This window comes from Proteus sp. G2669, from assembly GCF_009915245.1.
Taxonomy (GTDB): domain Bacteria; phylum Pseudomonadota; class Gammaproteobacteria; order Enterobacterales; family Enterobacteriaceae; genus Proteus.
Genome location: NZ_JAABLX010000010.1, coordinates 1 through 57,342, shown reverse-complemented (window position 1 = coordinate 57,342; position 57,342 = coordinate 1). Strand labels below are relative to the sequence as shown.

Genomic DNA, 57,342 nt, shown 5'->3' with positions numbered 1-57,342 from the left:
TCAAGTTATCACGAGGCTTGGATCCTCGACGATCAGATTATTAAAGATGGCTCTTACAATATTGATCAAGGTGTTGGCGTTAGAGCAATTTACGGTGAAAAAACCGGTTTTGCTTATGCCGACCAACTAACGCTTAACGCACTTAACCAAAGTGCGCATGCTGCACGAAGTATTGTTCAGGCCAAAGGTAATGGTCATATCCATACTTTAGGTGCTATTCAACATTCTCCGCTATACAGCTTAAATGATCCGCTGCAAAGCCTCTCTCGTGAAGAGAAAATTGCACTCTTGCATGAGGTAGATAAAGCTGCTAGAGCTGAAGACAAACGTGTTAAGCAGGTTAATGCATCATTAACCGGTGTTTATGAGCATGTACTTGTTGCAGCAACCGATGGCACGTTAGCAGCCGATGTACGTCCTTTAGTTCGCCTTTCTGTCAGCGTGCTGGTGGAAGAAGATGGCAAACGTGAACGTGGTGCAAGTGGCGGCGGTGGTCGTTTTGGTTATGACTACTTTTTAATGAAAGTTGATGGCGAAAGCCATGCTGTGACTTACGCGCGTGAAGCGGTGCGGATGGCATTAGTGAATTTATCTGCAATTGCCGCACCGGCTGGAACAATGCCTGTGGTACTAGGTGCAGGATGGCCGGGCGTGTTATTACATGAAGCTGTTGGGCATGGTTTAGAAGGTGATTTCAACCGTCGTGAAACCTCTGTATTTTCAGGTCGTCTTGGTGAAAAAGTGACTTCTGAGCTTTGTACCATAGTTGATGATGGCACAATTGAAGGACGTCGTGGCTCTGTTGCTATTGATGATGAAGGTGTTCCGGGTCAATACAATGTGTTAATCGAAAACGGTATCTTAAAAGGTTATATGCAAGATAAGATGAACGCTCGTTTAATGGGTGTTGCACCAACAGGAAATGGTCGCCGTGAGTCTTATGCACACCTTCCAATGCCTCGTATGACCAATACTTACATGCTAGCGGGTAAATCGTCACCAGAAGAGATTATTGCGAGTGTTGATCGTGGTATTTATGCACCTAATTTTGGTGGCGGTCAGGTTGATATTACATCGGGTAAATTTGTTTTCTCAACTTCTGAAGCTTATTTAATTGAAAACGGAAAGATAACGAAACCGATTAAAGGTGCCACGCTGATTGGTTCAGGTATTGAAGCTATGCAACAAGTCTCAATGGTGGGCAATGATCTTGCGCTAGACAAGGGGGTCGGTGTTTGTGGTAAAGAAGGGCAAAGCCTACCTGTTGGCGTTGGTCAACCAACCTTGAAGCTGGATAAAATCACGGTAGGTGGTACAGCTTAATTATTGCTATCGTTATTTAAGTGTATTTATTAAACTCCATCAATTGATGGAGTTTTTTATCATGAAGGTGCTAATTTATGGGTAAACGTTTATTACCAGTTATTATTGTTATTGCTGTTTTATTTGGTGTTCTTTATAAGGGCTTGCTTCCCGAAAGTGAAACATCAGTATCTTCATCGTCAGTTTCTATTCCAACATCATCTAGCAATAGCACCAATAAGCCGGCACAAATTCCACTGTCTATCGATGAAAAAACGCAAGCTAGCGCAGTGGCTAACTATTTGCAACGTCATCAACAACTACCTGATTTTTATCTCACTAAAAAACAAGCAAGAGAAAAAGGCTGGAATGCAAAAGCAGGTAATTTGTGTGAAGTATTACCAGGAAGGGCTATTGGTGGCGATCGTTTTATGAATCGTGAAAAACAGTTGCCTGAAGAAGCGGGACGCCAGTGGTATGAAGCCGATGTAAATTATCAATGTGGTCATCGAGGTAGTGATAGATTGCTCTATTCGAATGATGGGCTTATTTATGTCACCACAGATCATTATCGTACAATGACAAAGGTTGCCCCTTAATGAAACAGGTTGTTTTTGATTTTAAGATGCTGGCAGATAGAGATGCTTTTTATCGGGATTTTGCATTGCAATTTCAGTTAGATGAGCATTTTGGTAATAACTTAGATGCATTATGGGATGTATTAATGGGAGAAATTGAATTACCCGTAAAAATCATTTTCAAGCATTTGCCTCATCATTCCAGCGATTTTCAGCCTTTAGTTGAGTTGATGCAAGAAGCACAAAATACACTTGGTAAAGACGTATTGAGCTTTCATTGTGAGCATAAAATACACAAAAATAATTTAGAGTAAAAATATGCCCTGAAAATCGCAGTGAGGCTGAATTGACACTGCGTTTTCAGGATGATCAGGTTTTATGCTGATTCTGATAAATCTTTTAGATATTGAAACAGTAAGCGGAATGATTTTGGAGGCTTGTTTGCTTCTTTTTCTTTTTTCGCATTACGGATAAGTGTGCGCAATTGCTGGCGATCTGCCATTGGATAAAGAGCGACGACTTCTTCAATCACTTCATTGCCACCTTCGACAAGGCGAATTCGCAGATCTTCTAATTTATGGAGTACTAAGATCTGTTGGTTGTGGCGGTTTTTTAGTTTATCAAGCGCTTGGCGGATCGGATCTTCATCCACATTGCGCAGTAATTTTCCGATATATTGAATTTGGCGACGGCGCGCTTCACGCTGTACTTTTTGTGCTAATTGAATAGAGGCTAATAATTTCTCATCTAATGGCACACGCTCTAATTCTTGCGCACTTAATTCTACTAATTCAGTACCTAGTTTTTTGAGCGCTTCAGCATCACGTTTAATTTCGCTTTTGCTGACCCAGATAATTTCTTCCTCTTCTTCCTCTTCTGACGAAGTATCGTCAAATTCAGGATTGAGGTAATGCCACTCTTCAGGCTGCTTTGCCATAATAAAAATTCCTGTTGCAGAGTAAGCCGGGAGTGTGATTTGGTGAATGACCAAAAGCCCGACGGGTGATAACATTCATATATCTTCTATTGTAACTGGGAAAATCGCTTGTTGACCACCTGTCAATTGATTTACTTTGCTAAAAATAAGTAAAAAGTGATGTTCTCCTTAGGAAAAATGGTTCTCAATGAATAATTCAGATCAGGTAAAACAGCTTGAAGACGCCGTCTCGCTTGCATTGGAGCTGGCGGAAAAACTGTGTGACAGTGCAGAAGTCGCTATTAATAAATCAACAGGTATTAGTGTTAGTACACGTTATGGTGAAGTTGAAAATGTTGAATTTAACAGTGATGGGGCGTTAGGCATTACGGTTTATCAACAACAACGCAAAGGCAGTGCTTCTTCTACCGATTTAAGTCCTGATGCGATTAAACGTGCAGTACAAGCTGCGGTGGATATTGCGCGTTATACTTCTGTTGATCCTTATGCAGGCCCTGCTGATAAAGAGTTATTAGCATTTGATGCACCTTTCCTTGATCTATACCATCCAACTGATGTGACTGCAGATAAGGCAATAGAGCTGGCTTCAAGAGCAGAAAAAGCGGCGTTAGACAGTGATAGCCGAATTATTAATACCGAAGGGGGCAGTTTTAATAGCCACAGTGGAACTCGTGTATTTGGGAATAGCCTTGGCTTATTAAAAAGCTATTCATCTTCACGCTATTCAATGTCGAGTTGTGTGATTGCTCGTGATGGCGAAGATATGGAGCGCGATTATGCTTATACCATTAGCCGTCGTTTTGATGATTTAGCATCACCTGAATGGGTAGGGCAAGAGTGTGCTCGTCGTACTTTATCTCGCCTTGCACCTCGTAAACTCCCAACCATGAAAGCTCCTGTTATTTTTGCGGCAGATGTTGCGACAGGTATTTTTGGTCATTTGGTTGCGGCAATCAGTGGGAGTATGATTTATCGTGAGTCTTCTTGTTTACTCGATAGTTTAGGTAAGCAAATTTTCCCTCAGTGGCTAAATATTCAAGAGCGTCCTCACTTAATTAGAGGTCTGGCATCAACACCGTTTGATAGCGAAGGTGTGCGTACAACCGATGCCGAAATCATTAAAGATGGCGTATTACAAGAGTGGTTATTAACCTCTTACTCAGCAAGAAAACTGGGTTTAAAAAGTAATGGCCATGCTGGTGGTATCCATAACTGGTATATTCCAGGACAAGGTTTATCGTTTGATGCACTATTAAAAGAGATGGGAACAGGCCTTGTTGTTACTGAATTGATGGGACAAGGCGTCAGTACCGTGACGGGTGATTATTCGCGTGGTGCAAGCGGTTTTTGGGTTGAGAATGGTGAAATTCAGTACCCTGTTAGTGAAGTGACTATTGCTGGTAATCTAAAAGATATGTGGGCTAATATTGCCACTATGGGTGATGATATTGAGATGCGCAGTAATGTTCAGTGTGGATCGTTGTTATTACCAGAAATGAGTATTGCAGGTGAGTAAATTTTAGACACTCCTCACAACCTTTAATCTCAGCCCGCAATGGGCTGAGATATCGCGTTTATCAGTGTGCTTTTCAATTTGAGAAGATAAAAATAAGACGCGAACCTTCAGCTCTACTTAACGGTGTAATTCACCTGCAGCTTCAGGTTGGTATAGAATTTCTAATACTTTAACCTTAGTTTCAAGGCCATTAGGCAGCTTCCAACTGATTTCGTCATCAATTGCTAAACCCAGTAGCGCAGCACCCATTGGTGCCATGACTGAAAGTTCAGTGGTGCTATCTTTTAATGAAGCGGGATACACTAAAGTACGTGTACGTTCTTCATTGTTTTTTAAGTCCATAAAGCGGACTTTGCTGTTCATTGTGACAATGTTAGCAGGGATATCAGCTGGTGTAACAATGTCAGCACGATCTAATTCTTCATTCAAGGCTTCAGCAATAGGGCTATCTGCAAAGGCCGGTTGCTCTAGCAATGAATCTAAACGTTCAGCATCAAGTTCGTTGATGATAATTGTTGGCTTTGTCATACCACACTCCAATTTATTCCAATGCAAAACAACACCCCCACGGGTGAGGTGGGGGTGTTGTTAAACTCATATAAGAGATAATAGGCGGTTCTGTATAAAAAAGAAAGAGACAGTGATCACAGTCTCTTTCGGGTTATTTAGTTAAGAAATGCTAATCTATTGTTTTCTATTACGATTATTCTTCATCAAACCCTGATTCAAATAATGCGATAATAGCATCAATAGCTTCATTTTCATCACTACCTGTCACTTCTATATCAATTTGACTGCCTTGCTCTGAATCTAACATTAGCATAGCAATTACACTATCTGCTTGTGCTTCAACCCCTTCGTTGTTGCGTAAAATGACGGTTGATTGAAATGTTTTCACTAAATCAAACAATTTCATCGCCGGCCTTGCATGCATGCCGAGTCGATTTTTAATCGCAACTTGTCGATATTGGGTCATTTGCGTTTTTCTAGTGTTCTGTGTCGTGATTGTACGTTTTTCCCTCTAGAGCGGAAATAGTCGGCAAGTTGTTCTGCAACATAAACCGAACGGTGTTTACCCCCCGTACAACCAATTGCAACCGTCAAGTAGCTACGGTTATTGGTTTCTAACATCGGCAACCAGAGTTCAAGATAGCTTCTGGTTTGATAAATAAAATTATGAACTTCGGTGTGTCTATCTAAAAATGCCGCAACAGGGCGATCGAGGCCTGTCATCGGGCGCAGCTTAGGGTCCCAATGTGGGTTTGGTAAGAAACGCACATCAAAAACATAATCTGCATCAATAGGAATACCGTGCTTAAAGCCAAAGGATTCAAAGACCATTGTCAGCTCACGTTCACGTTTACCTAATAAACGAGTCCGCAGCATTTCTGCAAGCTCATGGACTGACATCTCAGAGGTGTCAATGATGAGATCAGCACGTGATCGCAATGGCTCAAGCAGATCACTTTCGGTATCAATTGCCATTTCTAATGAAAGGTTTTTGGTCGAAAGTGGGTGCAAGCGTCGTGTATCACTATAACGACGAATTAAAGTATTTCTATCTGCGTCTAAAAATAAGAGTTGTGGAGAATATTCAGCGGGTAAACTTTCCAGCGCTTTTTCGAAGATCTCCGGCGACTCTGGCATATTTCGGACATCAATACTGACTGCGGCAGCAGAAGCATCACGTTCAGCCAGTGTTTTTGCGAGCTCAGGTAAAAGATCAACAGGCAAGTTATCAACACAATAAAATCCCATGTCTTCAAGCGCACGCAAAGCGACTGACTTACCTGAACCAGAGCGTCCGCTGACTATCATCAGCACCATGAGGTAGCTCCCCTATAATTTCCCAGTGATGAATATCATCCCACTGTATGCTATTCGCGTCCCAACAAACCCGTAGGGGTTATTCTGTGATAATCTGATAAAGCTCTTCATCACTTTGTGCGGAGCGTAGTCGGCGACATAAGTTTTTGTCTGCCAACTGTTTTGCAATCAAAGACAGTGTGTGTAAATGTTCCTTGCACTGTGTTGCAGGAACGAGTAATGCGAACAACAAATCGACAGGTTGATTATCAATAGCGTCGAAGGCAATAGGTTCGCTTAGGTGAAGAAACACACCAACTACTTTTTCTGTTTCATCACTTTCAATACGTCCATGAGGGATAGCTAAACCACCCCCAATCCCTGTTGTACCGACTTTTTCACGCGTCAGTAAGGCTTCAAATATCAGTGTTTCGGGTAAATTAAGTGCTTTTGCTGCATTTTCACTGATAATTTCTAACGCGCGCTTTTTACTCGTGCAATGTACATCATTATGTGTACATGCCAGAGAAAGTACGTCGCTAATATTCATCTTTGTATCGTTATTCATTGTCTTATTCACTTAGACCAGCAAACCAGATGCCACAAAGTGACATCTGGTTTTTTGTTACTGATATTGATTAGGCGTTGGCTTGAACCGAGTCATAAACAACGCAGTAACTTCGCCGATTGTATCCCCATTTCGCAATGGGAAATGAATTAATGTTGTCTCAGTTTATCTTTGTGTTTGGTTAATTGACGAGCCAGTTTATCCATTAATCCATCAATTGCTGCGTACATATCTTCTGCTTCAGCAGAGGCATGTAATTCACCGCCATTAACTTGAATGGTCGCTTCAGCGATTTTATTCACTTTCTCGACTTTCAGGATAACCTGAACGTTATTAATTTTGTCAAAGAACTGAGGTAATTTCGCGCTTTTTGCTTTGACGGTATCACGCAGAGCATCAGTTAATTCAATGTTATGACCAGTGATTTGAAGTTCCATAGTGTCTTCCTTCTCAATTATGCTCAAACCAACTCTTTGCGTTGATTTGAAGGCGGGATGGATAATGACTCTCTATATTTCGCAACAGTGCGTCGAGCAACTTGGATACCAAGTTCTGCGAGCATATCAGCCAGTTTACTATCACTAAGTGGTTTCGCTGGATTTTCTGCTGCGATTAGTTTCTTCACTAAAGCCCTGATTGCTGTTGAAGAGGCTTCGCCTCCGCTATCAGTATTCACATGGCTAGAGAAAAAATACTTCAATTCGAAAATTCCTCTTGGGCAATGCAAAAATTTTTGCGTTGTCACTCGAGAAATGGTGGATTCGTGCATTTCAACCTGTTCAGCGATATCCGCTAACACGAGGGGTTTCATATGCTCTTCACCCAATTCGAAAAATGCCTGCTGTGTGTCAACAATGCAATGAGCGACTTTTAATAATGTCTCATTACGGCTTTCTAAACTTTTTATCAGCCATTTGGCTTCTTGTAAATTGTCACGAATAAATTTTCCATCGCTCTCATTTTGAGTTGACTGACCCAATGCAGCATAGGTTTCATTTATACGTAGGCGAGGAATGCTATCTGTATTTAACTCAACTTGCCAGCGTTCACCTGATTTTTTTACCAGTATATCTGGGATAACATACTCTGACTCACTTGTATCAATACTTAATCCAGGTTTAGGATCAAGTGATTGAATTATCTCAATAACCGATTTTAATGTCTCTTCACGTAACTTCGTTTGGCGCATCAATTGGCGAAAGTCGCGATTACCCAATAATTCTAAATGTTGGCTAATGACCAACTGTGTTTCTTTAAGATAAGGGGTATCTGTTGAAAAAGCAGAAAGCTGGATCAAAAGACACTCCTTTAAATCACGCGCTGCAACTCCAATAGGATCAAAGCGTTGAATACGTTTTAATACGGCTTCAACTTCATCAAGCTCTATCTCATCATCGCCCATTCCAAGCAGGATGTCATCTGTTGTAACAGTTAAATATCCTGTTTCATCAACTGCATCGATAATACTTATGGCAATGGCTCTGTCTGTTTCTGTAAACGGAGTGAGATCAGCCTGCCATGTCAGATAATCTTGTAATGAAGCTGTTGTTTCACCTTGATACAGTGGGAGTTCGTCATCCATATAGTCATTACTGGTACCAGAAGGTGTGCCCGCGGTGTAGATTTCTTCCCATTGAGTGTCTAATGGGAGATCGTCAGGCATCTCTTTTTGTTCTAAAGCATCCAGTGTGTCAAACTCTTCAACTTCGTTTTCAGTTGTTGTTTCTGTTGTAGAGTCAGATTGATTTTCTGTATGAGAGGCATCATCTGAAATGGGATCTTGTTGATCGTCGTCTTGTTCGAGAAGAGGGTTGGATTCAAGCGCTTGCTGAATTTCTTGTTGTAATTCAAGCGTCGAAAGTTGCAACAAACGAATAGCCTGTTGTAGCTGTGGCGTCATTGCCAATTGCTGACTGAGACGAAGTTGCAGACTTTGTTTCATAATAATGCGATGAGTCCTTGGCTGTTGTCATCCATGACAGAGTAAAAGTGAATCTAAGATTAAAGGCGGAAGCCTTCACCTAAGTAAACACGTTTAACTTGCTCATTTTCAAGAATTTCTTCTGGTGAACCATGAGCGATAAGGTGACCTTGGCTGACAATATAGGCTCGTTCACACACATCTAATGTTTCACGAACATTATGGTCAGTAATCAGTACACCTAATCCATAATCACGTAGATGCTGGATAATTTTTTTAATATCCAATACTGAAATTGGATCAACACCAGCAAAAGGTTCATCTAATAAAATGAATTTAGGGTTTGCAGCTAACGCGCGTGCAATTTCAACTCGACGGCGTTCACCCCCTGATAATGATTGCCCTAAGCTGTTACGCAAATGGCTTACATTGAACTCTTCTAATAGCTCTTCTGCACGATCTTTTCGCTGCTCTGGTGTTAAATCATGGCGAATTTCTAAAATTCCCATAATGTTGTCATAAACGCTTAGCCGTCTAAAAATAGAGGCTTCTTGAGGTAGATAGCCTATTCCTTTACGCGCACGTTCATGTAACGGTAACAGAGTGATGTCTTCATCATCAATAGTAATACTACCTGCATCACGAGCGACAATGCCGACAACCATATAGAATGTTGTTGTTTTACCGGCACCATTAGGGCCAAGTAAGCCTACAATTTCACCTGAATTAACATTCAGGCTAACATCACCGACAACGGTGCGCCCTTTGTATGCTTTTGCTAAATTTTCAGCTTTTAACAGCGCCATAAAGTGTTACTTACCTTTGTTGTTAGCACCAGTACCTTTCTCTTGCAACTGGGAAGGCAGTAAAACAGTGGTAACTTGTTTACCTTTACCGCTAAATGCTTCCATTTGCTGAGTTGGGACGAGATAAGTGATCTTATCACCAGTGATATTACTGTCTAATTGTTCAAGATAGGCTTTACCCGTTAAGGTCATCAATTCTTTATCCATTTCATAGGTCATCTTGTCGCCACGACCTTTGATAGGTTTGCCATCATCTTGTAACTGATAAAAAGTTACGGGATTACCAAATGCTTCAATGACGATTTTTTTAGAGTCACCACCAGGGCGTGTAACAACGACTTTATCAGCACGAATATCGATAGATCCTTGTTTAATTACAACATTTTGTGTAAATGTCGTGACATTTTTCTCTAGATCAAGCGACTGTTTTTCTGAATTGACAACGATAGGTTGTTGCGTGTCATCTTTAAGCGCCATCGCAGGTACACTTATTGCTAATAATGTACCGATAATCAGTGTATTACGGATTTTTTGATTCATTTGGGATCTCATAATAGGTGTTTACCTTTTCAATCAGCTCTGCGTGTTTCTCGCGCAGATTGCCTCGCATTTTTAAGCCGACTGATTTCAGTCCGACGCCGATAATAGTCACTTCATCATCAGAGGAAACATCCTGTGTATCCAAATTCGCGATAGCGTTATCAGTGCTTATTCTCTGTAGTTGAGAGTCATCCGCTAAGCTATCAATTTGAACATCGCCATAAAGATAGAGCATTTTACTGTTGGTTAGCTTGGCTTTATTGGCGCGCACGGTCCATGTTGCATCCCCTGTCGGCGAATAAGTGGTTAAGACAGGGTTAGTAAACCATGTAAACTTTTGCTGAGCATAGTTTTTGACATCATCAGCAACGAGTTTATATCCAAGTATACCTGTTGGCTCGTAAACAAAAGATATCGATGATTTAGATTGATAAGTTGGTTGACCATCATCAACAACTTCACTATCACCGAATTCAGTGTTGTTAGTATAGTTCCAGCCAATTAGCCCAAGGGCGATAATTGCAAGAATTAAGGTAAACCAGGATTTTAATTTATTCATTCTGTGTCGTTATACGTTAAATCGAAAGACCTTTAGCTTCTTCAAGCCGACCTTGAGCTAAAAGGATTAAATCACATAATTCTCGTACTGCACCACGCCCACCCATAATGCGAGTAACGTAGTCCGCCCGAGGTGTGAGTAATGGATGTGCATCGGCAACCGCGACGGAGAGTCCAACTTTTTCCATTACAGGTAAATCTATCAGGTCGTCACCAATATAGGCAGTTTGTTCATGTTTAAGGTTTAGTGTATCTAACAGTTGTTGATACGCCAAAAGCTTATTATGCTGACCTTGGTAAAGATATGTAATGCCAAGCGTTTTAGCACGATCTTCTAACAGCTTAGATTGACGACCTGTAATGATAGCAACCTCAATGCCTGATGTAAGCAAACAACGAATGCCATACCCATCACGGACATTAAAAGCTTTTAGCTCTTCGCCATTATTGCCCATATAAATGAGTCCGTCCGACATAACACCATCAACGTCACAAATCAGCAATTGGATTTTTTCTGCTTTTTTGATGACTTGCTCGCTTACTGCACCATAACAAGTTTCTATCATTGTATTCATTTTTATCCTTCGAACGTTATGACTAGCTTATACAACACCGGCTTGTAATAGATCATGCATATGTAAAACACCTAACAGGATATCACTATCTTGTTCTGTTACTAACAACGAGGTGATATGTTTTGCTTGCATTAAATTTAGTGCTTCAACGGCTAAACAATCAGGGCGAATACGAATACCTCCTCTTGTCATCACATCAGAGATTTTGGCATTGTTAAGATCAATTCCTAAATCAAATATGCGTCGTAAGTCACCGTCAGTAAAGATACCGTTAATCAACATACTATCATCGCAGATTACCGTCATACCTAATTTTTTACGGGTAATCTCAACAAGTGCTTCGCGTAACGTTGCGTCTTTAGTAACGCGAGGGATATCAGCGTCTTTATTCATTAAGTCACTCACATGAAGGAGTAATTTACGACCTAATGCACCACCAGGATGAGAAAGGGCAAAATCTTCAGCAGTAAAGCCTCGAGCACGTAAAAGTGCGATGGCCAGCGCATCACCCATCACTAATGTTGCTGTTGTACTTGTTGTGGGAGCAAGTCCTAAAGGGCAGGCTTCTTTAGGAACTTTGATACAAAGATGAATATCAGACGCTTTCCCCATTGTACTTTGAGGAGTGCGTGTCATACAAATCAGTGTTATCTGTTTGCGTTTCAGAACCGGAATGAGGGCGAGGATCTCACTGGCTTCACCCGAGTTTGAAATCGCTAGAACAATATCTTTTTCTGTGACCATGCCTAAATCGCCATGACTTGCTTCACCGGGATGAACAAAAAAAGAAGGTGTTCCTGTACTGGCAAATGTTGCAGCAATTTTATGCCCAATATGGCCAGATTTACCCATACCCATCACAATCACTCGACCCTGGCAGTGAAAAATCTTTTCACAGGCAAGCGTAAAATCATCGTTGATATATTGTTCTAGTTCAGCTAACCCATCACGTTCAATATGAAGGACTTTTTTGCCCGCTTGCTGAAAATCAAACTCGGTCATTTTTTTGTACCATTTATTTTAGGTTAAGAGAGAATGTGCAACGCACAACACCGTAATATAAACAATAAAGCAAACTAATAAGAAGATCCCTTTTCCTCGATTAAGGCGCCGTTTCCGCCCTAAGGAAAAGATAGAGAACAATAAACTAGCCACACCAAGTACAGCAAAACTAAAATAAAACGTATTGATATTAAATGTACTTGGTGAAAGTAATGCTGGCATTCCTAACACAAATGTCAGGTTAAAAATATTAGCACCTATAATATTTCCTAACGCTAATTCATTTTCACGTCTTAGCGCTGCAACAATGGTTGTCGCTAATTCAGGTAAGCTTGTTCCAATAGATAGCAAGGTTAAGCCAACAAAAAGGCCACTAAGATGATACTGTTGCATTAGAATAAAGACATTATCTAATATCATTTGAGTCGCAACTGGAATAATCAGTAAGGCAATAACGACCCAAAAAAGAGCAACTGAATTACGAGGATTTGTCTGTAATTCAAAACGGGTTAAGGTTTCTAAAGGTAATACATGGCGCTCTTGTGTAAGTGTTTTATGCATCGTTTTTATCATGAGAAAGATAGATGCAAAACCAATAAAAAAGAGCAAAGTACCTTCTCTCAGCCCTAGGTTTCCACTAGATAAAATAATACCCACAAGCATGATGACGATAATCATCAATGGAAGCTCTTTTTTCAGTACTGCAGATTGTATGTTCATGGGGTAGATCATCGCCCCAATGCCCGCAATAAGAAGAAGATTGGTAAGTGTAGAACCAATAGCAGTACCAATAGCAATGTCAGGTAAATTATGAACCGAGGCATCGGTAGAAACAAAAAGTTCAGGTAATGATGTGCCAGTGCCTACAATTAAAATACCGATAACGGCGGGGGGAATTTTTAACGATTGCGCAAAAACGCTCGCACCATAGACTAATCGGTCTGATGCATAAACAAGTAGCATCAATCCAAAAATTAAAAGAGACAAAGTAATCAACATGCCATCAGTTTTCCGACAATGAGCAAGTAAAGAAAGAAAAAACCAATAAGACAGGGCTGATAAAAAAACATTTTGTCAAAAGGTTTTGCTAATTCACCATATTTTGACTAGCCAAGCACGAAAAGTAAAATTAACCGTGCAATAAATTGCTAAATAGTGGTGATTTCTTTGTAACATAACGAATGACCTGCCAAAATAGCGTAAAAATTTGTTTATGCAGACAGGCTTGAGGATGTTTTATTCATGAACGCACAATCTGACAATCTAATTGAAGTGCGCAATATGAACTTCACTCGTGGTAGTAGGAAGATCTTTTCTGAGATTAACCTTGTTGTACCTAGAGGAAAAGTGACTGCAATTATGGGCCCTTCTGGGATTGGTAAAACAACTTTATTACGCCTTATGGGAGGACAAATTCTTCCTGATAGCGGCGAAATTTGGTTTGATGGCGATAATATTCCGGCGCTATCACGTTCTGCGTTGTATCACGCAAGAAAGAAAATGAGTATGCTTTTTCAGTCTGGTGCCCTTTTTACCGACATGAATGTATTTGAAAATGTAGCCTTTCCACTAAGAGAGCATACAAATTTACCTGAAGCGCTTATACGTACAACGGTGATGATGAAGCTTGAAGCCGTGGGTTTACGTGGTGCTGCAAGTTTAATGCCTTCTGAGTTATCAGGTGGTATGGCTCGAAGAGCCGCATTAGCCAGAGCCATTGCGCTTGATCCCGAATTAATTATGTTTGATGAACCTTTTGTTGGGCAAGATCCTATCACTATGGGCGTACTTGTTAAGCTGATTGATGAGTTAAATCATGCACTCGGAGTGACGTGTGTTGTGGTTTCTCATGATGTACCTGAAGTGTTGAGCATTGCCGATTACGCTTATATTGTTGCGGAGCAAAAAGTTATTGCTCAAGGTAGTGCAAAAGAATTACAGGACAACCCAGATAGGCAAGTCAGACAGTTTTTAGATGGAATTGCTGATGGCCCGGTACCTTTCCGTTTTCCTGCGGGAGATTATCAGGACGACCTATTAGGACGAGGAAATTAGTACGTGGTAAATTTATTAGCTCGTATTGGCGCTAGAGCGTTAGCGATTTTTGCAACATTCGGTAGAGCTGGCATTATGCTCTTTCGTGCATTAGTCGGTAAACCAGAATTCCGTAAACAGTGGCCTCTTTTAATGAAGCAGCTGTATAACGTTGGCGTTCAATCTTTATTAATCATCATGGTGTCTGGTCTATTTATTGGCATGGTGCTGGGATTACAAGGTTATCTTGTACTGACAACATTTAGTGCTGAAGCCAGTCTTGGCATGATGGTGGCTCTCTCTTTGTTACGAGAATTGGGCCCTGTGGTAACCGCATTATTATTTGCAGGCCGAGCAGGTTCTGCATTAACAGCGGAAATTGGTTTAATGAAAGCCACAGAACAAATTTCTAGTTTAGAAATGATGGCAGTCGATCCTTTACGGCGAGTCGTTGCACCCCGCTTTTGGGCCGGTTTAATTAGCATGCCATTGCTTTCACTTATTTTTGTTGCCATCGGTATTTGGGGTGGTGCCATTGTTGGTGTGGATTGGAAAGGGATCGATGAAGGCTTTTTCTGGGCATCTATGCAAGGTGCCGTTGAATGGCGATTAGATTTAGTGAATTGCTTTATTAAGAGTGTCGTTTTTGCCATTACCGTCACTTGGATAGCGCTCTTTAACGGGTATGACGCAATCCCAACATCAGAAGGGATTAGCAGAGCAACAACACGTACTGTTGTTCATTCATCGTTAGCCGTATTGGGTTTAGATTTTGTGCTAACAGCACTGATGTTTGGGAACTAAGTCATGCAAAGTAAAAAAATTGAAGTTTGGGTTGGTCTATTTGTTCTGATTGCGCTAGCCGCTGTGATTTTCTTATGCCTAAAAGTGGCTGATATTAAAGAAATGGGTAATCAACCAACTTATCGCGTTTATGCCAGCTTCGGTAATATTGGTGGGTTAAAAGAACGTTCCCCAGTTAAGATTGGTGGTGTGGTGATTGGTCGTGTTTCTTCTATCACTTTAAAAGAAGAAGATGAAGGGAACTATCGTCCTGAAGTCGCGCTCGATATTCTGAGTATTTATGACCACATTCCAGAAAGTAGCTCACTGTCTATTCGTACATCTGGTTTATTAGGTGAGCAGTTCCTTGCATTGAATTTAGGTTTTTATGATGAAGCATTAGATTCTACTCTGCTTAAAGACGGAGGACGGATCACTAATACTAATTCAGCAATGGTACTAGAGGATCTCATCGGTCAGTTCCTTTATAAAACAGGAGATGGTGATGGCTCAGCAAAATCTGAATCTGAACCGACTGAAGAACATCCAGCATTACCTTAATCATTAATTCTTATAGGATGTATTTATACATTTAATTAAGTAAAGCATCCTATTATTAAAACTTTTTTAGGAGAGCGAAAGTATGTTTAAACGCTTATTGATGGTCGCACTGTTAGTCATTACACCTTTTGCGATGGCTGTAGATAAAACCAATCCATACACACTGATGGAAGATGCCGCACAAAAAACGTTTACTAAATTAAAAAATGAACAGCCTGAAATTCGTAAAAATCCTGAAGTTTTGCGCCAAATTGTTCAACAAGAATTATTGCCATATGTACAAATTAAATATGCAGGTGCATTAGTATTGGGGCCTCATTATCGTACTGCAACACCTGCTCAACGCGATGCATATTTTACTGCATTTGAAGCGTACCTTGCTCAAGTATATGGTCAAGCATTAGCGATGTATGAAGGACAAGAATATCGTATTGAGCCAGCAAAACCGTTCGCAGATAAAACAAACCTCACTATTCGCGTTACCATTATTGATAAAAATGGTCGCCCACCTGTTCGCCTTGATTTCCAATGGCGTAAAAACAGCAAAACAGGCGAATGGCAAGCTTATGACATGATTGCGGAAGGTGTCAGCATGATCACCACAAAACAGAATGAGTGGTCAGATATTTTAAATTCTAAAGGTGTTGATGGTTTAACAAAACAGTTAGAAATTAGTGCAAAAACACCAATCACACTGGATGAGAAAAAATAACATGTCGTCCTCGTTAAATTGGGAAAAAAAGGGCGATATCCTCTTTTTTCAAGGAACGTTAGATCGCGAAACGTTATTACCTGCTTGGCAGCAACGTAAAGCATTATTAACCGATATCAATATTATTGATATTTCGGCATTGAGTCATATCGATTCAACAGGATTGGCGCTTTTTGTTCACCTAAAAGCAGAGATGGAAGCACAACATCGCCAATTTATTATTCAAGGCGTAAGTGAGCGTTTTCAGACTCTTATTACTCTCTATGATCTTGATGAAATTATGAATATTGCCTAATACGGGTTTTAACTAAAAGCAATTAAAACGCCCCCTTCGTGATACTTTTATCATTAAGGGGGTTTTTGATGGTTTAAGAGTAGGGCGGATTCCATTAGGATAGACGACTGATTATTATTTTAACGTTGAGATTGAGCAATTATGGATACAAATGAAATCAAACAAGTATTAATGGACAGCCTGTCTTTAGATGAAGTCATCGTTAACGGTGACGGCAGTCATTTTCAAGTTGTCGTTGTTGGCGCTATGTTTGAGGGAATGAGCAGAGTAAAACAACAACAAACCATTTATGCCCCTTTGATGGAATATATCGCAGATAACCGTATTCACGCTTTGTCTATTAAAGCCTACACACCTGAAGAGTGGAAGAGGGATCGTAAACTTAACGGGCTTTGATTCAGTAGGTATACAGCGTACAGCAAAATAAAAAAGAGAGTTCTACAGATGGATAAATTTAGAGTACAAGGACCAACCTGTTTATCAGGTGAGGTCACTATTTCAGGCGCAAAAAACGCTGCATTACCAATCCTGTTCGCTGCGATCCTTGCCGAAGAGCCAGTAGAATTAACCAATGTTCCTAAGTTAAAAGATATTGATACAACGATTAAATTACTTAATCGCTTAGGAACTAATGTTGAACGTAACGGCTCTGTTTTTGTTGATGCTCGTAATATCAATGAATTCTGTGCACCTTACGAGTTAGTTAAAACCATGCGTGCTTCTATTTGGGCATTAGGGCCGTTAGTTGCTCGCTTTGGTCAAGGTCAGGTTTCTTTACCCGGTGGTTGTGCCATTGGCGCTCGTCCTGTTGATCTTCATATTACAGGTTTAGAGCAATTAGGCGCTGAAATCACGCTTGATGAAGGTTATGTAAAAGCTCGTGTTGATGGGCGATTAAAAGGCGCACATATTGTCATGGATAAAGTGAGCGTGGGTGCCACTATCACTATTATGACTGCAGCAGTGTTAGCCGAAGGTAAAACTATCATTGAGAATGCGGCAAGAGAGCCTGAAATTGAAGATACTGCTAATTTTCTTAATACATTAGGTGCCAAAATCAGCGGTGCAGGTACAGATAGTATTACTATTGAAGGTGTAGAACGCCTTGGTGGTGGTACTTATCAAATTCTCCCTGATCGTATTGAAACGGGTACTTTCTTAGTTGCTGCTGCTGTTTCTCGTGGCCGCGTTGTTTGTCGTAATGCAAAGCCTGATACGTTAGATGCAGTGTTGGCGAAATTACGTGAAGCGGGTGCAGATATAGAAGTTGGTGAAGATTGGATCAGCCTTGATATGCATGGTAAACGTCCTAAAGCGGTAACCTTGCGTACAGCACCGCATCCTGGGTTCCCGACTGATATGCAAGCACAGTTTAGCCTTTTAAACTTAGTTGCTGAAGGCGCAGGAATGATCACAGAAACTATTTTTGAAAATCGTTTTATGCATATTCCTGAGTTAATCCGCATGGGCGCTCATGCTGAAATCGAAAGTAATACGGTGTTATGTCATGGTGTTGAAAAACTTTCAGGCGCACAAGTGATGGCGACAGATTTACGTGCTTCTGCAAGTTTAGTCCTTGCGGGGTGTATCGCTGAAGGTACAACTATTGTGGATCGTATTTATCATATCGATCGTGGGTATGAAAATATTGAAGCTAAATTACAAGGATTAGGGGCGAAAATAGAACGTTTACGCGCTAATGACTAATTTATTTTAGCTAGCCTTTTTTAGCCATTTAAAACCATAGTACATTGTTGTGCTATGGTTTTTTATTGAGTTCAAATTAATTATAAGTTTTTAACTAAATTAACAGCATCGTTATTACTAATATTCTCACGAACATAATTTTTTATCATAACTCTATTTGATACAATAAGAGACGGCCATTTATTTTCCCATGCACGATAAGCATGCCAAGAATATCCTATGGAATAATCTTTAGTCATGTGATCCATTGAATGAGATACCGCTTTAAGATATATATCTTCTAATGGGGTGCTTTTTATTTCAATGATAGTTGCAAGATAGATTAGCCAATTTGCCAAATGAACATATTGTTCCCAAGCACTATTTTCACTCGTTAGTTTTATTTTTTCCTGTATTATTTTCTCTATCATGTTCATGGTTTTTTTATCTGTCACTTTAGCACCAAAGGCAGCTAATGATATTATTATTTCATAAAAACTATTTTCTACTCTTAAGAATTTTTCAGAAAAGCTATGATTTCCATGTAATACTTTTTTTATATTTTTTATTGAGCTTTCAACGGTTTTCTCTACTTCTATTATTTTTGAATTTAGATTTTTAAAAAAAATCATGAATATTTAAATCATCAATAACTCTAATACCATAGCAATGAAAATAGTATTCTTTTAAGTAGGATTCTATTTTCTTTCTAGATACTAAAAACATAGAAGAACCAATAACGTTTTCTCGTGAGAAATTTTTGTACTCATTAATAATTGCTTTTAGGTTAGTATCTCCAAGAGAATAGCCTAATATAACAATTGTATTTTCATAAATCATAGAGCTTATTTTTTTAGAGAAATAAGAGTTGTAGTTTATAAATTTAAAATAATCATCAGAAGTAACAACCATATTACTCGGTGAATCAATAGAACCATGTACGTGATAAATTTTTATTTTTGAAGACGATTTGGGAATTGGTAATCCAGGAGCAAGGGATTGGCAATGATCAATTGAAAGCATATGTTCAATCAATTTATCATAGTTTGTTGTTATTATTCTCAGAGAATTATTTTCCAAGAACTCTTCTATAGGTTCGTTATTTTTAGATAATTTGATATCTTTTATAATTTCTGCAATTTTCTCATGTAAATTTTTATCTCTTTTTTGGTATTCAATATAAATAACTTGAGCCGCCTCCTCTAAACTTAATGGATTTTTCCCATTGTTAGGGAATAAAGATTGTTTTATCTTTTCTAAACCACTCAATTCATCACAGACTTTCTCAAGTAATTCTTGCCAACTAGGTACTTTATTTTTTGTTAATGCCTTTGAAAATCCAGTACCTGTAAACAAACATAGTCGATTAGTCACTGTTGAATAGGCTATTTCATATATTTCATTCATTTTTCTTGCCCCATTTTTTGTAATATAGGTAAGTTAAATCATCTAACTTGAAATTAATAAAATCACTACTATTCATTTTTACCGGTGGTAATTCACTGAATATAAATAAGTAGAGGGGTTGTACTGGTTTAGAAAAAGCGATCTTATCTAATTCTTGACGAGATGTTCTCTTATATTCTGAACTATCGACAAGTCGCTCAGTAATAAAAAATGTTGGCTTACATTTTAAATCACCTGCTCGCATTTCATTATTAAAACGAACAAGGTAATAATTATCTATCCGTTTAATCCATGCCTTACCAAAGTACACTCGTGGCTCATCGATATACTCACTGAGATCTTTTTTATCATTAACATGAATGAAGAAGTCTCTTAAATGAATTCTTCCTTCAGCAGTATTTAGAAAGAAATTTTCTTTATTAATAAAAGCATTAACTAGCCCAGATAAACGCTTTCTTGCATGGCGTGTTTTATTTATATTCTCTTCATCAACATCCTTTCTTTTTAAGCGTTTTTTTATACTATTATCTTCTTCTAAGACAGGTACATCATGAATTTTATTTTTATAAGGAGATGAGAGATCAAGTTCAATAGTATCATCTAAAATAAAAGGGAGTGCTTCAGGATCTTCATGTGCTTTCTTTATTTTACGAAATTCACTTTCTTCACTAATTCCTATTTTGCAGGCATCACTGTGTTCAGAAACAAATTTAAAATAGGGGACCCTTTTACGTAATCGACTAGGTTTATCAAGATTGGCGCATGTTACTTGGGCGTGACAATCAGGTTCAGTACATTCAAAAAGATGTTTTGATGTTATTCTGTTTTCTGAGAATAATTTATCGGCATCTTCTGCTGTGATATCTCTATTTAACTCAAGACTTTTAGCTAATTCTATTTTCATTGAATGCCTCTTTATACTTTATTAAATAATACATATCACAGGATTTCTAAATTTTCTTCTGGTGAGTTTAGATTTGTGCTCTATACGATAATAAATAACTATTTAGGACTATTAACCTATAAGGTAGATAAGAGAAATATAATAATCATGTATTATTTCTTTCATTATAATGTGACATGTTTATTATTTTTTAATGATAATAATCAGATAATTCATAAGGCATTTCTTTCGTGGCAAGATACAGTAAGAAAAATAAACCTATTTTAGAAAAAACGCGATGAGCTGAAAGAAAGGAACAAATATGCAGGTAACAAGGAAACAAGAACGCCTTATTCGCCAAGCACTTGATAAATGGCAGCAATCTGGTGAGATTTCAGAACAAGAACATCAGCAATTAGGAAGTACGTTGCAATGCATTCCCTTTGATTGGAAACGGTTGAGTCGTTACGCGTTTTGGATAGCGATTGCGTGCTTGATTATTGCTGTTGGTAGTATCTTTAGTGATAGCGCATTAGTTTATTATTTAATTGAAATTTTTAGTGTTTCTGAAATTATGCGTGTGATATCTCCAGCACTTATTGCCTGCATACTTTATTTTTGGGGATTTAAACGTCAGCGAAAAGAAACACAATGGCATTACAGTACTGAATTTATTCTCTTTTTAGGTGTGATGTTTACCGCTATTTTTCTTTGGCAACTAGGAGAATTGCTGGATACGGGAAGTGGTCATATTGCCCCTCTCTTTTTAATTGGTTGTGTGATTTATGGTGTGATTGGTTTTATCAGTCGTTCCTCGTTGGTGTGGTTATTTTTCTTACTGATGTTAGGGAATTGGTTTGGCGCTGAAACGGGTTATATGTCAGGTTGGGGCGCTTATTGGTTAGGGATGAACTATCCTATTCGTTTCGTTCTCTTTGGTGCAGTATTATTAGCGGGCTGTTATTTCTTACAAAATGTGTTGGCACACCGTCGTTTATTTACCATGACAAAAATAATGGGACTTACTTATCTCTTTATTGCGTTATGGATAATGTCTATTTTTGGTAATTATGATCCTGATACTTGGTATCGTACTTCAAGTGTGAATTTGTTACCTTGGGCACTGTTATTTGGTGTTGTTTCCGTTATTTGTATCTATATCAGTCTTAAAACCGATGATGGCATGTTAAGAGGCTTTGGCCTGACATTCCTAGGTATTAATCTTTACACTCGTTTTTTTGAATATTTCTGGGATAGCTTACACAGTGCGATTTTCTTCTTTATTTTAGCGATTTCATTGGTTTTAATTGGACGGAAAGCTGAAAAAATTTGGCATGCTGTTGAACATAATTCACTCGCGAGTAAACCGAATAAAAATGAATAAAATTTCGCTTTATTCGTTGTTGTAATAGGAGATTACTTTGATAGAGAAACGCAGTTGTCACCTTCCACTCGAAGTGAGTTGTGTTGCTTGTCATTATCTTGTCTTTAAAGACAAAGATGAGGCCTTTTTTGAGATCTGTCCGGTTTGTGGCTGGCAAAATGATGGTACTAAAGAAGGCGAATATAGCGGTTGTAATCACAGCACGTTAGAAGATTATCGTAATACAGAAAGTTTTCAAGAAAGTTGCTTACAAAGTGCGACATTTTATATGAAATCTCCCTATTAGCGGGTTATAGGGAGATTATGTGTGAGTTACGATTCTGGTTGGTATTCCGAAATAGTCACATCAACATTTAATTCATTACCCTCACGTAATAACGTAACGGGCAATACTGTGCCGGGGCGAGTCTCTGCAATATAGTCCATCATTTCCATGGCAGAAGTTGCAGGAGCATGGTTGATACTAAGAATGATATCACCTGTTTTTATGCCTGCTTTATCTGCTGGACTGTTTGGTGAGATCCGGAAAATACGTAGCCCTTGGATTTGTTTAATATCAGTATTTGACGAGCGAATTCTTGGTAATTCTTTAGCTGTGATACCGATAAAACCACGAATAACACGACCATCACGGATAAGTTTATTCATGATTTTTACAGCCAATTCGGTTGGAATAGCAAAGCCTAAGCCTTCAGCACTTGGGCGATACCCATTGTAGGTTCCTGAGTCAAACGTCATGGTATTAATACCCACAAGTTCGCCCTCTGTATTAATAAGTGCTCCACCTGAGTTGCCTTCATTAATTGAGGCATCTGTTTGTAGAAAATTTTGGTAACGTGTTGGACTTAACCCCACCCGGCCTGTTGCACTAATTATCCCTTGAGTAATGGTTTGCCCAATATTAAATGGGTTACCAATAGCAAGTACAACATCTCCTACATGTGAGATCCGTTTACTATTAATAGGGATCGTCGGAAGTTTCTCTGCATCGATTTTTAAAACGGCTAAATCAGTTAAAGGATCGGAACCAACAAGTAAGCCTTCATAAAGATCACCATTTTGTAATGCAACAATAATCTGATCAGCATTATTAATAACATGTTGATTTGTTAGAATATAACCTCGCCCATCCATAATAACGCCAGCACCTAAAGAGGTCAGTTCGCGACCTTCTTGAGAAAAGCTTCCCATGGTACTGCTATAAACATTGACGACTGCAGGGGCAGCACGACGTACCGCCGTATTGTAGCTAAACGGCGCATTGAGAAAATCACCATTAATAAGGTGTTCAATAAAAATAGGACGAATCGAAGGGACTGCAATCAAAAGAATTGCTGCTGTTAAAAGGCCAATCAGTGTCGATCGCAGTAACTTAGTTAACATAAAAATCCTGTATTTATGTCTGACCGTGAGATTATTTGCGTAGCAGTGATGAGAATAGCATAGTTTAACTTATGAAAGCATCGCTCAGTGCATAATATCCTATTTTAAGCTAATGACTCTTATCAAAAATTAACATAAAAAAAAGCCCTATAATCAATATTACAGGGCTAAGGAAATCAATAAATTAGATAGGTGAAAGCTTACTTCTTAGCGCGGTGTATTACGTAACAGCAGGTAAATTTCATCATTACCACGCTGTATGTTTAATGCAAGAACAGGGGGTTTAGCATCAATGGCTTTACGTAAATCGCCTAATGATGCTATTGGCGTATTATTGATACCAATAATCAGGTCGCCTTTCTGTAAACCAGATGCCGCCGCCGCTGAATCTTTCTCTACAGAATCTACAGCAACAGCTTTGACTTGTTTGTTTAAGTAGTTACTTAATGTGGCGCCTTGTAGTGCAGGAGAGAAGTTATCTGCGCGTGTTGCATCTGCTGATTGTTTCTCTAATGTCACTTTGACATCCATTGGTTTACCTTGACGGATTAAGCCAATCAGAATTTCTTTACCTGGAGGTGTTGTTCCAACCTTAGCTCGTAACTCTGCAAAGCTATTGATACGTTTTCCATCAACAGAAATTAAAACGTCACCCGGTTTAATACCTGCTTTTGCTGCGGATGAATCAGGTAAAACTTCGCTGACAAAAGCACCACGTTGTGCATCAATATTAAAGGATTTCGCCAGATCAGAATTCATTTCTGTGCCACGAATACCTAAAATGCCACGTTTAACTTCGCCATGAGAGATCAGTTGTTGGCTAAGATCTCGTGCCATATTACTTGGGATTGCAAAGCCGATACCGATATTGCCGCCTCCTGGTGCTAAAATAGCGGTGTTAATTCCGATTAACTCACCATTTAAGTTAACTAATGCACCACCAGAGTTACCACGGTTGATAGAAGCATCTGTTTGAATAAAGTTCTCTAAACCCTCAAGATTTAAGCCACTACGGCCTAACGCGGAAATAATACCGGATGTTGCGGTTTGACCTAAACCAAATGGATTACCGACAGCAACAGCAAAGTCACCAACGCGCAGTTGGTCTGAGTCCGCCATTTTTATTGCTGTTAAATTTGTTGGTTTTTCAATTTGCAGTAAGGCGATATCTGTTTGTGGATCGCTACCAATTAATTTGGCGCTAAATTCACGACCATCATTAATTTGTAGTTGAATTTTATCTGCACCATCAACAACGTGGTTATTGGTTAATACATAGCCTTTTTGTGCATCAATAATGACGCCTGAGCCTAAGCCTTCAAAAGGGCGAATACTTTGTTGTTGTGATGGAAAGTTAGGACCAAAGAAAAATTTAAACTCTTCAGGCACTTGTTGGCTTTGTACTCGTGTTCCTGAAACATGCACACTGACAACGGCTGGTAGCACTTTTTCTAACATAGGTGCAAGGCTTGGGAGTTGTTCTCCCGACGGCATAACTGCAGGTAATGCAGCCATGCTGGTTGCTGGGATAGTTGAGAGTGAAAGTCCGACACTCATTGCTAATGCACTAAGTAATAATTTTCTTTTTTTAGTCAACATGAATTAGAGTCTCTTGATACAGTTATCAAAATAAAATTTATTGCTCAAAATGAGCACGATGTCATTAAGACCTGTACTAACAAAGGAAAGTTCATTAAGACATGATGCACTTTGCTTTCTTTTACACGGATTTACAAGACAAAAGCTATCTTTAAAACCATAGCAAATAATTGCCATTTTATGGTATTTAATAGAAAGAAAAACGCCACAATAAATGTGGCGTTTTAGTATTAATTGTCTTTTTTATCTGTAGGTCTGAACAATCCAGATGCCCCTTCGGAATAATCACGAGGTGGCATTTTTATTGGGGATTGATCATTTGCTGCTTCAGATTCACTTAATCGGTAATTAAATGGATTATCTTGAGCTGGCATATCTGGCATGAGCTCATTAGAGCTTTTTGCCATATGTTGGTAAAGCTGACGGTAATCTCTCGCCATGTTATCTAATAGTTCAGCGCTTCTAGCAAAGTGGCTGACAAGCTCATTGCGATAAGTATCCAGTTCTTCTTTTTTTGTATCTAACTCTGCTTTTATAGCATCTTGTTGGCGAAGGGTGCTGTTACCGTAACGCATTGCGAGTGCGCCGATAATAAGACCTACAACTAATCCAATCAGTGCATAAACCCAAACCATGGCAACTCCTTTTCATCTAATAGTGAGGACGATGGATTCTTATAACATCATAACCGCTAAAAGGCATGGGTGGAATAATATCCTTAAGCTTAATATGAAATTCCTGTGTTACGTTGATGTTAAAACAATTCTTAATGCTTATAATAGAGACATTCGACAGACACAACCTAGTATGTCAGAAAATTAAGGATAAGAGGGCATTCATGACTGTTAGTACGCCGTTATCACTTTATGAAGCCGCATTGATGCAAGGTGATTATCAACCTGACGATGTTCAGCGAAAAACTGTTCTCCATCTTCAACAGATATACCATGCATTATTAAAAGAGACTCCACCAGAAAAAAATTCGTTAACACAACGATTGTTCGGGCGAATTCGCACAAAAAAACAGCTTGTTGCACCAGAACGTGGTTTATATATGTGGGGCGGAGTGGGACGAGGTAAAACATGGCTTATGGATATGTTTTATCAAAGTTTACCAACAGAGCGAAAGTTGCGACTCCACTTTCATCGTTTTATGTTACGTGTTCAAGAAGAACTAAAAAGCTTACAAGGACAAGAAGATCCACTAGAAATTATTGCTGATGGCTTTAAAGCACAAACAGATGTACTTTGTTTTGATGAGTTTTTTGTTTCTGATATTACGGATGCCATGATTTTAGGCACGTTATTAGAAGCGTTATTTGCCAGAGGGATCACTCTAGTCGCAACATCGAATATTCCTCCTGACGAGCTTTATCGCAACGGATTACAGCGTTCTCGTTTTTTACCTGCAATAGAACAAATCAAACATCATTGCGACATTTTAAATGTTGATGCAGGTATTGATTATCGTTTAAGAACGTTAACACAAGCACATCTTTTCTTATCCCCATTAAGTGATAAAAACCGTCAAGAAATGGAGAGGGTTTTTTCTCACTTAGTCACCAGTGAACCACAAACCGATGTGACTTTAACCATTAATCATCGGCCGATGAAAGTCAGAAAAGTCGCTAATGGTGTACTGGCAGTTAATTTTGCAACCTTATGTGTGGAAGCGCGTAGCCAGCTTGATTACATCGAGCTTTCTAAGCATTATCATACAGTTCTATTACATGAAATGACGCAAATGAACGCGTTAAATGAAGATGTTGCTCGTCGGTTTTTAGCATTAGTTGATGAATTTTATGAACGTAGAGTGAAACTGATTATTAATGCCGATGTTGAAATGAATGCGATTTACCAAGGTGATTTTTTACAGTTTGAATATCAGCGTTGCCTTTCTCGTTTGCAAGAGATGCAAAGTGAAGAATATTTGGTGCAACCTCATCTTGCTTAATGTTTAATTCTTGAAGAAAGTCATCTTTCATTATGGTAGGATGGCGCAGGTTAAGTTGCTTGATGTTTTTTTATATGAAAATAGAAAGCATTAGGCAGCTTACAAACGCTCTGGAAAGGAACAATTCTTCTCTTCAGGTAGCAAGAATTTATCAGTCAAATCAGAAAAAAGTGCTAAATTCGTTTTTTTCACTGAAATATTGAAAAAGAATTCAATTGTTTTTCAATTATGACTCGATTTTTTTTTCTGACTTCTCTATAATCTTGCGACCCCACGTTGCAGCAAGTTTTTTATTTCCCAAAAAACTCGCATTTTAGAGTCAGCAGTGCTACTCGAAGGGGTAGGTTTGCTGGACACAAGAGTCGTGTGAACCTCAATAGTATTTGAACCGAGCGTTCACCAACGTGTAACTAAACATTGGGTAATTTTCAATAATGAAAACTTTTACAGCTAAACCAGAAACCGTAAAACGCGACTGGTATGTTGTTGATGCAGACGGCAAAACTTTAGGCCGTTTAGCAACTGAAATTGCTAGCCGTTTACGCGGTAAGCACAAAGCGGAATATACTCCGCACGTTGATACTGGTGACTACATCATCGTTTTAAACGCTGAGAAAGTAGCCGTAACTGGTCACAAACGTACTGACAAAGTTTACTACCGTCATACGGGTCACGTAGGTGGTATCAAACAAGCGACTTTCGAAGAGATGATCGCCCGTAGTCCTGAGCGTGTAATCGAAATCGCGGTAAAAGGCATGCTGCCAAAAGGGCCACTGGGTCGTGCGATGTATCGTAAACTGAAAGTTTACGCAGGATCTGAGCACAACCACGCGGCACAACAACCGCAAGTTCTGGACATTTAATCGGGATAATAGGCAATGGCTGATAATCAATACTACGGCACAGGTCGCCGCAAAAGTTCTTCCGCACGTGTCTTCATTAAGCCAGGTAGCGGTAATATCGTAATCAACAAACGTAGCCTAGAAGTTTACTTCGGCCGCGAAACAGCACGTATGGTTGTTCGTCAACCGCTGGAATTAGTTGATATGCTGGGTAAATTAGATTTATACATCACTGTTAAAGGTGGTGGTATCTCTGGTCAAGCTGGCGCGATCCGTCACGGTATCACTCGTGCACTGATGGAATATGATGAGACTCTACGTTCTGATCTGCGTAAAGCTGGTTTCGTTACCCGTGATGCGCGTTCTGTTGAACGTAAGAAAGTGGGTCTGCGTAAAGCACGTCGTCGTCCACAGTTCTCTAAACGTTAATTTGTTATCTTTTAGATATCAATTTGATGTTGAAAACCCGTCTTCACAGGCGGGTTTTTTATTTTTGATTAATTTGTGTTTATTGATAATAAAAACATAATCTTGCTAATGTATTAAGACGATAGTCACGAAAACAGGTGTTATGTAAGATAACCAAACGATTAAAAAACCCATTTTTTGGATATTTAATCTAAATAATTTTATTTTTTAATATTATAATCTTACTTTTAAGGCAATGTGGCATATTATATTGAATTATTTGCATGAGCCCCCCTAAGTAACATGAATTCTGGTAGAATAACGGACTTCGGTGTCTTTCTTTCTCTAATTTCACAATGTTGCCGATGGTGTATCAACAATAGTGTCTGTTATTCATTTTAAAGCAATACCAAAATTATTATCACAATAATGATTGTTGAATGATTATTTTGGTATTACTTGATAATGATATGTGCCGCAAAGACAGGTGAGTTTTTAACTCTGTAGAATAAGATTATCCCGCGATAACACTTTTTATACAGGTAGTTACCCAATGTAGTTAATAACTTAGAGACTTATTTAAGTTAACTGCGTTTGTGTGCTTGTCTTTTAGGAATGGGGAAATGGAAAAGGTATTGTGCCAATTCATTTCTTTAATTGATTAACTTGGAGGTTTTCATGGCTGTCGCTGCCAACAAACGTTCGGTAATGACTTTGTTTTCCGGTCCGACTGATATTTTCAGCCATCAGGTCAGAATTGTCCTAGCGGAGAAAGGTGTCAGTGTTGAAATTGAACAGGTTGAAGCTGGTAATCTTCCACAGGATCTTATCGATCTGAACCCTTACCAAAGTGTGCCGACTTTGGTCGATCGTGAGCTGACTCTGTATGATTCACGTATCATCATGGAATACCTTGATGAGCGCTTCCCTCATCCTCCTTTAATGCCAGTTTATCCAGTTGCTCGTGGTAGCAGCCGTTTAATGATGCATCGCATCGAGCATGATTGGTATTCTCTAATGAACACCATTGAGAAAGGAACAGAACAACAAGCCAATGCAGCTCGCAAACAGTTAGCTGAAGAGCTACTGGCTGTATCGCCTGTGTTTAAAGAATATCCTTACTTTATGAGTGAAGAATTCAGCTTGGTAGATTGCTATTTAGCTCCGCTTCTATGGCGTTTACCAGTATTAGGCGTGGATTTAAGTGGTGCTGGTGCTAAAGATGTACAAATTTATATGCAACGTGTTTTTGAGCGTGATTCTTTCCTCGCCTCATTAACCGAAGCAGAGCGTGAGATGCGCTTACCTTCAAGAGGGTAATAAAGTATGGAGATTATGGATATGTCTCCGCGTCGTCCGCATTTATTACGTGCGCATTATGACTGGATCATTGAAAACGAATTAACACCACATTTAGTTGTTGATGTGAATATTGATGGTGTTCAAGTTCCAATGGAATATGCGCATGACGGTCAAATTGTACTAAATATTTCATCTCGTGCTGTAGATAGCTTAGAGTTAACACCGTATCAGGTTTTATTTAGTGCAAGTTTTGGTGGCATACCTCGTAAAGTGCGAGTGCCTATGGCTGCTATTATGGCTATTTATGCGAGAGAAAACGGTGCGGGAATGATGTTTGAGCCAGAGCCAGCTTATGAATCTGGTGCATCATTACAGTTTGCTGAAGATGAAAGTGAAGAGAATACTTTAACGCCTGTTAATGAAGGCTTATCGCTTGTCACTGATGGTACGGTAGAAACCGATACATCTTCACCGGATGATGATCCTGAGCCACCTCGTCCAACAGGCCGTCCGTCATTACGTGTTGTGAAATAAGAGAGTATCTTATTTGTATGAATGAAAAGCCCAGTTTACTTGAACTGGGCTTTTTTTATGTACAAAAAAAGCACTCTATATTGCTATAGAGCGCTTTATTGAATTGCATTACTGAAAAACTATTTCAGTAGCTCTTCTAAACAGCCTGTGTAAAGATTAACAGCAGTCATTAATTGTTTTTCATCGAAATCAAAGCCTGCTTGGTGGTGACCTGCAGTTCTATCGGCACCAACAACGAAATACAGTGATTTACCACCACAGCGTTGTACACGTTTTGCTAATACAGTCGCATCTTCACTTCCCCCAAATGGGCGAGTAGCAACGGCGGTTAACTCTGCATGTTTACCAACGACTTTGGTCATGACATCAATGAGTTCTTGGTCGTTTGTGAGGTCAACGGCTTCACCCATAATTTCGCTTTCCATTTCTAACTGGAAGCTATGCGCTGCACCTTCAGCCATACGTACTGCATTGGCAGCCATAAAACTGTTGATCTCTTCATTTTCACCGCGAACTTCAATTTGCATTTCAGCATTAGCTGGAGTGACATTACGGCCTTCACCGGCTTTTAATACACCGATGTTGATACGTGACATCCCTTTACCATGGCGAGAAATACCCAGCATTTGTGTTGCTGCGTGGCAAGCGCCAGCTAATGCATTACGACCTAATTCTGGCTCTGCACCTGCGTGAGATGGCGCACCTTTAAAACGGAAGTCATATTTAGTAGTACATAAGAAATGTGTTGGATTAATAACAATTTCACCACTATTTGCGATAAAGCCTAAGTGCGCCCCTAAGAAGTAATCGGCATCATCTGCGATACCACTTTCAGCCATCGCACGAGCACCACGAACACCTTCTTCAGCTGGTTGGAATAAGATTTTAACTTTACCAACAACTTTATCTTTATTTTCAACTAGCCAGTGAGCAACACCTAAACCGATAGAAATGTGTCCATCGTGACCACAGGCGTGCATTTCGCCAGCATGACAAGAAGCAAAGTTCTCGGCATGAGGACGGTGTTTAGCTTCTGTTGCTTCGTTAACACCCACACAGTCGATATCAAAACGCAGAGCTACAGTTGGACCTGCTTTTCCGCTATCAAAGATAGCCACACAACCTGTTAGTTCTTTCATTTCATCAAGTAGAGCTTCATCAACTTTATGCTCTCTTGCAACAGCTAGGCCTTTTTCAACAACTTGACGACGGCGGCCAAAAGCAAACTCTTGATTGATAACGTCTGGGCCAACTTTAACTTCTAAACCTAAGCTACGTAATTCTTTGACAATTTTCGCTGTGGTTAAAAATTCTGACCAACCAATTTCTGGGTATTGGTGAAACTCACGACGCCATTTTATTAATTTTTCTAGTGTAATTGCTGACATATTCATTTCTCCACTTATAACATGAATAACGCAACAGCGATGACGCCGATAATCATACCTGGTGCAGTACGTTTTGCGATTTCCATAGGGTTAACATTTGCAAGGCCAGCACAAACAATCGCTGCACCTGCCAGTGGTGACATTGTACGGCCTAATGCGCCAGATAAAGCCGCAGCCATACCCATGTCTGGGATTTCATAACCAAATTGTGCAGCATGAGGTGTCACTGTTTCGTTGAATGCGAATGCTGCTGCGTCACCAGAACCTGTGATAATACCCATTAAGAATGGCCCTAAAGTACCACCCCAGCGAGCAAATTCAGGAGAGTGAGTCAAGAAGTTGATGAACGCGTCGATTAAACCAGATGCTTTCAGACCTGCTGCGAATACGGCCGCTGCAATGATGATACCTAATACATCACCATAAGCATTACCCATACCTTTAAAGAACTCTTTGGTAATTTGAGCAGGGTTAGTTAATGTGATGAACAGGGAATAGATAGAACCGATTAACATTGCCGCAGGAACAGACAGTTTAAATGTACTGAATGTCTCAAAGAATGGCAGAATTAACAGGATTAATGGAATGAAAGGTGCTGTTGCATATAAATAGTTAGGGCGAACAGCTTCTGGCGTTGCTTGTGCTGATGAAGATGATGCATCACCAGTAGCAGAAGCCATTTTGAACTCTTTTTTCACTAAAGCGACAACGGCCAGTGAAACTGCAGCGATACCACCAGCCATTAAGCTGTATGGGCTATGGCGAGCGATTAAATCAACCACTTCCATATTTGCCATGTTAGCAACGAAGGCGTTATGCGACATACCTGGGCTTAGCATTGAGCCGATGGTACCACATAACACTGCACCACCTGCGATAGCTGGGTGAATACGTGCAGCGATTAATAATGGAATGAGTGTTGCACCTACCGCAGCCGCACAACCTGCTGCTGATGGGATTGCGATATTAATAAAGTATGTTACGACAACAGTGGCTGGAATAAGGAAGAAGCCCAGACGAGTCATTACTTTTGATAAAACATGAACCAGATGCATGTCGCATTTGGTGTATTTCATAACATAAGCAAAACCCATACTCGAACAGATTGCTTGAATTAATGATGAAGACACCATGCGCTCACTAAATGCGGTAAACGCATCTAATGGGGTTAGGCTTAAAATACAGAGTAATAAGCCCGCACCAATTAGCACCATTCGGGTTTCATATTTTTTTATTAGCAAATAGACAGTTACAATAATAACGGCTACTGCTATCAGTTGCATCACCATAGTGATCCCCTAGTTAATTATGACAATACTATTAATTGTGAAAACGAACCTAACATCAATAAATTATATTTTTCTGTAAAGTTATTAGGTGACTCCATTATGAAGTTGGTAGGTTGACAATATTTGATTGTTATCAAATTTAATAGCCGAAATAAAATCTATTTTTTTAGACTGTGATGTTATTAACAAATGCTGTAAAACAATTATCATTAAAAGATGACGGAAAAGTTAAATAAAAAGAGATAAAGTAAAAAATACGAAAACAAATTATATTTACTATAGGTTAAGAGTGTTATTTTGATACAAAAAAGAATATCTATTTTTATCAAAATATTATTCAATAATTTATATTAAATGGTAATGAGAATGATTATTTATGGGATACTTTTATGATCCTTAAATATTATTCATTTATAGTAATAAAACATTAATAAAATTATCCCACTTAAATTAAATGGGATAATTAGCAAGAGAAATTGTTATTTTAAATATCAAAAATAAATGATATTTAATAGGATAAATACTGCAAAATGCCTTCTGCTGCCTCTCTTCCTTCGGCTATTGCTGTTACTACAAGATCAGATCCTCGGACAATATCTCCCCCAGCAAATACTTTAGGATTTGTTGTTTGATTCGGTATTTCTTGGTTGTTTGAAATAACAATTCGTCCTGAAGAGGCATATTCAATATTATTTTCATCTAACCACGGATAATGTGCAGGTTTAAAGCCAAATGCGAGAATAACAGCATCGGCAGGTAATTCATGTTCACTGCCTTCAATAGGAATTAATGTTCTATCATTTTTAGTTTTTATAACACGGATACCAACCACTTTATTTTGATTATCGACTTCAATATCCATAGGTTGGAGATTAAATAAAAATTCACCGCCTTCTTCTTTGGCATTTTTCACTTCACGTTTAGAACCCGGCATATTGCTTTCACCACGGCGATAGACACAGGTAACTTTATTTGCTCCTTGTCGAATGGCTGTACGGACACAATCCATTGCCGTATCACCGCCACCTAATACCACAACATTTTTATCTTTAAGGTCAATATAAGGTGTTTGAGGATCTTCGTTATATCCCATTAAATAACGAGTATTGCCAATTAAATAAGGCAGTGCGCTATAAACACCCTCTGCCTTTTCATTGGAAAAATGACCACTTAGACTGTGATAAGTACCTAATCCAAGAAAAACAGCGTCATATTGCGTAATAAGGGTATCTAGAGTGATATCTTTACCAACTTCAGTATTAAGGCAAAATTCAATCCCCATTTCACTAAATAGCTCACGACGTCGGATCATCAGCGATTTTTCGAGCTTAAACGAAGGGATACCAAATGTAAGTAAGCCACCAATTTCAGGGTGCTTATCATAAACAACAGGTTTCACACCTTGTCTAATAAGGACATCTGCACAGGCAAGACCCGCAGGGCCTGCACCGATAATTGCAACTTTTTTATCTGTCATTGTGATGTGAGAAAGGTTGGGACGCCATCCTTGTGCTAAAGCGGTGTCATTGATGTAACGTTCAATATTACCAATCGTCACGGCACCAAAATCATCATTGAGTGTACAGGCTCCTTCACAAAGCCTATCTTGAGGGCAAACACGACCACAAATTTCAGGCAAACTGTTTGTTTGATGGGAAAGCTCAGCAGCTTCAATAATGCGCCCTTCATTTGCAAGCTTTAACCAGTTGGGGATGTAATTATGAACAGGGCATTTCCATTCACAATATGGATTACCACAGCCTAAACAGCGATCAGCTTGCGCAGAAGCTTGTTGCGGTGAAAAAGCCTCATATATTTCAATAAATTCAATTTTGCGAATAGCTAATGGTTTTTTGGTCGGCTCAATACGATTTAAGTCGATAAACTGATACACATTCTGACTCATAATATTCTCCTATTGTGCCTGAACGCGTAATTCAGCGGATGAACGACGAGGATGACCGAGTAACGCATTGACATCACTGGATTTGGGTTTAACTAATTTAAAGTGTTGTGACCAATATTCCCACTGTGAAAGTAACATTTCACCTTGCTGTGAGCTTGTTAATCTTACATGCTCTGCAATCATGCCTCGTAAATGTTCAGCGAGAATGGCAAAGGATGCTACAGGAAGCAACTCAATAGATGAGGCATTGATCCGTTGTGATAATGTTGAATCTTCATCTAACAGATAGGCAAATCCACCCGTCATTCCTGCACCAAAGTTAATACCAGTTTTGCCCAGAATGCAGACAATGCCACCTGTCATATATTCACAACCGTTATCACCGACACCTTCAACCACGGCAATTGCCCCAGAGTTTCTTACAGCAAAACGCTCACCAGCTAAACCTGATGCATAAAGCTTTCCACCTGTGGCACCATAAAGACAGGTATTACCCATAATCGTGGCATGGTGATTTTTAAAGGCAGAGCCAACAGGGGGAGAAATAACAATACGTCCTCCCGCCATGCCTTTTCCTACATAATCATTGGCATCACCCACTAAGGTTAATTCAACGCCTTGTGCATTCCATACACCAAAGCTTTGACCTGCTGTTCCTGTAAAATGAAGTTTAATCGGGGTTGCAGATAAGCCACTTTCGCCATATTTCTTAGCAATAATGCCAGATAATGTTGCGCCAACAGAACGATCAGTATTACGAATATTAAAATAATAGGTTTGGCTTTTTTGTTGCTCAACGGCTTGAAGGGTTTGAGTAACAATGCGCTGGTTTAATTCGCCCTTATCATAAGTATTATTGTTTTCCTGACAATAAAGCGCATAACCTGATGGTGGCGTTACTGTTTCTAACAGTCCACTTAAAGAGAGCTTTTGCTGTTTACTGCTAACGCCTTCTAGGCATGAAAGCAGATCAGTTCGACCAATTAAATCCGTGATTTTTCTCACACCAAGTAATGCCATTAACTCACGAGTTTCTTGCGCAATAAAACGAAAGTAGTTAATAACGCGTTCAGGCAATCCGTGATAATGGTTACGACGGAGTGTTTCATCTTGGGTTGCAACACCCATTGCGCAATTATTTAAATGACAAATGCGCAAGTATTTGCAGCCTAGTGCCACCATGGGGCCAGTACCAAACCCAAAACTCTCTGCGCCTAAGATCGCCGCTTTAATGATATCTAAACCTGTTTTTAATCCACCATCGACTTGTAAACGAATTTTATGACGTAGATTATTTGCCACTAGCGCTTGTTGTGTTTCAACTAAACCTAATTCCCACGGGCTTCCAGCATATTTTACAGAGGTTAATGGGCTTGCTCCTGTCCCACCGTCATAACCTGCAATAGTGATCAAATCGGCATAAGCTTTGGCAACACCAGTAGCAATGGTGCCAACACCTGGCTCTGAAACCAATTTTACAGAAATCAGCGCCGTTGGATTTATCTGTTTTAAATCAAAAATAAGCTGGGCTAAATCTTCAATTGAGTAGATGTCGTGATGGGGTGGTGGTGATATTAGGGTCACACCAGGTACGGCATAACGCAGTTGCGCAATATAAGGTGTCACTTTATCACCGGGAAGTTGTCCGCCTTCACCTGGTTTTGCTCCTTGTGCCACTTTGATTTGTAAAACATCAGCACTCATTAAATAAGAGGGAGTCACACCAAAGCGGCCAGAAGCAATTTGTTTGATCCGTGATACTTTATTGGTGCCATAACGTGTTGGATCTTCGCCACCTTCTCCAGAATTCGAAAAACCACCTAAGGTATTCATTGCTTGCGCAAGGGCTTCATGCGCTTCTCGGCTTAATGCGCCAATTGACATCGCTGCAGTATCAAAGCGTTTAAATAATTCGGTTTCAGGCTCGACTTCTTCAATTGAGATGGCTGTTGCCTTGTTATTAAGCACTAACATATCGCGCAATGTTGTTATTGGGCGTTGTTGCACAAGGTTTGCATAGTGTTGATAGTCGGTGTATTCCCCACTATTTACAGCTTTCTGTAATGCTTGAACGACATCGGGGTTATAAGCGTGGTATTCCCCTTTATGGGCGTATTTTAATAAACCTCCGGCTTCTAAAGGATAACGAGTTAACCAAGCCCGTTTAGACAGATTAAATAAATCCTGTTCAAAATCACTAAAGTCAGCGCCATTAATCCGATTATCAACACCCGCAAAACAGAGATTAACAACGTTATCGTTTAATCCGACTGCCTCAAAAAGCTGAGAGCAACGGTAAGAGGCAACGGTTGAAATGCCCATTTTAGACATGATTTTATACAGGCCTTTATTTATACCATTACGGTAATTCAGCATCATTTGAGCATAAGAGCCTTGCAGGATTTTTTTATCAACACGTTGAGCTAAAGATTCGTAAGCAAGGTAAGGGTAGATCGCGGTAGCACCAAATCCGAGTAATACAGCGAAATGGTGTGGATCACGGGCACTGGCCGTTTCGACAATAATATTAGCATCACAGCGTAAGTTATTATCTACTAATGCTTTTTGTACTGCACCAACCGCCATAGGCGCAGGAATAGGTAGTCGCTCTTTTGCGATATTCCTATCTGATAAAATCAGTAAAACAGCACCGTTGCGAACTTCCTGTTGTGCTTTTACACATAATTGGTGTAAGGCTGTTTCTAGGTTAGATCCTATTGGTTGATACGTGATATCAAGATGAATTGCGCGGTAATAAGGGCTTTCTTGATTAATAAGTTGTTGAAAATCGCTATAGAGTAAAATAGGGGATTTAAAACTGAGTCGATGAGCTTGGCCCTCAGCTTCACAAAATACATTCATTTCACGTCCAATACATGTTGCCAAAGACATGACATGGGCTTCTCTTAATGGGTCTATTGGTGGATTAGTAACTTGCGCAAATTTCTGTCTAAAGTAGTCATAAATCAGACGTGGACGTTGAGAAAGTACAGCAAATGGCGTGTCATCACCCATTGAACCTGTGGCTTCTTGTCCGTTTTCTGCAAGTACATGCAAAATGTTTTCTAACTCTTCTTGGCTATATGCAAATTGTTTTTGATATGTTGCTAATAATGTGTCATCAAAGGCGCGTTGGCCGGTTGCTTGTTGTTCTGGTAGTGCTTCAAATGGCGTTAAACGTTTAACGTTACGTTCAAGCCACAATTTATAAGGATGACGCCTTTTTAAATCTTCATCGGTTTCAGCTGAATGTAAAATACGGCCATGATGAGTATCGACTACCATTAGTTCACCGGGGCCAACACGTCCTTTTTCTCGTACTTCATCAGGTTGATAATCCCAAATACCAATTTCAGAAGCACAAGTAATGATGTTATCCGTGGTGATCACATAGCGAGCTGGGCGTAAACCGTTTCTATCAAGAGTGCAAGCGGCATAACGACCGTCTGATAACACAATACCGGCAGGACCATCCCAAGGCTCCATGTGCATTGAGTTAAAATCAAAAAACGCTCGTAAATCATCATCCATTTGAGGATTGTTTTGCCACGCAGGAGGAACGAGTAACCGCATAGCACGAACAATATCCATACCTCCATTGAGAAAAAGCTCTAGCATATTGTCGAGTGAACTTGAATCTGAGCCACTTTCATTCACAAAAGGAGCTGCACTTTGTAGATCAGGGATCAGCGGGGTATGAAATTTATAGGCGCGGGCTCTGGCCCATTGGCGATTACCTGTGATGGTATTAATTTCACCGTTATGTGCTAAATAACGAAAGGGTTGGGCGAGTGGCCATCTTGGTGTGGTATTAGTGGAAAAGCGCTGGTGGAATAAACAAATTGAAGATTCCATGCGTAGATCAGCCAGATCGGTAAAAAAACGCGGTAAATCGATGGCCATACAAAGGCCTTTATAAACCGTCACCAAATTGGAGAGGCTACAAATATAAAAATCACTGTCAGTGATACGCTTTTCAATTCGTCTACGGGCAACAAAGAGTCGTCTTTCAATATCACTTATCCGCCAGCCTGCGGGAGCATTAACAAAGACTTGTTCGATTAAAGGAAGTGAAGAAAGAGCGATGCTGCCTAGAATATCTGTGTTGATAGGAACTTTACGCCAGCCAACAATTGAAAGTGTTTCACGTTGTAGTTCTTCTTCGACGATAAGACGGCATTGTGTGGCAATATTGGGATCTTGGCTTAAAAATAGCATTCCTACGGCGTAATTTTTTGCTAAATGCCAGCCCTTTTCTTGTGCAACTAATTGGAAAAAACGCTCTGGTTTTTGTAAGAGTAATCCGCAACCATCGCCGGTTTTACCATCAGAAAGAATAGCGCCACGATGTTGCATTCTGGCGAGACCATGTATGGCATTTCTGACAATCTTATGGCTGGCTTGCCCTTCAATATGCGCGATCAATCCAAACCCACAATTGTCTTTTTCCTGTGTCTTTTGATAGAGCATTTTTTGCTTCCTACTTAGTTTGCTGGGCACCTCAAAAAAGAGCGCAAAAGGAACGTTTTGGCTCAAAGTATGTAGGTAAATTTATGGGTACTCAGTCGGGTGATGTTGTGTTTGCCTAGCTTGGTGTGTTTTTTATATTGCTATGCAATGCCTTTTCAACTTATCGATAAATAAAAATCAGGTCAATGTGTAGGGATATTTGACTGAGATAAAATAGATAAGGAAATTTTTATTTTAAAATATTGATTAATAAATAAATTATTCTATTTTAAAATAGTAAGGGAGTGATTTTTTAATGTGAGCTATATCACTTTATTTGAGCGATTTAGCTTTATCTCATCCTTTAATGATAAAAACGGGTAGTGAGTTATTCTAATGAATATATTGATTTTGGAATTTTATTGTTTTTATACATTTTGTATAAAAAAAGACAAATTGAATTTTTTCTAATAAGGTCTATTTATCGTTGCTATCTCTGTCGTTTATGTTACTTGGTTTTGTATTATTTTTATGAATGCATATATCTTGGATAGGCACGTTGAGAGAAAATAAACAGTTAAATCAAATAAAATAATGAAAAATAGCCTCTCTTAATTAGATTTCTGAATGTTCGCCACTGCGCCAATTCATTTTTGGGTTATCATTCCATAGATTCAATATATTGGAGTTTTCAATGAAATTGCTCAAAGGGCTTGCCCAATACTATGTTGACTTAATGATGAGGCTAGGGCTTATCCGCTTCTCATTGTTGTTAGCTTCCGCATTAGTTGTTTTAGCGATGGTTGTTCAAATGGCGGTAACATTCTTGCTTGCAGGTGATGTTACCAGTATTGACCTTGTTCGCTCTATTTTCTTTGGGTTGATTATTACGCCTTGGGCTGTCTATTTTCTTTCAGTTGTCGTTGAACAACTAGAAGAATCACGACGTCGTTTATCTCGTATGGTAGATAAACTTGGTGTAATGCGACAGCGTGATTTAGAGCTTAATTCTCAATTAAAAGAGAATATTGAGCAATTAAACTTGGAAATTCAAGAGCGTGAAAAAGTTGAAAAAGCGCACCTTGAACTTTTGGAAAAACTCAAAAGTGAAATGAAGCGTCGTGAGTTGACGCAAATAGAACTGGAACAACAATCTTCACTGCTACGTTCATTCCTTGATGCCTCTCCTGACTTAGTTTATTACCGAAATGAAGATAATGAATTTTCAGGATGTAACCGCGCAACAGAATTACTGACAGGTAAAAGTGAGAAGCAACTTATCGGTTTAACACCTCTTGATGTGTATGACGAAGATATTGCGATAAAAGTGATGGAAACTGATGAGAAAGTTTTCCGTCACAATGTCTCACTTACCTATGAGCAGTGGCTAGTTTACCCTGATGGGCGAAAAGCCTGTTTTGAATTACGTAAAGTGCCGTTTTATGACCGTATTGGCAAGCGTCATGGTTTAATGGGCTTTGGATGTGACATTACAGAGCGTAAGCGCTATCAAGACGCGTTAGAGAACGCTAGCCGTGATAAAACCACCTTTATCTCAACAATCAGCCATGAATTGCGTACACCGCTTAATGGCATTGTTGGGTTAAGCCGTATTTTATTGGATACCGAACTTTCACCAGAGCAACTCAATTACTTAAAAACGATCCATGTGAGTGCGATTACGTTGGGTAATATTTTCAATGACGTGATTGAAATGGATAAGATTGAACGTAGAAAAATTCAACTAGATAACCAACCAATCGATTTTACTGAATTTATTTCTGATTTAGAAAACCTTTCAGGATTGTTAGTACAGCCAAAAGGATTGAAATTCACACTCGAAGCGGAAGAAACCTTACCGCATAAGATAACTTCTGACGGAACTCGATTACGTCAGATCTTGTGGAATCTCATCGGTAATGCTGTGAAATTTACGCAAGAAGGTGAAATCAAAGTTCGTATTTGGCAAGAAGCCTCTGATAAGTTGTTCTTTGAAGTCAAAGACAGTGGCATCGGTATCCCTAAAAGTGAGCTTGAGAAGATTTTTGCCATGTACTATCAAGTCAATGATAGCGAAGGTGGACGCTCTGCAACGGGAACGGGGATTGGACTTGCTGTTTCAAAACGCCTAGCACAGCATATGGGCGGTGATATTCATGTAGAGAGTGAGTTAGGTAAGGGATCTGTCTTCACGCTCTCTATCGTTGCTCCTGCGATTGAAGAGCATCTTGATATTGAGAATGATGATGAGTTCTTATTGCCAGCGTTAAATATTCTACTTGTTGAAGATATTGAGCTTAACGTTATTGTTGCCTGTTCAGTTTTAGAGAAATTAGGTAATACCGTTGATGTAGCAATGACCGGGCAAGAAGCTTTATCGATGTTTAAGCCTGATGAATATGACTTAGTGCTATTAGACATTCAATTACCTGATATGACAGGCTTTGATATTTCAAGAAAATTACGTCAAGAATTCGACAGTAATGAACTTCCGCCATTGATTGCGTTAACTGCAAATGTTTTGAAAGATAAAAAAGAGTATTTAGATGCGGGAATGAACGACGTATTGAGTAAACCACTTTCTGTAGATGCTCTTACTGCAATTATCAACAAATTCTGGGGAGATGGTGCGGTTTCTGTGCCATGTAATGAGCCATCGGAATTGTTGAATAAAAATGAAGAGTTATTAGATATAGACATGCTGAATCAATACATCGAACTTGTCGGACCTCAATTAATCACTGATGGTTTAGATGTTTTTGAAAAGATGATGCCAAGTTATATGTCAGTCCTCGAATCTAATCTGACAGCGCGCGATCAGAAGGGCATCACTGAGGAAGGACATAAAATCAAAGGTGCAGCAGGTTCTATTGGTTTAAAACATTTACAGCAACTCGCTAAACAGATCCAATCACCGGAATTACCTGCTTGGTGGGACAATGTGCAAGAGTGGGTAGATGAATTAGGGAAGGATTGGAGAAAGGATGTGGAAAGTTTAAGAAACTGGTTATCAGGGGCTAGAAAAAAATAACCCCAACCGAAGGTTGGGGTGCGCGAATACTGCGCCAACACCAGGGAAACTTTTCTATCCGCTTTTTTTGATTCTCATTACATAGGCGAATAGGATGAAACTATTCCATACATCATACAAGCAACAAAATAGCAAAGATAAGTTTTTTTGTTACAAGAAACATTTAAATATGTGATGGCGATTGGTGTTTACACCTATAAATGGGTAACTAGTAATCTACTACAAATGGAGAAAGATATGAAATCAATTGCGGTAATTTTAAGTGGCTGTGGTGTGTTTGATGGAAGCGAAATCCATGAATCAGTGCTAACAATGCTTGCTTTAAGCCAAAATAATGCTGAGGTTCATTATTTTTCACCTAATGATTTACAACCAACTGTAATTAATCATATTACAGGTGAAGAAAAATCAGAAAAAAGAAATATGATGGAAGAATCTTCACGTATTTCTCGTGGAAAAATATCCCCTTTATCAGATGCAAAGGCCGAAAACTTTGATGCAGTCATTATTCCTGGTGGTTTTGGTGCTGCGAAGAATTTATGCAACTTTGCCACTAAAGGGAGTGAGTGTGAAATTAACAAAGATCTCTTAAGATTTGTCCAAGCTATGCATCAACAGAAAAAACCATTAGGGTTAATCTGTATTGCTCCCGTTATGTTACCGAAAATGTTAAATGCTCCAGTTAAATTAACAATCGGAAATGATGTTGCGACGGCCAGTGCTATTGAAAAAATGGGGGGCGTCCATATAGATTGCCCTGTTGATGACATTGTTGTTGATGAAGAATATCGAGTAGTAACCACTCCTGCATATATGCTTGCACAGTCTATTGCTCAAGCACAGGTAGGTATTGAGAAATTGGTTAAGAAAGTCCTTGAAATGGCTTAATGTATAGGTGAAAACAGCAGATGACACTGGTGAGAAAGTTAAAGAAACTATTAATTATTCTAATTGCTTTATGGCTGTTAATAGTTGTGCTATTTTCTTTTTTACCAGTGCCTTTTTCTGCTGTTATGATCCAAAGACAAATTTCTGCTTGGAGTGAGTTTGATTTCTCTTATGTGTCTCATTCCACTTGGGTTGGTGAAAAAGAGATAGCACCAGCGATGTATTTAGCGGTTATTGCTTCTGAAGATCAAAATTTCCCCAAACATTGGGGCTTTGATTTTGATGCTATTGAGAAAGTTTTCAAAAAAAATCATAACGGCGGGAAAACATTGCGGGGTGCATCGACAATTTCTCAACAAACGGTCAAAAACCTTTTTTTATGGGATGGCCGTAGTTGGATAAGAAAAGGGCTTGAAGCAGGCATGACGCCTGTTGTTGAACTCATCTGGTCAAAAAAACGTATTTTAACGGTATATCTAAATATTGTTGAGTTTGGTGATGGGATCTTTGGTGTAGAACAGGCCTCCCAACATTATTTTAGAAAGCCTGCTAAACAACTAACTCAACAAGAAGCGGCGCTATTAGCTGCAGTTTTACCTAATCCCCACATCTATCACGTCAATAAACCTTCAGCTTATGTCTTAAAACGGCAACAGTGGATCTTAAATCAAATGCGATTATTAGGTGGAATCACTTTTTTAAAGAAAAATGATTTGTCATAACATTATAACGTTTGAAATATTTTTCTATCTGGCTCTGCAATTTTTTCTGACAATTTCGTTATCGCAGAAGGATCATTAGCCTCTCGAGACTGAATTCGAAATTGTGATGGTGTGATACCGTATTTACGTTTAAAAGCATCGCAAAAATAGGCATTACTACCAAAGCCACAACGATGGCTGATTTGAAAGACAGAATAATTAGAGAATGTTAGATAATTTAAGGCAATCCCCATTCGAACATCTAATAATAATTGGCAAAATGAAACCCCTTCTTTATTTAAATGACGACGCAGTGTTGATGGGGTGGTAAATAGCGTTTTTGCCACATCTTCTAAATGCCATTTTCGTTGTGGATCTTGTGTGATTAAATGCGTAATTGCCTGATTTTTGGGTTCATCATAATTAAATCGGAAGATATTTAATATATCGATGCCTTCTTGATATACCGCCATCAAAATAAAAAACAGACACTGTTGCATAAACATGGTTTCTTGAGAGGGAGAACCATGAGGTAGCGGTAGGCACTGTTTGAGTATGCCAAAGTTGCTTTTTACCACTTCTGGTGTGGATAAATGATAAGCCGGAAGGTGGCTTGTTAGTGGAGAGCTTGATTTAATTAGAGGCTTTAATAAAGAAAAGACAGATTGAAGCTCTGTTTCGCATAAAACGAGGGTATGTAGCTCAATCGATTTATGGGTGAATTGATTAACAATATCACAGGAAACTTGGCTATATTTGGGAATAATAAGAGTCAAATGGGTTGATACATCAATAGTTTGTCCATTGATGCAAATTGTACCTTTTGCGCCACTAACCATCGCTATCATCGGGTTTTCGATGTAAAACGTTTTTAAAGACATTTGGTTAGAGGACAGAATGTGTTTGTATTCCATAATCTCCAATATACCGCAGGCAAGCTAAGCATCAATGTTGCTTAAATGTTTAATGTGAACTCATTTATTGTATAAACGAATAAGTTACATCTAGAATAAATAGAGAGATTATTCTAGTTAAGAATGAGTGCCATCATGCAAAACTGCATGACAGTCGCACAGAATATAATCCCGTTGATGAAAGATGACAATATAGATATACGCTCATTTTCTACATTTATTTTAATCAGTGTTATTTTTTCTAAATAAATTGCTATTTATTTAAAACGCATTTTTCGAAATAAGGTGTAGAATCGCGCGTCACAGACGAAGGGGATTATCCTGTTCTTAGGGTATCACAGTTTGTCTTTTTACCCACACCCTATCCAACATTCATTAGCTTATTTTCTATTTGATTTTGAATGACACAATCTTATGGATAGCGCTGTATGTATTCACGTATTTTCCTGATTTATTGATAATTTTGCCGAGTTGGCAGGAGTGAGTATGTCTGACTTTTCAGGGAAGGGTTGGCTTGCTGAAATCGTTTTACGTTATGAAGTAAAACGCGGAATGACACGTCTTACAGAAAAACGCCATGTCGGCCCACTAATGGTTCAGCGTCCTTTTTATCCTGAGCAAGGTATTGCACACACTTATTTACTCCATCCTCCAGGTGGGGTAGTTGGTGGTGATAAGTTATTGATCAATATTGATGTTCAATCTGAAGCTCATGCATTGCTTACCACGCCTGGTGCAACCAAGTTTTATCGTAGTGCGGGTGGCGTGGCTCATCAAATTCAAACATTAAAGGTCGCCCCGAATGGATTTTTAGAGTGGCTTCCTCAGGAGAATATCTTTTTTCCTGAGGCGCGAGCACATCTAGAAACGCATATTCATATTGCATCGACTGCCAAATTTATTGGTTGGGAAATTCAATGTTTTGGCCGCCCAGTTTTAAATGAATGGTTCGAAAATGGCAGTGTTAAAGGACGTTTTAATTTTTATATTGATGAAAAGCTGACATTAACAGAATCGCTTTTTGTTAATGGTTTACAAAATAAAGCGGCCGCAATGCGCGAATTTCCCATGTTGGGTTCGCTTTATATTTATCCTACATCTGATGAATTAAAAAATCTTATTCAACAATGTGTTGAGGCTTTTTCAGCCTCTTACAACCCTGTTATCGAATATGGTTTAACCGATGTAGACGGTATTTTAGTTTTACGGTTATTAGGTTCACAAACAGAGCCGATGATGGCGTGTTTTGCTCAAGTTTGGCAAACCGTCAGACAACACTGGTTAGGGTATTGCCCAGAGCCACCTCGTATATGGGCGACATAATCGTTAATTTTAGGAGCAGAAATGGAATTAACACCAAGAGAAAAAGATAAATTACTGCTTTTTACAGCGGGCCTTGTTGCTGAAAGACGTTTAGCGAGAGGGCTGAAGCTTAATTATCCTGAAGCGGTTGCATTGATTAGTTGTGCCATTATGGAAGGTGCTCGTGATGGCAAAACCGTTGCCCAGTTAATGAGTGAAGGACGCACTGTTTTAACGGCAGAGCAGGTGATGGAAGGGGTACCAGAAATGATAAAAGATATTCAAGTAGAGTGTACATTCCCTGATGGTACAAAACTTGTTTCTATTCATGATCCTATTGTGTAGGTAACAACATGATACCCGGTGAAATTAGAGTTAACCAAACGTTAGGTGATATTGAGCTTAATGCTGGCCGAGAGACAAAAACAATACAAGTTGCTAATCATGGTGATAGACCTGTACAGGTGGGTTCTCATTATCATTTCTATGAAGTAAATGATGCGTTGAAATTTGAGCGAGAAGGCACATTGGGTTTTCGTTTAAATATTCCAGCAGGTATGGCGGTTCGTTTTGAACCTGGTCAAAGCCGTACAGTTGAATTAGTGGCTTTTGCAGGAAAACGTGAAATTTATGGTTTCCATGGCAAAGTGATGGGTAAATTGGAGAGTGAGAAAAAATGAAAACTATCTCACGTCAAGCTTATGCAGATATGTTTGGCCCAACAACAGGCGATCGTCTGCGATTAGCCGATACAGAGCTTTTTCTTGAAATTGAAAAAGATTTCACCACTTATGGTGAAGAGGTTAAATTTGGTGGTGGTAAAGTTATTCGTGATGGCATAGGGCAAAGCCAAGTTGTCAACGCCGAGTGTGTTGATGTGCTTATCACTAACGCCATAATTTTAGATCATTGGGGTATCGTAAAAGCGGATATCGGTATTAAAGATGGCCGTATTGTAGGTATCGGTAAAGCGGGTAATCCGGATGTACAACCTAATGTGGATATTGTTGTAGGGCCAGCCACAGAAGTGGTTGCGGGTGAAGGTAAAATTGTTACCGCTGGTGGTGTTGATACTCATATTCACTTTATCTGTCCTCAACAAGCACAAGAAGGTTTAGTCTCTGGTGTGACTACTTTTATTGGTGGTGGTACAGGGCCAGTTGCTGGAACGAATGCAACTACAGTAACGCCAGGTATTTGGAACATGCACCGCATGCTAGAAGCCGTTGATGAATTGCCTATCAATGTGGGGTTATTTGGTAAAGGTTGTGTGAGTCAACCTGAAGCGGTTCGCGAGCAAATTGAAGCGGGTGCTATTGGTCTAAAAATTCACGAAGACTGGGGTGCAACGCCAATGGCAATTCACAATTGCCTTAATGTTGCCGATGAAATGGATGTGCAAGTCGCTATTCACTCTGACACCTTAAATGAAGGTGGTTTTTATGAAGAAACAGTAAAAGCGATAGCAGGTCGTGTGATCCATGTTTTCCACACGGAAGGTGCTGGGGGGGGACACGCACCAGATGTGATTAAATCAGTGGGTGAGCCGAATATTTTACCTGCTTCAACAAATCCAACAATGCCTTATACCATTAATACGGTAGATGAACATCTCGACATGTTGATGGTTTGTCATCACCTTGATCCTTCTATTCCTGAAGATGTGGCCTTTGCTGAATCTCGTATTCGTCGTGAAACTATTGCAGCGGAAGATATTTTACATGATATGGGTGCTATTTCTGTTATGTCGTCAGACTCACAGGCAATGGGGCGTGTAGGTGAAGTTATTCTTCGTACTTGGCAATGTGCGCACAAAATGAAATTACAACGCGGCACATTAGAAGGTGACACTGCTGAAAGTGATAACTGTCGCATTAAACGCTATGTGGCGAAATACACTATCAATCCTGCTTTAGCGCATGGTATTGCACATGAAGTGGGTTCTATTGAAAAAGGGAAGTTGGCTGATCTGGTTCTATGGGATCCCGCTTTCTTTGGTGTGAAGCCCGCATTGATCATGAAAGGTGGCATGGTGGCTTATGCACCAATGGGGGATATTAACGCAGCTATTCCAACGCCTCAGCCTGTGCATTATCGCCCAATGTATGCTTGTTTAGGTAAAGCGAAATATCAGACGTCGATGGTCTTTATGTCGAAAGCGGGGATCGACGCAGGTGTACCTGAAAAATTAGGCTTAAAGAGCTTAATTGGTCGTGTCCAAGGTTGTCGTAGCGTGACAAAAGCATCGATGATCCACAATAGCTATGTGCCACATATTGAGCTAGATCCACAAACCTATATTGTGAAAGCCGATGGTGTGCCATTAGTGTGTGAACCTGCGACACAATTACCGATGGCACAACGCTATTTCCTCTTTTGATTAGTGTTTTACCGAGAATGTAGAGAATGAAAAGATTTACTCAACTTATTGATAAACAAAAAGCACTTGAAATAGCAACACCAGAACAACCGGCTCTTACTCTGTGCTTAACGATGGATGAAAGAACCAAAAGCCGTTTAAAAGTCACATTAAGTGATGGGCAAGAAGCTGGGCTATTTTTACCCCGTGGTACGGTGTTAAAAGAGGGAGATATTTTACTGGCAGAAGATAATACGCTAGTCACAATTGAAGCCGCAAAAGAGCAAGTTTCTACGGTATATAGTGAAGATCCACTGTTATTGGCTCGGGTTTGTTATCACTTAGGTAATCGTCATGTTCCATTACAAATTGAAGCTGGCTGGTGTCGCTATTTTCACGATCATGTTTTAGATGATATGGCGAAAGGCCTAGGGGCAAATGTCGTTGTTGGTTTGGAAAAATATCAACCTGAGCCGGGTGCTTATGGTGGATCGTCTGGTGGGCATCATCATCACTCTCATGACGATCACCATCATCATCACTAATTATTTGAATAAGGGAGCCTATTGATGCTTGCAGATCTACGCTTATATCAATTAGTCAGTCCTTCTTTACCTGTGGGATCGTTTACTTATTCTCAAGGGTTAGAGTGGGCAATTGAAAAGGGGTGGGTTTGTTGTCCTCAAACGTTAACGGCTTGGCTAAGTACTCAAATGACAGGCACTTTAGCAACGTTAGAACTCCCTATTTTACGGCGATTACAAGAAAATTTGGCACAAGCCAAAATGAGTGAAGTGAAGCATTGGTGTGATTTTATTGTCGCAAGTCGTGAAACTAAAGAGTTGCGACAAGAAGAGCGCCAACGAGGTATTGCTTTCGCTCGTTTACTTCCTCAATTAGATATTGAGTTAGATGAAACCTTACAAGCCTGTGTAAAACAGACACAACTGATGGCATTTGCGTTAGCTGCTGTGAAATGGAATATTTCCTCTGAAAAATTATGTTGTGCTTACGCTTGGGGTTGGCTTGAAAATACGGTGATGTCAGGAGTAAAACTGATCCCTCTAGGGCAAAGTGCGGGACAGAAAATATTGTTTACATTAGCAGAACAGATCCCTGTGATTGTTGAGCAATCCGCACATTGGCCCATTGAAGATATTGGGAGTTTTACACCTGCACAAATTATTGCCAGTAGTCGTCATGAAACACAATACACTCGACTTTTTCGTTCATGAGAAACCTATATGCAAGAATATAATCAACCACTGCGTATCGGTGTTGGCGGTCCTGTTGGATCAGGCAAGACAGCACTGTTAGAAGTTCTTTGTAAAGCAATGCGTGACACCTATGAAATCGCGGTTGTTACTAACGATATTTATACCCAAGAAGATGCCAAGATATTAACGCGTGCTGAAGCATTAGATGCCGATCGTATTATTGGTGTGGAAACAGGGGGATGTCCTCATACTGCTATCCGTGAAGACGCTTCGATGAATCTTGCCGCTGTTGAAGAATTGGCAATACGTCACAAAAATCTTGATATCGTTTTTGTGGAGAGTGGTGGCGATAACTTGAGTGCTACCTTTAGCCCAGAGCTTGCAGATTTAACCATTTATGTGATTGATGTGGCGGAAGGGGAAAAAATTCCACGTAAAGGTGGCCCAGGTATTACTCATTCTGATCTGCTGGTGATCAATAAGATCGATCTGGCACCTTATGTTGGCGCCTCATTAGAAGTGATGGAAGCTGATACTGCTAGAATGCGTCCTGTAAAGCCCTATGTTTTCACCAACTTAAAAGAAAAAGTAGGCTTGGAAACTATTATTGATTTTATCATCGATAAAGGGATGTTAAGACGCTAACAGCCTATTTTAATGTAATTCGCTTTTAGTTAAGTAAGACACTGCCAATATCGGTTATTATTCACCAAGACCGATACTGGCAGGATAAGACAAAATGATATCAAAACGCGGGATTAATTAAGGTAAGTAAATGCGGTGGTTACTTTAACGACCCCTTTGGTTTCACTGGCTATTTTCGCAACCGCAGCCCCTTCTTGGCGAGTTAAAATACCAAATAAGAACACTTCACCATTTTCAGTGATCACTTTTACTGACGATGATTTGACTGAATCACTGCCTAAAATTTGAGAGCGAACTTTGGTTGTTAACCATGTATCTGATGACGCAGTGCCTAATGTCACTGGTTCGCCTTGGCGGACTTCGTTATAGACGTTATTCACGCCTTCAACTTTACTTGCGACTTGTTTTGCCGTATCAGCAACAGACATATCAGGGCTTTGACCTGTTAATAAGATATTGCCTTGATAAGCAGTCGCCACAATACGTGAATTGCTTTTCTTGATCTGTTCATTTTTATTTAGAGCACCAGAAACACGCGCTTCCAATGTACCATCATCAACTTGTTGCCCTAATGAGCGAGGATCGGTTGCGGTTTTACCTGCAACTGCAGCCGTACCGACAACAGCGGCACCGATGCAACCTTGCAGTAAAAGTGCAGAGCACAGCACTGCGGTGAGAGGAAGCAATTTCATAGTAACTCCTTAGTCATCCTGATGTGGGAATAATGTATTATCAATTAAATCACAGAGACAATTGACTGTTAGCATCTGAACTTCCTGTATTCTGACGGTACGTTGAGAAGGAATACGAATTTCAACGTCTTGAGGGCCTAATAACCCTGCAAGCTCTCCGCCATCATAGCCTGTTAATGCAACAATGGTCATATCTCGTGTTACAGCGGCTTCAACGGCTTTAATAATGCTTCGACTGTTACCGTGTGTCGAAATAGCAAGTAGTACATCTCCAGCTTGTCCTAATGCGCGCACTTGTTTAGCGTAGATCTCATCGTGTTGCTGATTCCCCATAATTGCAGTCATCACCACGCTATCTGTGTTTAACGATAGTGCAGGCAAGCTTGGACGTTCTGTTTCAAAACGATGGATCATGCTTGCGGCAAATCGCTGTGCTGTTGCTGCTGAGCTACCGTTTCCACAGCTTAATATTTTATGGCCGTTTAATAACGATTGAACCATCATCATGGCGGCTCTGGAAATGGCATCAGGTAATGCTTCTGCTGCTGCAATTTGAGTTTGGATACTCTCTGTAAAGCAGACTTTGATTCTATCAAGCACGTTAAGACCTATATAATCTAATTTAACGAATAAATTCCGTATAATCGAGAATGTTTTTTAACCATATTAACTGGCGTTGATTAAATGCACAAACATCAAAGCGACAGTCTGATGTCTCGATACTTTCTTGGCGCTGTGCTAACCAACACTTTGCTGTACGCCATAAACGACGCCGTTTAGGGTAGGTAATGGAGCTTATCGCATCACCAAATAAGGTGTTATATCTAAAGCGAACCTCAACAAATACCCATGTCTTGTTTTCCTGCATAATAAGATCAATTTCTCCGCAGGGATATCGGACATTACGCGCAATAAATATTAATCCTTGTTTGCGTAAGTATTTTAACGCTTTTTGTTCATAGTATAGCCCTAAAAAATAAGGGCTTTTAGAAAAATCATCCATGATTTTCTTCCTTCATTACTCATAAAACAAACCGCCATAAAGGCGGCTTATTTTTATAATAACGGAGTGTATCTATTATTGTGTAACAGGTTCAATTTTACCTTGTTTAAATTGCATCCAAGGAAGTTGTCTATAAACAGTACAGTTGTCTTCAACACGCAATGAGCCTGAAATACCATTAAAACGTAATGTGCCTTTTGTCAGATCATTGTAATTGTTTGCTAATGACCATGCATCAATTCCCATGGCATAAAGACGCATTAATGAGTAATCGTTCGCAAATTTACTGGATGCTTTTTGCATTAACGGCAAATTAGCGCCAGTCATCAATGGAATATCACTAAATTGAATGCCATCCATTTCCATACGGAAATCAGGGCCTGTTCCACCTTGGTTGCTACGTGAACTAACATAAATTGGTGGACGCTTTTGGGTACTGATCGCCATATCGATCATTGGTTTAATTAAAGTCAATTCATCACTGGTAGCAATGATGTAAACCGAATCAATCGCACCACCTACAGATGGAATAGATTGAGAGTCTAATGGCAGAGGTGCATTTTCTGTTGGTAAAACAGGTGTTCCTGTCATACGAATACCGACACCGCGATTAATCGATGCTTTTAAGCTTTCAACAGAACTAAAGGTTTGTTGTAAAACTGTACCACCACCTGTACGTTGCCATTCATCAGCAAAAGTTTGTGCCATTCTTTGACCAAATTTATTATCTGGAACAATAATTAATGGGTTTGCTTTTTGTTGCTGACGTAAATGTTGTGCTGCATTACGAGTTTCATCTTCAGGTGAAAGAGAGAAGAAACAGACTGTCGTTGCAGAAGGGATCGCATCTAACTCATTTAATGCTAATACCGGTAAGCCACTTTGAAGTTCAATGGTTTTCATTACTTCTGGTTTTAGCAGTGGGCCGACAATTAAGTTAGCACCATCTTGTTGTACTTTTTTCAGTAAGACATCAATAGGTTGACTATTGGTATCATAAACAATCACTTGGCGTGTATTTTGCGCAACAGGATCTAAACGCAGTGTAGTGTTACCTGAAAATGCAGAACTCTCTTTTTCTTTATCTTGAGTTGTTTCGGTTTTTTCAGTGGTTTCTTGTGCGGTATCCGTTGTAGGTGTTTCAGTATTTTTGATACCTAATTCTTCTAAAATTGAAGCAAGGCTGTCATCATTTTTAGGCGGTTCTGGTTCAGGCATTGCTTGAGGTTGTGGTAAACCACTTTGCGCATCAAGGAAGCCTTGGCGAATGGCCTCTCCAAATACTTTAGCTTGCCCTGTTAAAGGTAACAATAATGCGATTTGGCTACTTGCACTAACAGAAGGCTGTGAAAGACGTAATAATGATACAGGGAGTGTTAATGCTGCTGGGTTACGAGGATAGCGAGTTTGCCATTCTCTCACGGCTGTTGATAACTTATCAGCATCATCTTTGTTGTATTCATAGGTGTTCAGTAAATCTAACCAACCTTGCAGGGTATTTTCATCGGCTTTGATAACAACACCACGACGTTGTTCTGGTGTAAGTTTGGTTAGTGTGAGCCATGTATCATCAATATTTTTCTGATGCAGTTGAGGATCAGTAATTAATGTTTCTAGCCCAATATAGGCTCTAATAACATCTAAAGATGCCAGCCCTTGAGCGTCATCAATCACTTTTTGAAATTGTTTCATCTCCATTTCTGCTTTTGCAGCGGGAGTGAGAGGTTGTTCTTGTTGCCCCGTCAGGGTACAACCTGACATAATCAGCGCAGAGAGTATCGCAGTATAGGATAAACCTGTTTTAAAACGCACAAAAATTGAGGAAAGCATACTGTACCCAGTGATGTTTTATAATTATGCTCAATTTTAAATCGGTCATTCGGAATAAACAATGAATCAACCTAATCGAGCAGCGGTAACGACATCCACACTGTACATAGTACCCACACCTATTGGTAATCTGGGCGATATCACCCAGCGGGCACTTGATGTGCTGTCTCATGTCGATTTAATTGCTGCAGAAGATACCCGTCATACAGGGCTTCTATTACAGCACTTTGCCATTAACGCACGTTTGTATGCGTTACATGATCATAATGAACAGCAAAAAGCAGATCAATTAATTAGCAAATTACAACAGGGGCTAAGTATCGCATTAGTCTCTGATGCAGGTACACCATTAATTAACGATCCTGGCTATCATTTAGTCAATCAATGTCGTAAAAATGGCATAAATGTGGTGCCACTGCCTGGCGCTTGTGCTGCTATTACGGCACTTTCTGCCGCAGGGCTTCCTTCTGATCGTTTTTGTTATGAAGGTTTTTTACCAGCAAAAACAAAAAGTCGTCAAGATTGCCTACGTGAATTATCAGAGGAACCTCGTACATTGATTTTTTATGAGTCAACACATCGGCTGTTAGATAGTTTAGCTGATATGGTGACAGTTTGGGGTGAAGATCGCTACGTAGTATTAGCGAGAGAGCTCACAAAAACGTGGGAAACTATTCAAGGTATGCCTGTGGGTGAGTTACTCAAGTGGGTACTTGAAGATGAGAATCGCCGTAAAGGTGAGATGGTTCTCATTGTTGAGGGTTATGAAAAACCCGTTGATAATGATTTTTCCCCCGAAGTGTTACGAACACTTGCGATTTTACAAAAAGAATTACCTCTGAAAAAAGCAGCTGCTGTGACAGCTGAGATTTACGGTGTGAAGAAAAATGCACTTTATAAACACGTTATTGAGCAAAATGATGAAGCTCAAGATGAGTAAAGTGATTTTTTAGCTTCTTTTGCTATACATTTTCTATCAGAATCCCTATAATCCGCACCCTGAGTTGACTAGACAACCGCTGCTTTATCGTTGTCCCTTCGGGGGAGACGGATAGAGGGGAGGAAAGTCCGGGCTCCACAGGGCAGGGTGCCAGATAACGTCTGGGAGGCGCGAGCCTACGACAAGTGCAGCAGAGAGTAAACCGCCGATGGCCTGTTTACAGGATCAGGTAAGGGTGAAAGGGTGCGGTAAGAGCGCACCGCGCAACTGGTAACAGTTTGTGGCATGGTAAACTCCACCCGGAGCAAGACCAAATAGGGGTTCTTATGGTGCGGCCCGCATTGAACCCGGGTAGGTTGCTGGAGCCAGCGCGCAAGTTCTGGCCTAGATGAATGGTTGTCCACGACAGAACCCGGCTTAACGGTCAACTCACCTCATAAAAACCCTCGATTCACATTGTGTTTCGAGGGTTTTCTGTTTTTAAGCCCATCTAAATTGATTATCACGAGATAATATCAATAAATAAACCACGAAACTCAGCCGAATTTTTCAATGTAATACTATGGCTATCTTGAATAAAAGCCCCATCACCACACTGAATTTGCCCATTTTCTTGTGTTGATGTTTGCAAATAGGTGCCACCTTTTATGGATTGTAAAAACCCTTTTTGTCCTTTTATTGGCAGTGTAATTTCATCACCTGCTTGCAAATGAATATGATAAAGCCAAATAGTTTGCCTTAACATTAACGAGCCGTCATCACCCGTAGGTGAGGCTAATAATTGATATTTTAAATTTTCATCTAATACCAATTTTTGTGAGGCTACACTTTCTTGTTGTGGACAAGCATTTAGCCACAACTGGATACGGGTTAATGGCGTATCTGGACTGCTATTTTTCTCAATATAGGTTTCTGTATTATGAGGTGAAATAAGTAAGCACTCGTTTTCTTTTGCTGTGACTGTCCGTCCCATATTATCAAGGTATGTCGCTTCCCCTTGAAGAATAAGATTAACCACATCCACATGAGGATAGGTCTTTGCTTTAAATTCTGAATTTGGAGCAAGCACTTCTTGGTTAAGAACTCTTAGCGTGCCATAGTCTAAAAAATGAGGGTCAAAATAGTGGCCAAAGGAAAATGTGTAGCGAGCTTGTAGCCAACCATAATCCGCTTTACCACACTGTTGTGCTGTTCTGTATTTTATCATGGCGGTATTTTTCGAGTAGATTATCAATATATTTATCATAGAGGTATGGACTGTCTATTGTTAGCAAGTTAATCTGGTGCCTATAATCAAATTATTTGATAGAGATAAGTATAATGAGTAAAGACAAAGCAATTACGTTGGAATCTTTACGAGTCATGGATGCCATTGATCGTAGAGGGAGTTTTGCAGCTGCGGCTGATGAACTAAATCGAGTTCCATCGGCACTCAGTTATACCATGCAAAAATTAGAAGAAGATTTAGATGTTGTCCTTTTTGACCGTTCTGGCCATAGAACTAAATTTACCAATGTCGGTAGAATGCTGCTTGATAGAGGACGCATATTACTTGAGGCTGCTGACAAATTAACGTCAGATGCAGAAGCCTTAGCAAGAGGTTGGGAGCCACATATCACTATTGTTTGTGAAGCGCTCACTCCTGCATCTAGGCTCTTTCCTTTGGTTGATAAATTAGCTGAAAAATCCAATACCCAACTCTCTTTAGTAACAGAAGTCTTAGCGGGTGCTTGGGAAAGCTTAGAAAGCGGTAAATGTGATATTGTGATTTCACCCGATATGCATTTTCGTACCTCGTCTGAAATCAACTTTCGTCCTTTATACAATACCACTAGCGTTTATGTTGCCAGCCCAGATCACCCAATTCATAACGAACCAGAGCCATTAGCAGAAGAAACTCGCTTAAAATATCGGGGTATCGCGATTGCAGATACAGCAAGAGAGCGCCCTGTATTGACAGTATTGCTGTTAGATAAACAGCGCCGTTTGACGGTCAGTTCTATTGAAGATAAACGCCGAGCATTAATTGCAGGTTTAGGTGTGGCGACAATGCCTATTGATTTAATTGAAGATGACATCAAAGAAGGGCGCTTACGTGTAGTTGGCCCTGAATATCATCATGAAAATAATATTATTATGGCATGGCGCAGAGATAGCATGGGCGAAGCTAAATCGTGGTGTCTGCGTGAGATCCCAAAACTCTTTGCAAGCGATAAAAAATAGTTTTTGTACTTAATAATATTTCAGTTTTAGATATCGATAAAAATAGAGATGCGAATATTAGGCGGAAGCTTCCGCCTAATTAAAAATGGATCACTCCACCGCCACTAATACACTGCCATTTAAACAACCGCATTGCACTTTATGCCCCTCTAACGCGACAGGAATAGTGTTTATTTTCATCATCGCATCGCCTTCAACAATTTTGCCTTTTTGCTGTCAGTATCATTTTATAACAAAAGCCTTAGTTTAATTTTAATCAAGACTAAAATAATGTATGAATGACTTTTAGCTCTGGGTTTATTTTAATTAAATCATCTGTAATTTGATGATAAATTTCAGGCATAGTCTCTAACCAACCCACCATATCAGGTCGATGATCGATAGCCATCGGTGTTTTTAATAATGGATGATCGATTATGGGGGTACTTAAGCCATGACGAGCACGAAAATTTTTCACGGCTTGATATTCAAAAGGCCAAGCAATGAGTATTTCCATATCAATTTCATAACCTGTTGTGCTTTTTTCATTAACATAATCACCAAATAATGCTGACCACTGAATATGCTTATCGCATAATTCCATCAGCCATGGGATTAAAATTTCATCATTTTCACAATAGAGCGCTTCTTGGCAAAAGCGTTGATAAAAAGGATCAATCGGAATGCCCGCACTTTCCCAATCAATAGTT

The 57,342-nt window shown here is 39.6% G+C and carries 59 protein-coding genes, 1 other RNA gene and 2 pseudogenes (1 of these 62 only partly in view); 31 read left to right on the top strand and 31 right to left on the bottom strand.

The annotated features are described in order from the left end of the window. The 3 genes from tldD to GWI68_RS01840 form a co-directional block, all read left to right on the top strand. Positions 1-1,323: the 3' portion of a metalloprotease TldD gene (gene tldD, locus GWI68_RS01850; protein ID WP_166539206.1), read on the top strand. The gene continues 123 nt to the left of window position 1, outside the view; only the last 1,323 of its 1,446 coding nucleotides appear in the window; the start codon falls outside the window, past its left edge; its stop codon occupies positions 1,321-1,323. A gap of 77 nt (positions 1,324-1,400) precedes the next feature. Then, a complete protein-coding gene (locus tag GWI68_RS01845; protein WP_166539205.1) occupies positions 1,401-1,901 on the top strand; it encodes a ribonuclease in 501 nt (166 codons plus the stop codon). Then, positions 1,901-2,194, top strand: coding sequence for a barstar family protein (locus tag GWI68_RS01840; protein WP_166539204.1), 294 nt, complete (start codon positions 1,901-1,903; stop codon positions 2,192-2,194). Before GWI68_RS01845 ends, GWI68_RS01840 begins: the two co-directional genes overlap by 1 nt. 62 nt (positions 2,195-2,256) lie before the next feature. Here the strand turns inward: GWI68_RS01840 and yjgA are convergent, their stop codons facing one another. Then, on the bottom strand, positions 2,257-2,817 hold the full coding sequence (yjgA, locus tag GWI68_RS01835; protein ID WP_072069864.1) for a ribosome biogenesis factor YjgA: 561 nt from the start codon (positions 2,815-2,817) through the stop codon (positions 2,257-2,259). Between the two features lie 187 nt (positions 2,818-3,004). Here yjgA and pmbA point away from each other — a divergent pair, with 187 nt between their 5' ends. Further along, positions 3,005-4,333: a metalloprotease PmbA gene (pmbA, locus tag GWI68_RS01830; protein ID WP_166539203.1), complete on the top strand. Its 1,329-nt coding sequence runs from the start codon at positions 3,005-3,007 to the stop codon at positions 4,331-4,333. 117 nt (positions 4,334-4,450) lie between these two features. Here pmbA and rnk read toward each other — a convergent pair whose 3' ends face one another. The 12 genes from rnk to GWI68_RS01770 all read right to left on the bottom strand — a co-directional run bounded on the left by rnk (position 4,451) and on the right by GWI68_RS01770 (position 13,108). Continuing rightward, positions 4,451-4,861, bottom strand: a complete 411-nt coding sequence (gene rnk, locus GWI68_RS01825) for a nucleoside diphosphate kinase regulator (RefSeq protein ID WP_075671465.1) — start codon at positions 4,859-4,861, stop codon at positions 4,451-4,453. Between the two features lie 175 nt (positions 4,862-5,036). Beyond that, positions 5,037-5,309 (bottom strand): PTS phosphocarrier protein NPr, encoded by a 273-nt coding sequence (npr, locus tag GWI68_RS01820; RefSeq protein WP_006535359.1) that lies wholly within the window; start codon positions 5,307-5,309, stop codon positions 5,037-5,039. Then, the gene (rapZ, locus tag GWI68_RS01815; protein WP_023582880.1) at positions 5,306-6,160 is read right to left on the bottom strand and encodes an RNase adapter RapZ; all 855 of its coding nucleotides are present in this window, start codon (positions 6,158-6,160) and stop codon (positions 5,306-5,308) included. The genes npr and rapZ overlap by 4 nt, the downstream gene beginning before the upstream one ends. A gap of 79 nt (positions 6,161-6,239) precedes the next feature. Next, positions 6,240-6,707, bottom strand: a complete 468-nt coding sequence (gene ptsN, locus GWI68_RS01810; protein WP_023582879.1) for a PTS IIA-like nitrogen regulatory protein PtsN — start codon at positions 6,705-6,707, stop codon at positions 6,240-6,242. A gap of 149 nt (positions 6,708-6,856) precedes the next feature. Beyond that, positions 6,857-7,144: a ribosome hibernation promoting factor gene (gene hpf, locus GWI68_RS01805; RefSeq protein WP_036913954.1), complete on the bottom strand. Its 288-nt coding sequence runs from the start codon at positions 7,142-7,144 to the stop codon at positions 6,857-6,859. A 23-nt stretch (positions 7,145-7,167) separates the two neighbouring features. Next, positions 7,168-8,649, bottom strand: a complete 1,482-nt coding sequence (gene rpoN / locus GWI68_RS01800) for an RNA polymerase factor sigma-54 (RefSeq protein WP_166539202.1) — start codon at positions 8,647-8,649, stop codon at positions 7,168-7,170. A 59-nt stretch (positions 8,650-8,708) separates the two neighbouring features. Beyond that, positions 8,709-9,434 carry an LPS export ABC transporter ATP-binding protein gene (gene lptB / locus GWI68_RS01795; protein WP_072069775.1) on the bottom strand — a complete coding sequence of 242 codons (726 nt, stop codon included), beginning with the start codon at positions 9,432-9,434 and terminating at the stop codon, positions 8,709-8,711. Positions 9,435-9,440: 6 nt separating this feature from the next. Further along, entirely contained in the window at positions 9,441-9,974 is a 534-nt protein-coding gene (gene lptA / locus GWI68_RS01790; RefSeq protein WP_109409258.1) for a lipopolysaccharide ABC transporter substrate-binding protein LptA, read from the bottom strand. Continuing rightward, positions 9,955-10,533, bottom strand: a complete 579-nt coding sequence (gene lptC / locus GWI68_RS01785) for an LPS export ABC transporter periplasmic protein LptC (protein WP_166539201.1) — start codon at positions 10,531-10,533, stop codon at positions 9,955-9,957. Before lptC ends, lptA begins: the two co-directional genes overlap by 20 nt. Before the next feature lie 16 nt (positions 10,534-10,549). Continuing rightward, entirely contained in the window at positions 10,550-11,107 is a 558-nt protein-coding gene (gene kdsC / locus GWI68_RS01780; RefSeq protein WP_109409259.1) for a 3-deoxy-manno-octulosonate-8-phosphatase KdsC, read from the bottom strand. Between the two features lie 27 nt (positions 11,108-11,134). Next, positions 11,135-12,109, bottom strand: coding sequence for an arabinose-5-phosphate isomerase KdsD (gene kdsD, locus GWI68_RS01775; protein ID WP_109409260.1), 975 nt, complete (start codon positions 12,107-12,109; stop codon positions 11,135-11,137). 18 nt (positions 12,110-12,127) lie between these two features. Beyond that, complete coding sequence (locus tag GWI68_RS01770; RefSeq protein ID WP_109409261.1) at positions 12,128-13,108, bottom strand: calcium/sodium antiporter; 981 nt, start codon at positions 13,106-13,108, stop codon at positions 12,128-12,130. A gap of 243 nt (positions 13,109-13,351) precedes the next feature. Here GWI68_RS01770 and mlaF point away from each other — a divergent pair, with 243 nt between their 5' ends. The 7 genes from mlaF (at position 13,352) to murA (ending at position 18,201) form a co-directional block, all read left to right on the top strand. Further along, entirely contained in the window at positions 13,352-14,164 is an 813-nt protein-coding gene (mlaF, locus tag GWI68_RS01765; RefSeq protein ID WP_072069769.1) for a phospholipid ABC transporter ATP-binding protein MlaF, read from the top strand. Between the two features lie 3 nt (positions 14,165-14,167). Beyond that, positions 14,168-14,947, top strand: a complete 780-nt coding sequence (gene mlaE, locus GWI68_RS01760) for a lipid asymmetry maintenance ABC transporter permease subunit MlaE (RefSeq protein WP_072069768.1) — start codon at positions 14,168-14,170, stop codon at positions 14,945-14,947. Between the two features lie 3 nt (positions 14,948-14,950). Continuing rightward, complete coding sequence (gene mlaD / locus GWI68_RS01755; protein ID WP_098941207.1) at positions 14,951-15,487, top strand: outer membrane lipid asymmetry maintenance protein MlaD; 537 nt, start codon at positions 14,951-14,953, stop codon at positions 15,485-15,487. A gap of 82 nt (positions 15,488-15,569) precedes the next feature. Next, on the top strand, positions 15,570-16,199 hold the full coding sequence (gene mlaC, locus GWI68_RS01750) for a phospholipid-binding protein MlaC (protein ID WP_036933065.1): 630 nt from the start codon (positions 15,570-15,572) through the stop codon (positions 16,197-16,199). Between the two features lies 1 nt (position 16,200). After that, positions 16,201-16,494: a lipid asymmetry maintenance protein MlaB gene (gene mlaB, locus GWI68_RS01745; protein WP_166539200.1), complete on the top strand. Its 294-nt coding sequence runs from the start codon at positions 16,201-16,203 to the stop codon at positions 16,492-16,494. Positions 16,495-16,635: 141 nt separating this feature from the next. After that, positions 16,636-16,890, top strand: a complete 255-nt coding sequence (gene ibaG, locus GWI68_RS01740) for a BolA family iron metabolism protein IbaG (RefSeq protein ID WP_006535338.1) — start codon at positions 16,636-16,638, stop codon at positions 16,888-16,890. 48 nt (positions 16,891-16,938) lie between these two features. Continuing rightward, a complete protein-coding gene (gene murA / locus GWI68_RS01735) occupies positions 16,939-18,201 on the top strand; it encodes a UDP-N-acetylglucosamine 1-carboxyvinyltransferase (protein ID WP_109409265.1) in 1,263 nt (420 codons plus the stop codon). 80 nt (positions 18,202-18,281) lie between these two features. Here murA and GWI68_RS20210 read toward each other — a convergent pair whose 3' ends face one another. Genes GWI68_RS20210 through GWI68_RS01725 form a run of 3 tightly spaced genes read right to left on the bottom strand, consistent with a single transcriptional unit; the run spans position 18,282 to position 20,491 of the window. After that, positions 18,282-18,812: a hypothetical protein gene (locus GWI68_RS20210; protein WP_243733278.1), complete on the bottom strand. Its 531-nt coding sequence runs from the start codon at positions 18,810-18,812 to the stop codon at positions 18,282-18,284. After that, positions 18,799-19,587: an SIR2 family protein gene (locus tag GWI68_RS20205; RefSeq protein ID WP_243733277.1), complete on the bottom strand. Its 789-nt coding sequence runs from the start codon at positions 19,585-19,587 to the stop codon at positions 18,799-18,801. Before GWI68_RS20205 ends, GWI68_RS20210 begins: the two co-directional genes overlap by 14 nt. Continuing rightward, positions 19,580-20,491, bottom strand: a complete 912-nt coding sequence (locus GWI68_RS01725) for a hypothetical protein (protein WP_166539199.1) — start codon at positions 20,489-20,491, stop codon at positions 19,580-19,582. The genes GWI68_RS20205 and GWI68_RS01725 overlap by 8 nt, the downstream gene beginning before the upstream one ends. Before the next feature lie 301 nt (positions 20,492-20,792). Here GWI68_RS01725 and GWI68_RS01720 point away from each other — a divergent pair, with 301 nt between their 5' ends. Together GWI68_RS01720 and GWI68_RS01715 are read left to right on the top strand one after the other, a co-directional pair. Continuing rightward, on the top strand, positions 20,793-21,854 hold the full coding sequence (locus GWI68_RS01720; protein WP_166539198.1) for a DUF2157 domain-containing protein: 1,062 nt from the start codon (positions 20,793-20,795) through the stop codon (positions 21,852-21,854). Between the two features lie 37 nt (positions 21,855-21,891). Further along, the gene (locus GWI68_RS01715) at positions 21,892-22,140 is read left to right on the top strand and encodes a CPCC family cysteine-rich protein (protein WP_109409269.1); all 249 of its coding nucleotides are present in this window, start codon (positions 21,892-21,894) and stop codon (positions 22,138-22,140) included. A 26-nt stretch (positions 22,141-22,166) separates the two neighbouring features. On the opposite strand, the gene degS is transcribed toward GWI68_RS01715, so the two are convergent. From degS to zapG, 3 genes are all read right to left on the bottom strand, one after another. Then, on the bottom strand, positions 22,167-23,237 hold the full coding sequence (degS, locus tag GWI68_RS01710) for an outer membrane-stress sensor serine endopeptidase DegS (protein ID WP_109409270.1): 1,071 nt from the start codon (positions 23,235-23,237) through the stop codon (positions 22,167-22,169). Positions 23,238-23,444: 207 nt separating this feature from the next. Continuing rightward, entirely contained in the window at positions 23,445-24,836 is a 1,392-nt protein-coding gene (degQ, locus tag GWI68_RS01705) for a serine endoprotease DegQ (protein WP_166539197.1), read from the bottom strand. Positions 24,837-25,066: 230 nt separating this feature from the next. Then, entirely contained in the window at positions 25,067-25,471 is a 405-nt protein-coding gene (gene zapG, locus GWI68_RS01700) for a Z-ring associated protein ZapG (protein WP_036933053.1), read from the bottom strand. Positions 25,472-25,674: 203 nt separating this feature from the next. On the opposite strand from zapG, the gene zapE reads away from it, so the two are divergent. The 5 genes from zapE (at position 25,675) to sspB (ending at position 29,876) form a co-directional block, all read left to right on the top strand. Then, positions 25,675-26,790, top strand: a complete 1,116-nt coding sequence (zapE, locus tag GWI68_RS01695) for a cell division protein ZapE (protein ID WP_166539196.1) — start codon at positions 25,675-25,677, stop codon at positions 26,788-26,790. Between the two features lie 434 nt (positions 26,791-27,224). Then, complete coding sequence (rplM, locus tag GWI68_RS01690; RefSeq protein WP_006535327.1) at positions 27,225-27,653, top strand: 50S ribosomal protein L13; 429 nt, start codon at positions 27,225-27,227, stop codon at positions 27,651-27,653. A gap of 15 nt (positions 27,654-27,668) precedes the next feature. Continuing rightward, positions 27,669-28,061 carry a 30S ribosomal protein S9 gene (gene rpsI / locus GWI68_RS01685; RefSeq protein ID WP_004245284.1) on the top strand — a complete coding sequence of 131 codons (393 nt, stop codon included), beginning with the start codon at positions 27,669-27,671 and terminating at the stop codon, positions 28,059-28,061. Positions 28,062-28,718: 657 nt separating this feature from the next. Beyond that, positions 28,719-29,360: a stringent starvation protein SspA gene (sspA, locus tag GWI68_RS01680; protein ID WP_023582862.1), complete on the top strand. Its 642-nt coding sequence runs from the start codon at positions 28,719-28,721 to the stop codon at positions 29,358-29,360. A 6-nt stretch (positions 29,361-29,366) separates the two neighbouring features. Next, the gene (sspB, locus tag GWI68_RS01675) at positions 29,367-29,876 is read left to right on the top strand and encodes a ClpXP protease specificity-enhancing factor (protein ID WP_166539195.1); all 510 of its coding nucleotides are present in this window, start codon (positions 29,367-29,369) and stop codon (positions 29,874-29,876) included. Positions 29,877-29,995: 119 nt separating this feature from the next. On the opposite strand, the gene GWI68_RS01670 is transcribed toward sspB, so the two are convergent. The 4 genes from GWI68_RS01670 to gltB all read right to left on the bottom strand — a co-directional run bounded on the left by GWI68_RS01670 (position 29,996) and on the right by gltB (position 38,929). After that, positions 29,996-31,264 carry an amidohydrolase gene (locus tag GWI68_RS01670; RefSeq protein ID WP_072069755.1) on the bottom strand — a complete coding sequence of 423 codons (1,269 nt, stop codon included), beginning with the start codon at positions 31,262-31,264 and terminating at the stop codon, positions 29,996-29,998. Between the two features lie 14 nt (positions 31,265-31,278). Then, positions 31,279-32,553, bottom strand: coding sequence for a C4-dicarboxylate transporter DcuC (gene dcuC, locus GWI68_RS01665; protein WP_166539194.1), 1,275 nt, complete (start codon positions 32,551-32,553; stop codon positions 31,279-31,281). A gap of 508 nt (positions 32,554-33,061) precedes the next feature. Next, positions 33,062-34,459, bottom strand: a complete 1,398-nt coding sequence (locus tag GWI68_RS01660) for an FAD-dependent oxidoreductase (RefSeq protein WP_166539193.1) — start codon at positions 34,457-34,459, stop codon at positions 33,062-33,064. 9 nt (positions 34,460-34,468) lie between these two features. Then, positions 34,469-38,929 (bottom strand): glutamate synthase large subunit, encoded by a 4,461-nt coding sequence (gene gltB / locus GWI68_RS01655; protein WP_166539192.1) that lies wholly within the window; start codon positions 38,927-38,929, stop codon positions 34,469-34,471. Positions 38,930-39,602: 673 nt separating this feature from the next. Here gltB and arcB point away from each other — a divergent pair. The 3 genes from arcB (at position 39,603) to mtgA (ending at position 43,549) form a co-directional block, all read left to right on the top strand. Further along, on the top strand, positions 39,603-41,939 hold the full coding sequence (gene arcB, locus GWI68_RS01650) for an aerobic respiration two-component sensor histidine kinase ArcB (protein ID WP_166539191.1): 2,337 nt from the start codon (positions 39,603-39,605) through the stop codon (positions 41,937-41,939). Between the two features lie 237 nt (positions 41,940-42,176). Further along, the gene (elbB, locus tag GWI68_RS01645; protein WP_166539230.1) at positions 42,177-42,827 is read left to right on the top strand and encodes an isoprenoid biosynthesis glyoxalase ElbB; all 651 of its coding nucleotides are present in this window, start codon (positions 42,177-42,179) and stop codon (positions 42,825-42,827) included. A gap of 20 nt (positions 42,828-42,847) precedes the next feature. Next, the gene (gene mtgA / locus GWI68_RS01640; protein ID WP_109409279.1) at positions 42,848-43,549 is read left to right on the top strand and encodes a monofunctional biosynthetic peptidoglycan transglycosylase; all 702 of its coding nucleotides are present in this window, start codon (positions 42,848-42,850) and stop codon (positions 43,547-43,549) included. A gap of 2 nt (positions 43,550-43,551) precedes the next feature. Here the strand turns inward: mtgA and GWI68_RS01635 are convergent, their stop codons facing one another. Continuing rightward, on the bottom strand, positions 43,552-44,442 hold the full coding sequence (locus GWI68_RS01635; protein ID WP_109409280.1) for an AraC family transcriptional regulator: 891 nt from the start codon (positions 44,440-44,442) through the stop codon (positions 43,552-43,554). Between the two features lie 486 nt (positions 44,443-44,928). Between GWI68_RS01635 and GWI68_RS01630 the strand changes: the two genes are divergently transcribed. Genes GWI68_RS01630 through ureG form a run of 7 tightly spaced genes read left to right on the top strand, consistent with a single transcriptional unit; the run spans position 44,929 to position 49,965 of the window. After that, positions 44,929-45,765, top strand: a complete 837-nt coding sequence (locus GWI68_RS01630; RefSeq protein WP_166539190.1) for an urease accessory protein UreD — start codon at positions 44,929-44,931, stop codon at positions 45,763-45,765. Between the two features lie 21 nt (positions 45,766-45,786). Further along, complete coding sequence (locus tag GWI68_RS01625) at positions 45,787-46,089, top strand: urease subunit gamma (RefSeq protein WP_004908484.1); 303 nt, start codon at positions 45,787-45,789, stop codon at positions 46,087-46,089. A gap of 8 nt (positions 46,090-46,097) precedes the next feature. Beyond that, a complete protein-coding gene (locus tag GWI68_RS01620) occupies positions 46,098-46,424 on the top strand; it encodes an urease subunit beta (RefSeq protein WP_072069747.1) in 327 nt (108 codons plus the stop codon). Continuing rightward, a complete protein-coding gene (gene ureC, locus GWI68_RS01615; protein WP_166539189.1) occupies positions 46,421-48,124 on the top strand; it encodes an urease subunit alpha in 1,704 nt (567 codons plus the stop codon). The genes GWI68_RS01620 and ureC overlap by 4 nt, the downstream gene beginning before the upstream one ends. 26 nt (positions 48,125-48,150) lie before the next feature. Then, positions 48,151-48,648, top strand: a complete 498-nt coding sequence (ureE, locus tag GWI68_RS01610) for an urease accessory protein UreE (protein WP_109409283.1) — start codon at positions 48,151-48,153, stop codon at positions 48,646-48,648. Between the two features lie 24 nt (positions 48,649-48,672). Further along, entirely contained in the window at positions 48,673-49,338 is a 666-nt protein-coding gene (locus tag GWI68_RS01605; protein ID WP_166539188.1) for an urease accessory protein UreF, read from the top strand. Between the two features lie 9 nt (positions 49,339-49,347). Beyond that, positions 49,348-49,965, top strand: coding sequence for an urease accessory protein UreG (gene ureG, locus GWI68_RS01600; protein ID WP_109409285.1), 618 nt, complete (start codon positions 49,348-49,350; stop codon positions 49,963-49,965). A gap of 113 nt (positions 49,966-50,078) precedes the next feature. Here the strand turns inward: ureG and dolP are convergent, their stop codons facing one another. The 4 genes from dolP to GWI68_RS01580 all read right to left on the bottom strand — a co-directional run bounded on the left by dolP (position 50,079) and on the right by GWI68_RS01580 (position 53,490). After that, entirely contained in the window at positions 50,079-50,657 is a 579-nt protein-coding gene (dolP, locus tag GWI68_RS01595; RefSeq protein ID WP_109409286.1) for a division/outer membrane stress-associated lipid-binding lipoprotein, read from the bottom strand. Between the two features lie 9 nt (positions 50,658-50,666). Further along, complete coding sequence (gene diaA / locus GWI68_RS01590; RefSeq protein WP_004245257.1) at positions 50,667-51,257, bottom strand: DnaA initiator-associating protein DiaA; 591 nt, start codon at positions 51,255-51,257, stop codon at positions 50,667-50,669. A gap of 22 nt (positions 51,258-51,279) precedes the next feature. After that, on the bottom strand, positions 51,280-51,660 hold the full coding sequence (locus GWI68_RS01585) for a YraN family protein (RefSeq protein WP_109409287.1): 381 nt from the start codon (positions 51,658-51,660) through the stop codon (positions 51,280-51,282). Between the two features lie 75 nt (positions 51,661-51,735). After that, on the bottom strand, positions 51,736-53,490 hold the full coding sequence (locus tag GWI68_RS01580; protein ID WP_166539187.1) for a penicillin-binding protein activator: 1,755 nt from the start codon (positions 53,488-53,490) through the stop codon (positions 51,736-51,738). Between the two features lie 61 nt (positions 53,491-53,551). Between GWI68_RS01580 and rsmI the strand changes: the two genes are divergently transcribed. Then, positions 53,552-54,430 (top strand): 16S rRNA (cytidine(1402)-2'-O)-methyltransferase, encoded by an 879-nt coding sequence (gene rsmI / locus GWI68_RS01575; RefSeq protein ID WP_109409289.1) that lies wholly within the window; start codon positions 53,552-53,554, stop codon positions 54,428-54,430. 60 nt (positions 54,431-54,490) lie between these two features. Then, positions 54,491-54,866: RNase P RNA component class A (gene rnpB / locus GWI68_RS01570), an RNA gene on the top strand. Positions 54,867-54,932: 66 nt separating this feature from the next. Here rnpB and GWI68_RS01565 read toward each other — a convergent pair. Further along, positions 54,933-55,637: a pirin family protein gene (locus GWI68_RS01565; protein WP_166539186.1), complete on the bottom strand. Its 705-nt coding sequence runs from the start codon at positions 55,635-55,637 to the stop codon at positions 54,933-54,935. A gap of 113 nt (positions 55,638-55,750) precedes the next feature. On the opposite strand from GWI68_RS01565, the gene GWI68_RS01560 reads away from it, so the two are divergent. Further along, on the top strand, positions 55,751-56,653 hold the full coding sequence (locus tag GWI68_RS01560; protein WP_036933024.1) for a LysR family transcriptional regulator: 903 nt from the start codon (positions 55,751-55,753) through the stop codon (positions 56,651-56,653). A gap of 90 nt (positions 56,654-56,743) precedes the next feature. Here GWI68_RS01560 and GWI68_RS01555 read toward each other — a convergent pair. Continuing rightward, positions 56,744-56,860: pseudogene (locus GWI68_RS01555) on the bottom strand (PAAR domain-containing protein); the annotation flags it as partial. 55 nt (positions 56,861-56,915) lie between these two features. Further along, positions 56,916-57,342, bottom strand: a pseudogene (locus GWI68_RS01550) (hypothetical protein); the annotation flags it as partial.

Excerpts from the sequence above, each read along its gene's own strand:
- rplM (WP_006535327.1), top strand. The coding sequence starts at position 27,225 with ATGAAAACTTTTACAGCTAAACCAGAAACCGTAAAACGCGACTGGTAT.
- GWI68_RS01725 (WP_166539199.1), bottom strand. The coding sequence starts at position 20,491 with ATGAAAATAGAATTAGCTAAAAGTCTTGAGTTAAATAGAGATATCACA.
- lptC (WP_166539201.1), bottom strand. The coding sequence starts at position 10,533 with ATGAATAAATTAAAATCCTGGTTTACCTTAATTCTTGCAATTATCGCC.
- rsmI (WP_109409289.1), top strand. The coding sequence starts at position 53,552 with ATGAATCAACCTAATCGAGCAGCGGTAACGACATCCACACTGTACATA.
- mlaB (WP_166539200.1), top strand. The coding sequence starts at position 16,201 with ATGTCGTCCTCGTTAAATTGGGAAAAAAAGGGCGATATCCTCTTTTTT.
- dcuC (WP_166539194.1), bottom strand. The coding sequence starts at position 32,553 with ATGGTGATGCAACTGATAGCAGTAGCCGTTATTATTGTAACTGTCTAT.
- sspA (WP_023582862.1), top strand. The coding sequence starts at position 28,719 with ATGGCTGTCGCTGCCAACAAACGTTCGGTAATGACTTTGTTTTCCGGT.
- ibaG (WP_006535338.1), top strand. The coding sequence starts at position 16,636 with ATGGATACAAATGAAATCAAACAAGTATTAATGGACAGCCTGTCTTTA.
- mlaC (WP_036933065.1), top strand. The coding sequence starts at position 15,570 with ATGTTTAAACGCTTATTGATGGTCGCACTGTTAGTCATTACACCTTTT.
- GWI68_RS01845 (WP_166539205.1), top strand. The coding sequence starts at position 1,401 with ATGGGTAAACGTTTATTACCAGTTATTATTGTTATTGCTGTTTTATTT.
- elbB (WP_166539230.1), top strand. The coding sequence starts at position 42,177 with ATGAAATCAATTGCGGTAATTTTAAGTGGCTGTGGTGTGTTTGATGGA.
- GWI68_RS01840 (WP_166539204.1), top strand. The coding sequence starts at position 1,901 with ATGAAACAGGTTGTTTTTGATTTTAAGATGCTGGCAGATAGAGATGCT.
- degS (WP_109409270.1), bottom strand. The coding sequence starts at position 23,237 with ATGTTAACTAAGTTACTGCGATCGACACTGATTGGCCTTTTAACAGCA.
- GWI68_RS20205 (WP_243733277.1), bottom strand. The coding sequence starts at position 19,587 with ATGAATGAAATATATGAAATAGCCTATTCAACAGTGACTAATCGACTA.
- pmbA (WP_166539203.1), top strand. The coding sequence starts at position 3,005 with ATGAATAATTCAGATCAGGTAAAACAGCTTGAAGACGCCGTCTCGCTT.
- dolP (WP_109409286.1), bottom strand. The coding sequence starts at position 50,657 with ATGAAATTGCTTCCTCTCACCGCAGTGCTGTGCTCTGCACTTTTACTG.
- ureE (WP_109409283.1), top strand. The coding sequence starts at position 48,151 with ATGAAAAGATTTACTCAACTTATTGATAAACAAAAAGCACTTGAAATA.
- npr (WP_006535359.1), bottom strand. The coding sequence starts at position 5,309 with ATGACCCAATATCGACAAGTTGCGATTAAAAATCGACTCGGCATGCAT.
- lptB (WP_072069775.1), bottom strand. The coding sequence starts at position 9,434 with ATGGCGCTGTTAAAAGCTGAAAATTTAGCAAAAGCATACAAAGGGCGC.
- murA (WP_109409265.1), top strand. The coding sequence starts at position 16,939 with ATGGATAAATTTAGAGTACAAGGACCAACCTGTTTATCAGGTGAGGTC.
- GWI68_RS01770 (WP_109409261.1), bottom strand. The coding sequence starts at position 13,108 with ATGTTGATTACTTTGTCTCTTTTAATTTTTGGATTGATGCTACTTGTT.
- GWI68_RS01585 (WP_109409287.1), bottom strand. The coding sequence starts at position 51,660 with ATGGATGATTTTTCTAAAAGCCCTTATTTTTTAGGGCTATACTATGAA.
- GWI68_RS20210 (WP_243733278.1), bottom strand. The coding sequence starts at position 18,812 with ATGATTTTTTTTAAAAATCTAAATTCAAAAATAATAGAAGTAGAGAAA.
- GWI68_RS01560 (WP_036933024.1), top strand. The coding sequence starts at position 55,751 with ATGAGTAAAGACAAAGCAATTACGTTGGAATCTTTACGAGTCATGGAT.
- hpf (WP_036913954.1), bottom strand. The coding sequence starts at position 7,144 with ATGGAACTTCAAATCACTGGTCATAACATTGAATTAACTGATGCTCTG.
- lptA (WP_109409258.1), bottom strand. The coding sequence starts at position 9,974 with ATGAATCAAAAAATCCGTAATACACTGATTATCGGTACATTATTAGCA.
- zapE (WP_166539196.1), top strand. The coding sequence starts at position 25,675 with ATGACTGTTAGTACGCCGTTATCACTTTATGAAGCCGCATTGATGCAA.
- GWI68_RS01580 (WP_166539187.1), bottom strand. The coding sequence starts at position 53,490 with ATGCTTTCCTCAATTTTTGTGCGTTTTAAAACAGGTTTATCCTATACT.
- rpoN (WP_166539202.1), bottom strand. The coding sequence starts at position 8,649 with ATGAAACAAAGTCTGCAACTTCGTCTCAGTCAGCAATTGGCAATGACG.
- zapG (WP_036933053.1), bottom strand. The coding sequence starts at position 25,471 with ATGGTTTGGGTTTATGCACTGATTGGATTAGTTGTAGGTCTTATTATC.
- arcB (WP_166539191.1), top strand. The coding sequence starts at position 39,603 with ATGAAATTGCTCAAAGGGCTTGCCCAATACTATGTTGACTTAATGATG.
- GWI68_RS01625 (WP_004908484.1), top strand. The coding sequence starts at position 45,787 with ATGGAATTAACACCAAGAGAAAAAGATAAATTACTGCTTTTTACAGCG.
- ureC (WP_166539189.1), top strand. The coding sequence starts at position 46,421 with ATGAAAACTATCTCACGTCAAGCTTATGCAGATATGTTTGGCCCAACA.
- ureG (WP_109409285.1), top strand. The coding sequence starts at position 49,348 with ATGCAAGAATATAATCAACCACTGCGTATCGGTGTTGGCGGTCCTGTT.
- rpsI (WP_004245284.1), top strand. The coding sequence starts at position 27,669 with ATGGCTGATAATCAATACTACGGCACAGGTCGCCGCAAAAGTTCTTCC.
- GWI68_RS01670 (WP_072069755.1), bottom strand. The coding sequence starts at position 31,264 with ATGTCAGCAATTACACTAGAAAAATTAATAAAATGGCGTCGTGAGTTT.
- ptsN (WP_023582879.1), bottom strand. The coding sequence starts at position 6,707 with ATGAATAACGATACAAAGATGAATATTAGCGACGTACTTTCTCTGGCA.
- gltB (WP_166539192.1), bottom strand. The coding sequence starts at position 38,929 with ATGCTCTATCAAAAGACACAGGAAAAAGACAATTGTGGGTTTGGATTG.
- sspB (WP_166539195.1), top strand. The coding sequence starts at position 29,367 with ATGGAGATTATGGATATGTCTCCGCGTCGTCCGCATTTATTACGTGCG.
- GWI68_RS01630 (WP_166539190.1), top strand. The coding sequence starts at position 44,929 with ATGTCTGACTTTTCAGGGAAGGGTTGGCTTGCTGAAATCGTTTTACGT.
- mlaD (WP_098941207.1), top strand. The coding sequence starts at position 14,951 with ATGCAAAGTAAAAAAATTGAAGTTTGGGTTGGTCTATTTGTTCTGATT.
- GWI68_RS01565 (WP_166539186.1), bottom strand. The coding sequence starts at position 55,637 with ATGATAAAATACAGAACAGCACAACAGTGTGGTAAAGCGGATTATGGT.
- GWI68_RS01635 (WP_109409280.1), bottom strand. The coding sequence starts at position 44,442 with ATGGAATACAAACACATTCTGTCCTCTAACCAAATGTCTTTAAAAACG.
- GWI68_RS01720 (WP_166539198.1), top strand. The coding sequence starts at position 20,793 with ATGCAGGTAACAAGGAAACAAGAACGCCTTATTCGCCAAGCACTTGAT.
- GWI68_RS01605 (WP_166539188.1), top strand. The coding sequence starts at position 48,673 with ATGCTTGCAGATCTACGCTTATATCAATTAGTCAGTCCTTCTTTACCT.
- GWI68_RS01620 (WP_072069747.1), top strand. The coding sequence starts at position 46,098 with ATGATACCCGGTGAAATTAGAGTTAACCAAACGTTAGGTGATATTGAG.
- kdsC (WP_109409259.1), bottom strand. The coding sequence starts at position 11,107 with ATGAATACAATGATAGAAACTTGTTATGGTGCAGTAAGCGAGCAAGTC.
- yjgA (WP_072069864.1), bottom strand. The coding sequence starts at position 2,817 with ATGGCAAAGCAGCCTGAAGAGTGGCATTACCTCAATCCTGAATTTGAC.
- degQ (WP_166539197.1), bottom strand. The coding sequence starts at position 24,836 with ATGTTGACTAAAAAAAGAAAATTATTACTTAGTGCATTAGCAATGAGT.
- mtgA (WP_109409279.1), top strand. The coding sequence starts at position 42,848 with ATGACACTGGTGAGAAAGTTAAAGAAACTATTAATTATTCTAATTGCT.
- rnk (WP_075671465.1), bottom strand. The coding sequence starts at position 4,861 with ATGACAAAGCCAACAATTATCATCAACGAACTTGATGCTGAACGTTTA.
- mlaF (WP_072069769.1), top strand. The coding sequence starts at position 13,352 with ATGAACGCACAATCTGACAATCTAATTGAAGTGCGCAATATGAACTTC.
- GWI68_RS01660 (WP_166539193.1), bottom strand. The coding sequence starts at position 34,459 with ATGAGTCAGAATGTGTATCAGTTTATCGACTTAAATCGTATTGAGCCG.
- rapZ (WP_023582880.1), bottom strand. The coding sequence starts at position 6,160 with ATGGTGCTGATGATAGTCAGCGGACGCTCTGGTTCAGGTAAGTCAGTC.
- kdsD (WP_109409260.1), bottom strand. The coding sequence starts at position 12,109 with ATGACCGAGTTTGATTTTCAGCAAGCGGGCAAAAAAGTCCTTCATATT.